The organism is Streptomyces crystallinus (genome assembly GCF_039521265.1).
In the GTDB taxonomy this organism is placed as follows: Bacteria; Actinomycetota; Actinomycetes; order Streptomycetales; family Streptomycetaceae; genus Streptomyces; species Streptomyces crystallinus.
Window position 1 is genome coordinate 249,591 of record NZ_BAAACA010000066.1, and the last position, 57,476, is coordinate 307,066.

Annotated in this window: 49 protein-coding genes, 1 tRNA gene and 3 pseudogenes (1 of these 53 only partly in view); 21 read left to right on the forward strand and 32 right to left on the reverse strand. The window is 69.3% G+C overall.

Annotated elements, in window-relative coordinates; all coding sequences use genetic code 11:
- The first annotated feature begins 172 nt into the window (after window positions 1-172).
- Window positions 173-826 carry a DUF4360 domain-containing protein gene (locus tag ABD236_RS34625; RefSeq protein WP_344081660.1) on the forward strand — a complete coding sequence of 218 codons (654 nt, stop codon included), beginning with the start codon at window positions 173-175 and terminating at the stop codon, window positions 824-826.
- A gap of 87 nt (window positions 827-913) precedes the next feature.
- Here ABD236_RS34625 and ABD236_RS34630 read toward each other — a convergent pair whose 3' ends face one another.
- The gene (locus tag ABD236_RS34630; protein ID WP_344081662.1) at window positions 914-1,621 is read right to left on the reverse strand and encodes a glycoside hydrolase family 75 protein; all 708 of its coding nucleotides are present in this window, start codon (window positions 1,619-1,621) and stop codon (window positions 914-916) included.
- Window positions 1,622-1,789: 168 nt separating this feature from the next.
- Window positions 1,790-3,586, reverse strand: a complete 1,797-nt coding sequence (gene ggt / locus ABD236_RS34635; RefSeq protein WP_344081664.1) for a gamma-glutamyltransferase — start codon at window positions 3,584-3,586, stop codon at window positions 1,790-1,792.
- Between the two features lie 104 nt (window positions 3,587-3,690).
- Between ggt and ABD236_RS34640 the strand changes: the two genes are divergently transcribed.
- Window positions 3,691-4,425, forward strand: a complete 735-nt coding sequence (locus ABD236_RS34640) for a hypothetical protein (protein WP_344081667.1) — start codon at window positions 3,691-3,693, stop codon at window positions 4,423-4,425.
- Here ABD236_RS34640 and ABD236_RS34645 read toward each other — a convergent pair.
- The 6 genes from ABD236_RS34645 to ABD236_RS34670 form a co-directional block, all read right to left on the reverse strand.
- Complete coding sequence (locus ABD236_RS34645) at window positions 4,373-5,668, reverse strand: cytochrome P450 (RefSeq protein ID WP_344081670.1); 1,296 nt, start codon at window positions 5,666-5,668, stop codon at window positions 4,373-4,375. The two genes, ABD236_RS34640 and ABD236_RS34645, sit on opposite strands and share 53 nt — an antisense overlap.
- Before the next feature lie 64 nt (window positions 5,669-5,732).
- Window positions 5,733-6,215 (reverse strand): hypothetical protein, encoded by a 483-nt coding sequence (locus tag ABD236_RS34650; RefSeq protein WP_344081673.1) that lies wholly within the window; start codon window positions 6,213-6,215, stop codon window positions 5,733-5,735.
- Window positions 6,212-7,669, reverse strand: a complete 1,458-nt coding sequence (locus tag ABD236_RS34655) for an ATP-binding protein (RefSeq protein WP_344081676.1) — start codon at window positions 7,667-7,669, stop codon at window positions 6,212-6,214. Before ABD236_RS34655 ends, ABD236_RS34650 begins: the two co-directional genes overlap by 4 nt.
- Window positions 7,666-8,346 (reverse strand): response regulator, encoded by a 681-nt coding sequence (locus tag ABD236_RS34660; protein WP_344081679.1) that lies wholly within the window; start codon window positions 8,344-8,346, stop codon window positions 7,666-7,668. Before ABD236_RS34660 ends, ABD236_RS34655 begins: the two co-directional genes overlap by 4 nt.
- Window positions 8,347-8,430: 84 nt before the next feature.
- Complete coding sequence (murJ, locus tag ABD236_RS34665) at window positions 8,431-10,071, reverse strand: murein biosynthesis integral membrane protein MurJ (protein WP_344081682.1); 1,641 nt, start codon at window positions 10,069-10,071, stop codon at window positions 8,431-8,433.
- Window positions 10,068-11,225 (reverse strand): lipid II:glycine glycyltransferase FemX, encoded by a 1,158-nt coding sequence (locus ABD236_RS34670; RefSeq protein WP_344081685.1) that lies wholly within the window; start codon window positions 11,223-11,225, stop codon window positions 10,068-10,070. Before ABD236_RS34670 ends, murJ begins: the two co-directional genes overlap by 4 nt.
- A gap of 224 nt (window positions 11,226-11,449) precedes the next feature.
- Between ABD236_RS34670 and ABD236_RS34675 the strand changes: the two genes are divergently transcribed.
- Both ABD236_RS34675 and ABD236_RS34680 read left to right on the forward strand, forming a co-directional pair.
- Window positions 11,450-12,670, forward strand: coding sequence for a L,D-transpeptidase (locus ABD236_RS34675; RefSeq protein ID WP_425544020.1), 1,221 nt, complete (start codon window positions 11,450-11,452; stop codon window positions 12,668-12,670).
- Window positions 12,610-12,918: pseudogene (locus ABD236_RS34680) on the forward strand (acyl esterase); the annotation flags it as partial. The gene ABD236_RS34675 and the pseudogene ABD236_RS34680, both read left to right, overlap by 61 nt.
- A 34-nt stretch (window positions 12,919-12,952) precedes the next feature.
- On the opposite strand, the gene ABD236_RS34685 reads toward ABD236_RS34680, so the two are convergent.
- The 8 genes from ABD236_RS34685 to pcaDC all read right to left on the reverse strand — a co-directional run bounded on the left by ABD236_RS34685 (window position 12,953) and on the right by pcaDC (window position 19,599).
- Entirely contained in the window at window positions 12,953-13,825 is an 873-nt protein-coding gene (locus ABD236_RS34685) for an amino acid ABC transporter permease (RefSeq protein ID WP_344081688.1), read from the reverse strand.
- The gene (locus tag ABD236_RS34690; RefSeq protein WP_344081691.1) at window positions 13,822-14,466 is read right to left on the reverse strand and encodes an amino acid ABC transporter permease; all 645 of its coding nucleotides are present in this window, start codon (window positions 14,464-14,466) and stop codon (window positions 13,822-13,824) included. Before ABD236_RS34690 ends, ABD236_RS34685 begins: the two co-directional genes overlap by 4 nt.
- Before the next feature lie 8 nt (window positions 14,467-14,474).
- Window positions 14,475-15,380, reverse strand: coding sequence for a glutamate ABC transporter substrate-binding protein (locus ABD236_RS34695; protein ID WP_344081694.1), 906 nt, complete (start codon window positions 15,378-15,380; stop codon window positions 14,475-14,477).
- Window positions 15,381-15,399: 19 nt separating this feature from the next.
- Window positions 15,400-16,143 carry an amino acid ABC transporter ATP-binding protein gene (locus ABD236_RS34700; protein WP_344081697.1) on the reverse strand — a complete coding sequence of 248 codons (744 nt, stop codon included), beginning with the start codon at window positions 16,141-16,143 and terminating at the stop codon, window positions 15,400-15,402.
- Window positions 16,144-16,299: 156 nt separating this feature from the next.
- Window positions 16,300-16,734 (reverse strand): DUF6278 family protein, encoded by a 435-nt coding sequence (locus tag ABD236_RS34705; protein ID WP_344081700.1) that lies wholly within the window; start codon window positions 16,732-16,734, stop codon window positions 16,300-16,302.
- Window positions 16,735-16,793: 59 nt separating this feature from the next.
- Complete coding sequence (locus ABD236_RS34710) at window positions 16,794-17,573, reverse strand: exodeoxyribonuclease III (RefSeq protein WP_344081704.1); 780 nt, start codon at window positions 17,571-17,573, stop codon at window positions 16,794-16,796.
- A 30-nt stretch (window positions 17,574-17,603) separates the two neighbouring features.
- The gene (locus tag ABD236_RS34715; protein ID WP_344081707.1) at window positions 17,604-18,242 is read right to left on the reverse strand and encodes an MBL fold metallo-hydrolase; all 639 of its coding nucleotides are present in this window, start codon (window positions 18,240-18,242) and stop codon (window positions 17,604-17,606) included.
- A 52-nt stretch (window positions 18,243-18,294) separates the two neighbouring features.
- Window positions 18,295-19,599, reverse strand: coding sequence for a bifunctional 3-oxoadipate enol-lactonase/4-carboxymuconolactone decarboxylase PcaDC (pcaDC, locus tag ABD236_RS34720; RefSeq protein WP_344081710.1), 1,305 nt, complete (start codon window positions 19,597-19,599; stop codon window positions 18,295-18,297).
- Window positions 19,600-19,622: 23 nt separating this feature from the next.
- Here pcaDC and ABD236_RS34725 point away from each other — a divergent pair.
- Window positions 19,623-20,108 (forward strand): annotated as a pseudogene (locus ABD236_RS34725) (TraG/TraD/VirD4 family protein); the annotation flags it as partial.
- A 168-nt stretch (window positions 20,109-20,276) separates the two neighbouring features.
- A complete protein-coding gene (locus ABD236_RS34730; RefSeq protein ID WP_344081713.1) occupies window positions 20,277-20,735 on the forward strand; it encodes a hypothetical protein in 459 nt (152 codons plus the stop codon).
- A gap of 52 nt (window positions 20,736-20,787) precedes the next feature.
- On the opposite strand, the gene ABD236_RS34735 is transcribed toward ABD236_RS34730, so the two are convergent.
- A complete protein-coding gene (locus ABD236_RS34735) occupies window positions 20,788-22,173 on the reverse strand; it encodes a NucA/NucB deoxyribonuclease domain-containing protein (RefSeq protein ID WP_344081716.1) in 1,386 nt (461 codons plus the stop codon).
- Between the two features lie 893 nt (window positions 22,174-23,066).
- Between ABD236_RS34735 and ABD236_RS34740 the strand changes: the two genes are divergently transcribed.
- From ABD236_RS34740 to ABD236_RS34760, 5 genes are read left to right on the forward strand one after another with little or no spacing between them, the layout of a single operon-like run.
- On the forward strand, window positions 23,067-23,939 hold the full coding sequence (locus ABD236_RS34740; RefSeq protein WP_344081882.1) for an adenine nucleotide alpha hydrolase family protein: 873 nt from the start codon (window positions 23,067-23,069) through the stop codon (window positions 23,937-23,939).
- 47 nt (window positions 23,940-23,986) lie between these two features.
- The gene (locus tag ABD236_RS34745; RefSeq protein WP_425544021.1) at window positions 23,987-25,168 is read left to right on the forward strand and encodes a DNA cytosine methyltransferase; all 1,182 of its coding nucleotides are present in this window, start codon (window positions 23,987-23,989) and stop codon (window positions 25,166-25,168) included.
- Window positions 25,168-26,286: a DnaB-like helicase N-terminal domain-containing protein gene (locus tag ABD236_RS34750; protein WP_344081721.1), complete on the forward strand. Its 1,119-nt coding sequence runs from the start codon at window positions 25,168-25,170 to the stop codon at window positions 26,284-26,286. The genes ABD236_RS34745 and ABD236_RS34750 overlap by 1 nt, the downstream gene beginning before the upstream one ends.
- Before the next feature lie 55 nt (window positions 26,287-26,341).
- Complete coding sequence (locus tag ABD236_RS34755) at window positions 26,342-27,730, forward strand: SPDY domain-containing protein (RefSeq protein ID WP_344081724.1); 1,389 nt, start codon at window positions 26,342-26,344, stop codon at window positions 27,728-27,730.
- A 24-nt stretch (window positions 27,731-27,754) separates the two neighbouring features.
- Window positions 27,755-27,928 carry a hypothetical protein gene (locus ABD236_RS34760; RefSeq protein WP_344081727.1) on the forward strand — a complete coding sequence of 58 codons (174 nt, stop codon included), beginning with the start codon at window positions 27,755-27,757 and terminating at the stop codon, window positions 27,926-27,928.
- Here ABD236_RS34760 and ABD236_RS34765 read toward each other — a convergent pair.
- Window positions 27,916-28,755 carry a hypothetical protein gene (locus ABD236_RS34765; RefSeq protein ID WP_344081730.1) on the reverse strand — a complete coding sequence of 280 codons (840 nt, stop codon included), beginning with the start codon at window positions 28,753-28,755 and terminating at the stop codon, window positions 27,916-27,918. The two genes, ABD236_RS34760 and ABD236_RS34765, sit on opposite strands and share 13 nt — an antisense overlap.
- A gap of 700 nt (window positions 28,756-29,455) precedes the next feature.
- On the opposite strand from ABD236_RS34765, the gene cas7g reads away from it, so the two are divergent.
- The 5 genes from cas7g (at window position 29,456) to ABD236_RS35135 (ending at window position 39,737) form a co-directional block, all read left to right on the forward strand.
- Window positions 29,456-30,646 carry a type I-G CRISPR-associated RAMP protein Csb1/Cas7g gene (gene cas7g / locus ABD236_RS34770; protein ID WP_344081733.1) on the forward strand — a complete coding sequence of 397 codons (1,191 nt, stop codon included), beginning with the start codon at window positions 29,456-29,458 and terminating at the stop codon, window positions 30,644-30,646.
- Between the two features lie 4 nt (window positions 30,647-30,650).
- Window positions 30,651-32,120, forward strand: a complete 1,470-nt coding sequence (gene csb2, locus ABD236_RS34775) for a type I-G CRISPR-associated protein Csb2 (protein ID WP_344081736.1) — start codon at window positions 30,651-30,653, stop codon at window positions 32,118-32,120.
- Window positions 32,117-35,131: a type I-G CRISPR-associated helicase/endonuclease Cas3g gene (gene cas3g, locus ABD236_RS34780; RefSeq protein WP_344081739.1), complete on the forward strand. Its 3,015-nt coding sequence runs from the start codon at window positions 32,117-32,119 to the stop codon at window positions 35,129-35,131. Before csb2 ends, cas3g begins: the two co-directional genes overlap by 4 nt.
- A 5-nt stretch (window positions 35,132-35,136) precedes the next feature.
- A complete protein-coding gene (locus tag ABD236_RS34785; protein ID WP_344081742.1) occupies window positions 35,137-36,123 on the forward strand; it encodes a type I-G CRISPR-associated protein, Cas3-extension family in 987 nt (328 codons plus the stop codon).
- Between the two features lie 3,200 nt (window positions 36,124-39,323).
- On the forward strand, window positions 39,324-39,737 hold the full coding sequence (locus ABD236_RS35135; protein ID WP_425544022.1) for an endonuclease domain-containing protein: 414 nt from the start codon (window positions 39,324-39,326) through the stop codon (window positions 39,735-39,737).
- A gap of 185 nt (window positions 39,738-39,922) precedes the next feature.
- On the opposite strand, the gene ABD236_RS34790 is transcribed toward ABD236_RS35135, so the two are convergent.
- Together ABD236_RS34790 and ABD236_RS34795 are read right to left on the reverse strand one after the other, a co-directional pair.
- Window positions 39,923-40,810: a DUF5655 domain-containing protein gene (locus ABD236_RS34790; RefSeq protein ID WP_344081745.1), complete on the reverse strand. Its 888-nt coding sequence runs from the start codon at window positions 40,808-40,810 to the stop codon at window positions 39,923-39,925.
- Between the two features lie 89 nt (window positions 40,811-40,899).
- Window positions 40,900-41,478: a hypothetical protein gene (locus tag ABD236_RS34795; RefSeq protein WP_344081748.1), complete on the reverse strand. Its 579-nt coding sequence runs from the start codon at window positions 41,476-41,478 to the stop codon at window positions 40,900-40,902.
- A 336-nt stretch (window positions 41,479-41,814) separates the two neighbouring features.
- On the opposite strand from ABD236_RS34795, the gene ABD236_RS34800 reads away from it, so the two are divergent.
- The 3 genes from ABD236_RS34800 to ABD236_RS34810 all read left to right on the forward strand — a co-directional run bounded on the left by ABD236_RS34800 (window position 41,815) and on the right by ABD236_RS34810 (window position 44,020).
- Window positions 41,815-41,891 (forward strand) — tRNA-Pro (locus ABD236_RS34800).
- A 126-nt stretch (window positions 41,892-42,017) separates the two neighbouring features.
- The gene (locus ABD236_RS34805) at window positions 42,018-43,025 is read left to right on the forward strand and encodes a hypothetical protein (protein ID WP_344081751.1); all 1,008 of its coding nucleotides are present in this window, start codon (window positions 42,018-42,020) and stop codon (window positions 43,023-43,025) included.
- The gene (locus ABD236_RS34810) at window positions 43,022-44,020 is read left to right on the forward strand and encodes a restriction endonuclease (RefSeq protein WP_344081754.1); all 999 of its coding nucleotides are present in this window, start codon (window positions 43,022-43,024) and stop codon (window positions 44,018-44,020) included. The genes ABD236_RS34805 and ABD236_RS34810 overlap by 4 nt, the downstream gene beginning before the upstream one ends.
- A 166-nt stretch (window positions 44,021-44,186) precedes the next feature.
- Here ABD236_RS34810 and ABD236_RS34815 read toward each other — a convergent pair whose 3' ends face one another.
- The 11 genes and pseudogenes from ABD236_RS34815 to ABD236_RS34865 form a co-directional block, all read right to left on the reverse strand.
- Window positions 44,187-44,432, reverse strand: coding sequence for a hypothetical protein (locus tag ABD236_RS34815; protein WP_344081757.1), 246 nt, complete (start codon window positions 44,430-44,432; stop codon window positions 44,187-44,189).
- Window positions 44,433-44,709: 277 nt separating this feature from the next.
- Window positions 44,710-45,789, reverse strand: a complete 1,080-nt coding sequence (locus ABD236_RS34820) for a YaaC family protein (protein ID WP_344081760.1) — start codon at window positions 45,787-45,789, stop codon at window positions 44,710-44,712.
- A gap of 390 nt (window positions 45,790-46,179) precedes the next feature.
- Window positions 46,180-47,265: an IS110 family RNA-guided transposase gene (locus ABD236_RS34825; RefSeq protein ID WP_425544023.1), complete on the reverse strand. Its 1,086-nt coding sequence runs from the start codon at window positions 47,263-47,265 to the stop codon at window positions 46,180-46,182.
- 577 nt (window positions 47,266-47,842) lie between these two features.
- Window positions 47,843-47,989: pseudogene (locus ABD236_RS34830) on the reverse strand (bifunctional 3-oxoadipate enol-lactonase/4-carboxymuconolactone decarboxylase PcaDC); the annotation flags it as partial.
- A gap of 81 nt (window positions 47,990-48,070) precedes the next feature.
- Window positions 48,071-48,661, reverse strand: a complete 591-nt coding sequence (locus ABD236_RS34835) for a hypothetical protein (RefSeq protein WP_344081763.1) — start codon at window positions 48,659-48,661, stop codon at window positions 48,071-48,073.
- Entirely contained in the window at window positions 48,661-49,809 is a 1,149-nt protein-coding gene (locus ABD236_RS34840) for an ROK family glucokinase (protein WP_344081766.1), read from the reverse strand. Before ABD236_RS34840 ends, ABD236_RS34835 begins: the two co-directional genes overlap by 1 nt.
- Window positions 49,810-49,990: 181 nt before the next feature.
- A complete protein-coding gene (locus tag ABD236_RS34845; protein ID WP_344081769.1) occupies window positions 49,991-50,830 on the reverse strand; it encodes an ATP-binding cassette domain-containing protein in 840 nt (279 codons plus the stop codon).
- Window positions 50,827-51,876 carry an ABC transporter permease gene (locus ABD236_RS34850; protein ID WP_344081772.1) on the reverse strand — a complete coding sequence of 350 codons (1,050 nt, stop codon included), beginning with the start codon at window positions 51,874-51,876 and terminating at the stop codon, window positions 50,827-50,829. Before ABD236_RS34850 ends, ABD236_RS34845 begins: the two co-directional genes overlap by 4 nt.
- Window positions 51,873-52,886 (reverse strand): sugar ABC transporter substrate-binding protein, encoded by a 1,014-nt coding sequence (locus ABD236_RS34855; protein ID WP_344081775.1) that lies wholly within the window; start codon window positions 52,884-52,886, stop codon window positions 51,873-51,875. The genes ABD236_RS34850 and ABD236_RS34855 overlap by 4 nt, the downstream gene beginning before the upstream one ends.
- Before the next feature lie 98 nt (window positions 52,887-52,984).
- Entirely contained in the window at window positions 52,985-53,992 is a 1,008-nt protein-coding gene (locus ABD236_RS34860; RefSeq protein WP_344081778.1) for a sugar ABC transporter substrate-binding protein, read from the reverse strand.
- A 150-nt stretch (window positions 53,993-54,142) separates the two neighbouring features.
- A complete protein-coding gene (locus tag ABD236_RS34865; RefSeq protein WP_344081893.1) occupies window positions 54,143-54,862 on the reverse strand; it encodes a GntR family transcriptional regulator in 720 nt (239 codons plus the stop codon).
- 155 nt (window positions 54,863-55,017) lie between these two features.
- Between ABD236_RS34865 and ABD236_RS34870 the strand changes: the two genes are divergently transcribed.
- Window positions 55,018-56,016, forward strand: a complete 999-nt coding sequence (locus ABD236_RS34870) for a Gfo/Idh/MocA family protein (protein ID WP_344081781.1) — start codon at window positions 55,018-55,020, stop codon at window positions 56,014-56,016.
- A 26-nt stretch (window positions 56,017-56,042) separates the two neighbouring features.
- Here ABD236_RS34870 and ABD236_RS34875 read toward each other — a convergent pair whose 3' ends face one another.
- Entirely contained in the window at window positions 56,043-57,242 is a 1,200-nt protein-coding gene (locus ABD236_RS34875; protein ID WP_344081784.1) for a cytochrome P450 family protein, read from the reverse strand.
- Window positions 57,243-57,358: 116 nt separating this feature from the next.
- On the opposite strand from ABD236_RS34875, the gene ABD236_RS34880 reads away from it, so the two are divergent.
- Window positions 57,359-57,476 carry the start of a hypothetical protein gene (locus tag ABD236_RS34880; RefSeq protein WP_344081787.1) on the forward strand. Its footprint extends 626 nt past the window's final position, so the window shows 118 of its 744 coding nt (coding positions 1-118); its start codon is at window positions 57,359-57,361; its stop codon lies off the right edge, out of view.

Sequence of the window (57,476 nt, forward strand, 5' to 3'; positions counted from 1 at the left end):
CGGCGGCGCGATCCGGCCGAAACCCGACGCCAAGAACGGGCCACGGACAACGCCCCGAGAGGGGCGCCACGTGGCTGGTCCGTACCTGTCCCGGAACATGACGTTCTGCTGTCATGGTCCCGCCAACCCCCCACAGGAGAACCGGGCTGGCGACATGACCGAAGGGAGCGTCATGTTCAACGCACTGGCCATCGGCGGCGCATCAGCCGTCCTGCTGGCCGCCCCGCTCAGCGCGTCCGGCCACACCCCCGGCTGGGGCACCCCGCCGCCCGACAAGATCGTGATCGACCTCGTGACCGTCAACGGCTCGGGGTGCCCCGCGGGCACCGCCGCCGTCGCGGTCTCCCCCGACAACACCGCGTTCACCGTCACGTACAGCCACTACCTGGCACAGGTCGGCAAGGGCGCCGAGCCCACCGACATCAGAAAGAACTGCCAGCTCGCGCTGAACGTCCACGTCCCGCAGGGCTTCACCTACGGGATCGCCTCCGCCGACTACCGCGGCTTCGCCCACCTGGAGAAGGGCGCGACCGCGCAGGAGCGGGCCAACTACTACTTCCAGGGCATGTCGCAGACGGCCTACATCGCGCACCCCTTCAAGGGGCCGCTCGACGACGACTGGCAGACCAACGACACCACCGACGTCGCCGCCATCGTCTACAAGGCCTGTGGGGAGGAGCGCTATCTGAACATCAACACCGAGCTGCGGGCCGGGGCCGGCACCTCCGACACCGTCAACACCACCAGCTTCATCACGATGGACTCCACCGACGCGAGCATCACGACCACGTACCACTTCTCGTGGAAGGTGTGCCCGCCGAAGTAACCCCCACCGTACGCACCCACGGGCCGCCCGGCACGACACCGGGCGGCCCGCCGCACAACCCCACCCCATGCCACCCCCTCCACTCCCTCAGTTCTCCGCGACGAACCGCCTCGCCAGCTCGTCGCCCAGCGACACCGCCGCCCCGTGGCTCTCGATCGGCTCGGCCCGCGAGTTCTTGAAGAGGATGTACGTGACGCCGGACCGGGCGCCCCCGGTGGCGGGGTCGGGGTTCATCCCGAGGGCCTTCGCCGTGGCGTACGACGCCTCCCCGATGATCTTCGAGGGGCCGGTGTCCCCGACCACCGCGTACTCGACCCTGCCGTTGTAGATGACGGCGGCCACACCACCCCCTCTTATCCCGGCCGCCGAGTAGTTCCAGATCGAGCTGGAGCTCGGCACCACGACATAGGGCAGCTTCTCGGCGTTGAGCGGTCTGCCGTCGGACTGGTGGAAGGCGGTGTCGCCCTGGAACCACGGGTCGGTGACGCGGTTGCAGGCGGTCGTGGTCTGGCCGTCGCAGTCGATGTCGAGGTCGGCCTTCCAGAAGACGGCGCCGTTCTTGCCGCAGACCGGGACCGTCGCGGCACTCCCGCTGTCCGTCCGGTACTTGCCGCTGGAGATCTGCGAGCAGGACGTCACCTTGGCCAGCAGCTCGGCCGCACCGACCGAGCCCTCCCCGGTGCGGGCGGGGGCGGCGGCCGCGCGGGGCGCGTCGGAGGCGGTGGCGGGCAGGGCCGCGGTGGCGAGGAGGGCGGCGCCGGAGGCGGCGGCGAGGGCTAGCGTTCGCGTATGCACGTGGGGGGACCCTTCTGGGAGGACGATTCCTTACCTGACCTGCGGCAATCCGACCTGTTTGCATGAGCGCGTCAACACTGGTCACATCAAATGAAACGCGGCCCCCGTCCCCTGAGGGACGAGGGCCGCGCCCGCTTCACCCGCCCGGCGGCGGAATCTGATGAACTGTCACCCGGCTGGGCGCACCACCATCGCGGAGCCGCCACCGCGCCGGACCCGCTCGGCGGCCGCCACCCAGCGGCCGTCGTCGAGCCGTTCCACGCCGGTCGCCGCGCCGATCACCGGATTGAGCGAGAAGGCCTGCCCCAGCGCCTCCAACTGGGCCCGGAGCGGGCTGTTGTAGAGCCCGGGCTCCAGCTCGGTCCTGGCCCCGTTGCGCTGGCTGGCGCGGGGCGCGGCGATGGCGTCGACCAGCGGCAGGCCCCGGTCGAGGTGCCCGACCAGGGACTGGAGCACCGTGGTGATGATGGTCGCGCCGCCCGGCGAGCCGAGCGCCATCACCGGCTTCCCGCGCCCGTCCAGCACGATCGTCGGCGACATCGAGGAGCGCGGCCGCTTGCCCGGACCCGGCAGGTTGGGGTCGTGGACGGCCGGGCTCGCCGGGGCGAACGAGAAGTCGGTCAGCTCGTTGTTGAGCAGGAAGCCCCGGCCGGGGACCGTGATCCCGCTGCCGCCGGTCTGCTCGATGGTGAGCGTGTACGAGACGATGTTGCCCCACTTGTCGGCCACCGTCAGATGCGTGGTGTTCTCGCCCTCGTACGTGGTGGGCGAGGCCTGGCCGGAGGTGGCGCACGGCGCCGGGTGGCGGGGGTCGCCGGGCGCCAGCGGGCTGGTCAGCGCCTTGGTGTCACTGATCAGACAGGCCCGGGAGTCGGCGAACCGCTGGGAGAGCAGCCCCTTGGTCGGTACGTCCTCGAAGGCCGGGTCGCCCACCCAGCGGCCCCGGTCCGCGAACGCCACCCGGCTCGCCTCGATGTAGCGGTGCAGATACTGGACCTCGGAGGCCTTCGACAGATCGGTGTGTTCGAGGATGTTGAGCGCCTCACCGACCGTGGTGCCGCCGGAGGACGAGGGCGCCATCCCGTAGACCTTCAGGCCCCGGTAGTCCACCTTCGTGGGCGCCTGGCGCTCGACCGCGTACGCCCGCAGGTCCTTGTCGGTGAGGTCGCCGGGGCGCGCGACCCTGCTGGAGCCGGGCGCCACCGGGGGCTTGCGGACCGTCCGTACGATGTCGCGTCCGAGGTCGCCGCGGTAGACGGCGTCGACGCCCTCGCGGCCCAACTCCTCGTAGGTGCGGGCGAGATCGGGGTTGCGCAGCCGGGACCCGACCACCGGGAGCTGTCCACCGGGCAGGAACAGCTTCGCCGTGTCCGGGAAGTCCGCGAACCGCGCCTGGTTGTCGGCGGTCTGCTGACGGAAGGTCTCGTCGACGGTGAAGCCGTCGCGCGCGAGGCGCTCGGCGGGCTTGAGGAGCCGGCTGAGCGGCTTGGAGCCCCAGGCGTCGACGGCCGCGTCCCAGGTGGCCGGGGTGCCGGGGGTGCCGACGCTGAGCCCGCTGGTCACCGCGTCGGGGAACGGGAGCGGTTTGCCGTTCTCCAGGAACAGGGACGAGGTCGCGGAGCGCGGGGCGGTCTCGCGGCCGTCGATGGTGTGCACGGTACGGGAGCCGGCGTCGTAGTAGACGAAGTACCCGCCGCCGCCGATGCCCGACGAGTAGGGCTCGGTGACGCCCAGCGCGGCGGCGGTGGCGACGGCGGCGTCCACCGCGTTGCCGCCGTGCCGGAGCACCTCGATGCCGGCGGCGGTGGCGTCCACGTCGACGCTGGCCACGGCGCCGCCGTACCCCACGGCCTCGGGCGTCTTGGCGGGCGGGGGCGCTGTGCCCGGCGGGGCGGCCGCGACCGAGGTCGCCACGGCCGCGGCGACGGCCAGTAACGCGAGACTGCGGACGGCGGAGCGACGCATGCGTACCTCCTGGGTGGCGATGTCCGCGCAGCGTAGCGTCGCTCCCGCCGCCGCGTCAGGACCGTCTCGAACACGGTGTCGCGCTGCCGCTAACATGCCCGCCCATGAACGACGACGTACGCAACATCGTGCTTGGCGTGGTGGCCGCGGGCATCAGCGGCGCCCTGGGCTGGCTCACCCGCACCTACCTCTGGAAGCGCAGGCTCCGCCGCAAGCAGGCGTTCTTCGGGCTGCCGACCCACTCCGAGTGCCTGCTCGTCGTCAACCGGGACGCGGGCAAGGAGGGCGCGGTGCACCGGTTCGACGTGTTCGCCCTCCTCGAACTCGCCTCCCTCATCAAGGACTGCGGGGCGCACGCGCGCATCGTCCAGCACGACGCGACCCAGCAGGGCTTCGGCGTGCGCACCGAGTTCTGCCTCGGCGGGCCCTACTCCAATCGCCGGATGGCCGCTCATCTCTCCGCGCTGCTCCCTGGCGTCACCATGAACGTGGACACCGAACCCGTCCCGGACCGGGGCGCGTTCACCATCGGCGGCGAGCGGTATCTGGTGGAGGGCGGGGTCACCGAGTACGTCATACTCGCGCGGGTCACCGCCGGTCAGGGACAGCGGCCCGTCTTCCTCTTCTGCGGGCAGCGCGCGATCACCAACCAGGCGGCCACCCGCTATCTCGCCCGCAACCACGAGAAGCTGGCCCGCAAGCACGGCGACGGCACGTTCTGCCTGCTCCTGAAGGTCGTCAACTCCCTCGCCTACGGCCCGGACGTGGTGGAGGTGGTCGCCGACGTCACCCGAGCGGCCCTCGCGCCGGCCCCGACAGCTCCAGCGGCAGCGCCTTGATCCCGTTGATGAAGTTCGACACCAGCCTGCGCGGCGGCCCGGCGAGCGTGTACGGGGGCAGCAGCCGCAGCGCCTCCTCGTGCAGCACCCTCAGCTGGAGGCGGGCGAAGTGCGCGCCGAGGCAGACGTGCGGCCCGTCCCCGAAGGAGACATGGGGGTTGGGCGCGCGGCTGAGGTCCAGTCGGTGCGGGCGGGCGAAGACGCGCTCGTCGTGGTTGGCCGAGGCGTGGAAGACGACGACCTTGTCGCCCGCCCGCAGCCGCTGCCCCGCCAGCACGGTGTCCCGTACGGCGGTGCGGCGGAAGGTCAGCACCGGCGGGTGCCACCGCAGCAGCTCCTCGACGGCGCTGTCCACGCCCACCCGGCCCTCCCGCAGGGCCTGTTGGGCCTCGCCGTCCTCGGCCAGCGCGAGGAAGCCGCCGGGGGCCGCCGCGCGCACGGTGTCGTTGCCCGCCACGGTCAGCAGGAAGAAGAACATCTCCAGCTCGGCGTCGCCCAGTTCGGAGTGGGCGAGCGCGGTCATCACGTCGTCGGCGGGCTCGCGCCGCTTGTGGGCGGCGAGCTCTTGGGCGTACGCGAACATCTCCCGCAGCATCGCGGGCGAGCGCGGGTCGACCGGCCGCCCGTCGGGACCGAGCACCGGCGGCTCGTCCGGGTCCTGGTAGCCGATGACCCGCTCGGTCCATTCGAGGAGCAGCCCGCGGTCGCTGCCGGGCACCCCGAGCAGATCGGCGAGGTTGAGCAGCGCGTAGTCGTCGGTGACCTCGGTGACCAGGTCGAAGGCGCCGCCCTCGGCGCCGTCGCGGGCCGCGCCGAGCAGGGTGCGCGCCCGGTTCCGTACCGCCGCCGCGAAGCGGTCGGTGCGGCCGGGGGTGAAGGCGCGGCTCACCAGCCGCCGCAGCCTGCCGTGGTCGTGGTGGTCCGCCCTGGCCGGCCCGGCCGAAGAGCTCGCGGCGGGGTCCTGGTTGAGCATCATGCGCCGGATGAACGGCAGGTCGTCCGGGTCGGGGTCGCGGATCTGGGTGGCGCCGAGCGCGGAGGAGTAGGTGGCCGCGTCCTTGAGCACCCGTACGACGTCGGCGTGCCGGGTGACCGCCCAGAAGCCGGGTCCGGCGGGCCAGCCGAGGACCTCGTACTCCTCCTGCCAGGCCACCGGGTGCCGCTCGCGCAGCTCCCGGTAGTCGTCGTGGGGCGGCCCGGCGGCGTACCGGCGCGGGTCGAAGACGTCCGGCAGATCACTCATCGCACCACGGTGACGCCCACGGGCGCCGCCGACAAGACCGCCCCGGCCGAGCGGCAGGCGGACGTCAGAAGGGGCAGGCCGGCAGGGTCAGCCGTCCGTCGGTGCCGATCACCGTCACCTTGAGGTCCTGCCCCTGGGGCACCGCGTGCGCGACCGTGCACGCGAACTGCTGGCGGGCGAGGAGCGGGAAGTCCAGGACGGCGCGCTCCAGGTGGACCGTCACCTGGTCGCCTTCCACGCCGAGGGCGAGCCCGCCGTAGAAGTTCGGCAGTTCGCTGGTGAGGCCCGCGTCCTTCTCGGCGTCGCTGGGGCCGTTGAGCAGCTGCATCAAAGCGCCGCCCAGCCTCGCGTCCTTGTTCCCGCCGGAGCGGACCACCGGCAGCAGACCATTGGGCCCCTTGAAGTACAAGGTGGTCCCCTCGTCGCCGCTCGGTGTCACCTTCCCGTACGCCGGGTCGCCGACCTGGACGACGTCGGTGGAGCGGATGCCGCACCCGGCCGCCAGGAGCAGCGCGGCGCACAGCGCGGCCAGCCGCGCCCCCCTCATGACGGCGTCCCCTCGCCGGGCGGCCGCAGCGGCAGCTCGACGGTGAACACCGCCCCGCCCGAGGGGCCGTTGGCGGCCCGGACGGTGCCGCCGTGCAGCCGGACGTTCTCCAGGGTGATGGCGAGCCCGAGCCCGCTGCCCGCCGAGCGGGTACGGGCCGCGTCGGCCTTGAAGAACCGGTCGAAGATGTGCGGCAGCACGGCCGGGGCGATCCCGGGGCCGCCGTCGGACACCTCGGTGACCAGCCGGTCGCCGTCGGCGCGCAAGGTCACCCGGACCGGCGCGGTGCCGTGCCGCAGCGCGTTGCCGACGAGGTTGGCGACCACGACGTCGAAGCGCCTGGGGTCGAGCATGGCCCGGATCCCCTCGGGCAGCTCGACGTGCACCTGCTCCTCCCACCGCCGGCGCTGGAGGGTCTTGGCGATCGTCTCGGCCACGTCGACCTCGTCGAGGTTGAGCTCGGCGGCCTTGGCGTCGAAGCGGGAGATCTCCATCAGGTCGTCGACGAGGGTGGCGAGCTTGTCCGTCTCGGTGGAGATCAGCCGGACGGCGGCCGCGGTGTCGGGGTCCAGCCGGGCGGCGTCCTCGTCGAGGACCTCGGTGACCGCGAGCATCCCGGCGAGCGGGGTGCGCAGCTCGTGCGAGACGTCGGAGGCGAATCTGCGGGCCCTGGCCTCGGCCTTCTGGAGCTCCTCGACGGACCGCTCCAGCGCCTCGGCGGACTCGTTGAACGTCCAGGCCAGATCGGCGAGTTCGTCCGAGCCCTTCACCTCGATACGGGTGTCCAGGCGCCCCTTGCCCATGCTGCTGGCGGCCCGGCGCAGATCGCGGACCGGCCGCAGCACACTGCGGGCGGCGAGCAGCGCGGGCACCAGGGCGATGGCGAGTGCGGGCAGCGCGCCGTCGCGGGCGGCGCTCACCATCGCCTGGACGTTCTCCTCCTCGGTGCTCAGCGGCATCACCGCGAACACCGTGATCCCGGTGGGCTGCGCGGGCTGCATCCCCTCCACGCCGAGCATCACCGGCATACCCATGGTCAGCCAGGGCCGGCCGTCCTTGATCACCCGCTGGAAGGAGCCGTGCGCGTTGGCCCGGGCGCGCCGGCGCAGCTCGTCGGTGAGGACGCCGGAGGTGGGCTGGCTGACGTTGGAGGCGCGCAGCGTGCCGTACTCGGCGTAGACGTACCAGGGGTGCGGCTTGCCCTGGCGGCCCAGGGCGAGGCTGAACTCGCGCAGCGAGGTGCTGGTCATCGGCAGCTTGACCGTCTGCGCGCCGATCTGGTCGCGCAGCTGGGCGACCGCGGTGTCCTGGGCCTGCTGGAGGATGGCGGAGCGGGCCTCCTGGTAGATGAGGGTGGCGGTGGTGCCCGCCGCGATCACGGCGACCAGCAGGAAGGCGGCCACCAGCCGGGCCCGCAGGCCGATGCGTCCGAGCCGCTTGAGCGCGCGTATCACCGCAGCGGGCCGAACCGGTAGCCGAAGCCGCGGACGGTCTGGATGTAGCGCGGGCTGCCGGCGACGTCCTCGACCTTGTTGCGCAGCCGCCGTACACACGCGTCGACCAGCCGGGCGTCACCGTGGTAGCTGTGCTCCCACACCGACTCCAGGAGCTGCTGGCGGCTGAAGACCTGCTCGGGGTGGGCGGACAGGTGCAGCAGCAGCTTGAGCTCGGAGGGGGCCAGCGCCAGGCGCTCGCCGGACTTGGCGGCGGTGAGTCCGGCCCGGTCGAGGGCGAGTTCGCCGTGGAACTCCAGGCCGGGCCGGCCGGGGTCGGTGAGCCGGCGCAGCACGGCCCGGATACGGGCCTCGATGACCTCGGTGCGGGCGGGCTTGACGATGTAGTCGTCGGCGCCCGCCTCCAGACCCACCACCACGTCGAAGTCGTCGCCGCGCGCGGTGAGCATGATGATCGGCAGCTGGCTGGTCTCGCGGATGCGGCGGCAGACCTGGACGCCGTTGATGCCGGGCAGCATCAGGTCGAGCAGGACCAGCTCGGGCTGGAAGGACTTGAGCGCCGCGAGTCCGGCCTCCCCGGTCTCGGCCGCGCGCACCTCGTGGCCGCGCCTGCGCAGCCCGAGCTCGACCCCTTCCCGTACGGAGGGGTCGTCCTCGATGAGCAGCACGCGTGGCATGAGCGTCAGTATCCCAGCAGTCTCGTAGGGCTCGGATGTGTCGGGTGTCTCAGGCATCTCAGGTGTTCAGGTGCCTCGGGGGCCTCAGCGCTTGCGGCCGCCGCGGAGCCTGCCGAGCACGTCGTTGATGCCGTCGAGCCGCAGCGGCCGGGCGAGCAGCGCGATCGTCACCAGCAGCGCGGCGGTGCCGGCCCCGGCCGCGGCGAAGTCGCCGAGCGGGTCGGCCGCGCGGGCCGCCGCGTAGCCGAGCAGCGCCGCGGGGGCGCAGCCGAGCAGCAGCCGGACGTGGGTGGCGAGGGAGGGCGAGCGCAGCAGCCCGGCGCCGCCGCCGAGCCTGCGGTCGAGGGTGTACGCGGTGACCGCCCAGCCCGCGAAGAGCGCGAGCGAGTACGCCCCGGCCATCCCGGTGACCGCCCAGCGCGCGGGCAGCAGCACATAGGCGAGGGCGGACAGGCCCGCGTTGCACCCGGCGATCACCAGGTTGAGGACGAACGGGGTGCGGGTGTCGCCCAGCGCGTAGAACCCGCGCGAGAGCACGTACTGCCCGGAGAACGCGATGAGCCCGGGCGCGAACGCCATCAGCATCCCCGCCATCACCTCGACGTCGGCGGGGGTCGTCCGGCCGTACCCGAAGACCACGGCCATCAGCCAGGGCGCCAGCGCGAGCAGCGCGCAGGCGGCCGGGACGATCATCGCGGCGCTGGAGCGCAGCCCGTGGGACAGGTCGCGGCGCACCCCCGCGGGGTCCCGGTCGGCCGCCGCCCGGCTCATCCGCGGCATCAGGGCGGTGAGCAGCGAGACGGTGACGATGCCGTGCGGGACCACCCAGATCATGTACGCGTTGGTGTACGCGGTGTAGCCCGCGCCGCCGGCCACGCCCTGGTCGTGGGCGTGCCGGCCGGCGGTGGTGGAGAGCCGGGTCACCACCCAGTACGCGGCCTGGTTGGTCAGGACGAGCAGCACCAGCCAGCCCGCCGAGCGCAGCGGGCGGGTGATGCCGCTGCCGCGCCAGTCGAAGCGCGGCCGCCAGCGGAACCGGGCCGCGCTCAGCGCCGGGAGCATGGCGAGCGCCTGGACGGCTATCCCGGCGGTGGTGCCCCAGCCGAGGATCCGGGTGTCGGTGGCGCTCAGGGTGTCGCCGGAGGTCCCGGCGGTCGCCAGATAGAGGCCGAACACCGCGATCACGACGAGGTTGTTGAGGACGGGCGTCCACATCATCGCGCCGAACCGGCCGCGTGCGTTGAGGACCTGTCCCAGGAGCGTGAACAGGCCGTAGAAGAGGATCTGCGGCAGGCAGTAGCGGGCGAAGGCGACCGTGAGGTCGCGCTGGCCGCCGGTGTAGTCGGTGTAGAAGTCGATGATGCCCGGTGCGGCGAGCACCGCGAGGGCCGTCAGCGCCACCAGGGCCGCGGTGCACGCGGTGAGCAGCCGGTCGGTGTAGGCCTTGCCCCCGTCGGCGTGCTCCTGGGCGGCGCGGACCAGTTCCGGCACGAAGACCGCGTTGAGGGTGCCGCCGATGAGCAGGGTGTAGAGGATGTTGGGGATGGTGTTGGCGACCGTGAAACCGTCGCCGACGAGCCCGGTGCCGAGGGCCGCGACCACCACGGCGGAGCGGACGAACCCGGTCGCACGGGAGACGATCGACCCGGCGGCCATCACCGCGCCGCTGCGCGCCACCGACGCCTTGGCCGCGTGCCGGGGCCCGGCCTGGACCGGGGCCGTCACCGGCGGGCCAGATAGGCCTGGAACGCGCGGTACAGCGCGTGGTTGGCGGTGCCGCTCATCGGTGTCTCCCACTCCCCCAGTGTCTCGACCACCCGGCCTCCGGTGCCGAGCTTCCAGCGCAGCAGGCCGAACGGGCGGTCGTGTGGATCAAGGGTGGAGGGTACCCCGCGCATGTCGTAGACATCGGCGCCGAGTGCGTGGGCGTCCAGCATCATCTGCCACTGGAGGGCGTTGCTGGGCCGCACCTCGCGGCGGTGGTCGGCGGAGGCGCCGGTCTGGTACCAGACCCGCCGCCCCGCGGTGATCATGGTGTGGGCGGCCAGCACCTCACCCCCGTGGACGGCGAGGTAGAGCCGCATCCGGCCCGGCTGCTCGGCGTTGAGCACCGCGTACTGGCGCTCGTAGTACGCGAGGGAGCGGCCGAGCCGGAAGCCGTCGCGCTCCTCGGTGATCCGCAGCAGCCGGTAGAACTCGGGCAGCTCGGCCGCGCCCGCGGTGACGACCTCGACGCCCGCCTTCTTGGCGGCGCGCACATTGCGGCGCCACTCCTGGTTGAGCCCGGACCACAGCTGGTCGGCGGTGCGTCCGGCGAGCGGCACCTGGAAGACGTACCGCGGCTGGGCGTCGGCGTCCTCGCCGTCCCCGCCGCAGCGCCGCCAGCCGCGCGCCCGCAGCCGCTCGGCGACCGCGCTGCCCAGCGAGTCCACCTCGGTGGCGAGCACGTCGCCGACCTTGCGGCCGGGGCCGGTCGCGGACTTCAGCAGCGCGGCGTCCCAGCGCCGGTAGGCGAGCGAGGGCCCGATGCGCACGGCGAAGGCGCCGGCCCGGCGCAGATGGCGCAGCAGCGGCCCAAGCCAGCGGTCGACGTCCGGGTCGGCCCAGTCCGCGACCGGCCCCTCGGGCAGGTAGGCGAAGTATTTCCGGGTGCCCGGGAATTGCCGGTAGAGCACGAGGGCCGCGCCCTTCAATTCACCCGTGTCCAGATGCCAGCCGACCCTTTCCGCGGACCATTGGTCCTTGACCTCGGCCCACGAGGGGTACTGCAGGAAACTCACGTCGGGGCGGTCCGCCAGAAAGGACCGGTACTCGGCGACGGAGAGACCGCGCACCGTCAGGTCCTGGTCCCGGTCGCCGGTCACGAGCAGTGCGGACACGTCGGTGGCCTCCCAAGTACGCCCCGCCATCGGTTCCACGGGGATGCACAGGAGCCTCACAGCGGTCCATGACCGGGCCGCGCGACGAATGTGACCGGACGGTGACAGTTCCTCTGCGGTCCCTGTCACAAACGAATCCCCGGAGTTTTTCGGCGCTTTGCGCAACCTAGAGTCGTGTTACCGACTCTCTCCCATGGAGAAGCATTGCTACGGAGGTTTTCCAGTTGAGCCGCATACGCCGCCACACCCTGCTCCGCCGCCCGGCCCGTAACGCCGTGGTCGTCGGCACCGCGGTCCTCGCCGCGGCACTCACCGCCTGCTCCGGTGGCTCGGGCGGATCCGGCGACGCCAAGGGGGGCGCCGACATATCGGGCGCCAAGAAGGCCGAGATCTCGGTCAATCTGACAGGGCAGCAGGCGAAGGCGGGCGAGCCCGTGAAGGTGACGCTCGCCGGCGGGAAGCTCCAGCAGGTCACGGTCACCGACGGCAAGGGCGGGACGCTGGCGGGGAAGATAGCCGCCGACGGCAGGACCTGGACCTCGGACCGCAACGCCGCGCCCGGCACCACCTACGCCGTCGAGGCGAAGGACGACAAGGGCTCCACCGCCAAGGCCGGGTTCGCGACCGCCGCCGCGGACAAGGTGAACAAGCTGACGCTGGTGCCCGGCAAGAACTCCACGGTCGGCGTCGCCCAGCCGCTGTCGATCGTCTTCGACCACCCGGTCAAGAACAAGGCGGCGGTGGAGAAGCAGCTCAAGGTCACCACCTCGAACAACACCGAGGGTTCCTGGGGCTGGATGGAGGACTACTCGGGCAAGACGCGGGTCGACTGGCGGCCCAAGGAGTACTGGAAGAGCGGGACCAAGGTCACGCTCAACGCCGACCTCAACGGCGTCGACTCGGGCAGCGGCTGGTTCGTGCGCGACTACACGACCAACGTGACCATCGGGAAGAACCAGGTCGTCAAGGTCGACCTCGACAACCACCGCCTCAAGGTGTACCGCGACGGCGCCGTGGTCAAGGACATCCCGGTGTCCGGGGGCACGCCCGGTGGCGACAAGCGCTCCTGGCGCGGCAAGGCCGTCCTGATGGCGAAGGAGGGCACGATAAACATGAACTCCGAGACGGTCGGCCTGGGCGACGCCTACAACAAGATGGTCGACTACTCGATGCGTCTGACCTGGTCCGGGATGTACGCGCACGCCGCACCCTGGAACAGCCAGTACTTCGGCAACACCAACCACAGCTCCGGCTGCATCGGCATGAGCGACGCCAACGCCAAGGAGCTGTACGGCATGGCGCAGCCCGGCGACCCGTTCGAGATCACCGGCGACGAGACCAAGGGCCCCCAGGCGGTCAACAACGGCTACGGCGAGTGGAACCTCGGCTGGGAGCAGTGGCAGAAGAAGAGCGCCCTGAACGGCGCCGCCACCTCGGGCGCCTAGAACCAGCCCCCACCCCCACCAAGGAGAGCGGCACCCGCGTCGCGTACCAGTGCGACGTGGGCCCGCTCGGCCTCGGCAAGCCGGTCAGCAACGCCCCCCGCACCTTCCACGGCCGGACACGTCCGGCACCGGTGCTGGACACCGTCGACCCGCTCTACATCGAGCACAGCCCGACCGGCGCGCAGCTGACCTTCTCCCCGCCCGCGTCAGACCCGTCGTATCTGACGGTCCCTCTCCGCGAGGAGTGATCACCGGCTGCTGCCGGGAGGGCTTGCCCCCTTGCTACTGCGCTCCTGGCAGCAGCGTCCCTGGTTCGGCCGGGGCGACATCCACGGCCTCCGTCTTGGGATTGCGCTTCTGTCTCCTGGCCATCCAGGTGGCGAACCAGGAGAGCAACATGCACATCCCGATGTAGATCGGCGAGATCACCATCACCACGGGGATGAACGGCAAATCGTAGTCGAGATTCGATGCGATGAGCTTCCCGGCGTGCAGGAACTCCTCATAGGTGATCAGAAAGCCCAGCGAGGTGTCCTTCAGGGCGACCACCAGCTGGCTGATGATGGTCGGCAGCATCGCCCGGATCCCCTGGGGGACCAGCACGTACGTCATGACCTGCGTCTTGCGCATCCCGAGTGAGAATGCCGCCTCCTTCTGGCCGCGTTCCACGGAGTTGACGCCGGAGCGGAAGACCTCGGCGAGCACCGAGCCGTTGTAGAGCGTCAGCCCGGCCACCAGCGCCGGCAACGGCTGTACCTTCAGCGCCACGAAGATGAAGAAGATCATGACCAGGACGGGCATGGCGCGGAAGAACTCCACCAACAGGGTGGCGACCCAGCGCAGCGCTCGGTGGTCGGAGAGCCGCCCGGTCGCCAGCACCGCGCCGAGCACCAGCGAGAACAGCGCCGCGAACCCGAACGCCTTGAGCGTGTTGCCGAGCCCGCGCAGCAGCAGCAGCTGGATCCCCTCGTACGCGAAGGGCCGCCACTTGGTGACGGTGAACTGGTCGGTGTCGAAGAGGAGGTAGATGATCCAGCCGAGCAGGGCGAGGATCAGTACGGTGGAGAGCAGCCCGTAGAGCAGGTGACGCTGGCGGGTCTTCGGGCCGGGGATGTCGTAGAGCGCGGTGGCTTCGGTGGACAGCTGTGCGGTCATCGGGCGACTCCCCAGTACTTCTCCAGGAGGTTGAAGACGGCGCTGATGGTGAGCGTGACGATCAGATAGCCGACGGCGATCCAGATGAAGGTCCAGACGATGTCGTAGCCGAGCTCGTTGAGCGTCTTGTACGTGCCGAGCAGTTCGGTGACGCTGAAGGCGCCCGCGATCGCGGAGTTCTTGGCGAGCGCGATGAGGGTGGAGCCGACCGGCGGGATGACCGAGCGGAAGGCCTGCGGCAGCACCACGGCGGAGAGCGTCTGCCCGAAGCTCATCCCCAGGCTGCGGGCCGCCTCGCCCTGGCCGGTGGGCACGGTGTTGATGCCCGAGCGCAGCGCCTCGCAGATGAACGCGGAGGTGTAGCAGCCGAGCGCGATCACCGCGAACAGCTTGAAGGGCAGCACGAGTCCGAAGCGCGGCAGCCCGAGCAGCACCGCGAAGAAGAGCAGCGTCAGCGGGGTGTTGCGGAGCACGTTGACCCACACGGTGCCCAGCGCCCGGAACGAGCCGACCGGCGACACCCGGAAGGAGGCCATCAGGAAGCCGAGCACCAGCGCCACGGCCGAGGAGTAGACGGTGAGCTCGACGGTGCCGAGGAAGCCCTTGCCGTACAGCGAGAAGTTCTTGGTCAGTACGTCCATGCGGGGCCTCAGCTCGCCGGGTAGCGGTCGATGGGCGGGGCGGGCGCGGCCTTGCGTCCCGACAGGCCGAGCGTGGCGTCGTAGGCCTTCTGCCAGTCGCCGTTCTTCTCATGGGCGGCGATGGCGTCGTCGAGGGCGAACCGCAGGGCGTTGTCGCTCCTGGGCACCCCGACGCCGTACGGCTCCTTGGAGAACGGCTTGCCGACGACCTTGAGCTCGTCGGGGACCTTGGCCGCGTAGCCGCTGAGGATGGTGTCGTCGGTGGTGACGGCGGCGACCTGGAAGGTGAGCAGGTTGTCCACACAGACGGAGTACGTGTCGTACGCGACGAGTTCGGCCTTCGGGTAGTCCTTCTCGATGCGCTGGTACGGGGTGGAGCCCGCGGCCGAGCAGACGCGCTTGCCGGCCAGGTCCTGGGGCCCGGCGATGTCGTCCTCGTCGGTGCGCACCAGCAGGCCCTGGCCGGCCATGTAGTAGGGCCCGGCGAAGCCGACCAGCTTCTTGCGCTTGTCGTTGATGGTGTAGGTGCCGACGTAGTAGTCGACCTGGCCGTTCTGCAGGGCCGTCTCGCGGTTGGCGGAGGCGATCGTCTTGAACTCGATGGACCTGGGGTCGAAGCCCAGCGAGGCGGACATCATCTTGGCGATCTCGATGTCGAAGCCCGAGTAGACGCCGGTCGCCGGGTCCTTCTCGCCCATGTAGGGCTGGTCCTCCTTGGCGCCGACGACCAGGTGGCCGCGGTTCTTGGCCCGCCGCCACACCGCCGAGCCGGGCAGCGTGAAGCCCGTCATGACCTGGTAGTGCGGCAGTTGGTCGGCCTGGGGGCCCTTCACCGGCGGGCTGCCCGACCTGCCGCACCCGGCGGCGGCCAGGACCAGCGCCAGCGCTGCCAGCGCGCGTCGCGTACGCGTCATGGTTGCGTCCACTCCCCGTTCAGTGCTTGAGGATCTTGGAGAGGAAGTCCTTGGCCCGTTCGCTGTGCGGGTTGGTGAAGAAGTCGTCCGGGGTGCGGTCCTCGACGATCTTGCCGTCGGCCATGAAGACGACGCGGTTGGCGGCGGAGCGGGCGAAGCCCATCTCATGGGTGACCACGACCATCGTCATGCCGTCGCGCGCCAGCTGCTGCATGACCTCCAGGACCTCGTTGATCATCTCCGGGTCGAGCGCGGAGGTCGGCTCGTCGAAGAGCATGACCTTCGGGTCCATCGCCAACGCGCGCGCGATGGCGACGCGCTGCTGCTGGCCGCCGGACAGCTGCGCGGGGTACTTGTCGGCCTGGGAGGCGAGGCCGACCCGGTCCAGGAGCTCGCGCGAGCGCTGGTCGGCCTCCTCCTTCTTGCGGCCGCGGACCTTGATCTGGGCGAGCGAGACGTTGTCGAGGACGGTCCGGTGGGCGAAGAGGTTGAAGGACTGGAAGACCATGCCGACTTCGGCGCGCAGCGCCGCGAGCCCCTTGCCCTCCTCCGGCAGCGGTCTGCCGTCGATGGAGATCGACCCCGACTCGATCGTCTCCAGGCGGTTCATCGTGCGGCAGAGCGTCGACTTGCCCGAGCCGGACGGGCCGATGACGACGACCACCTCCCCGCGCCCGACGGTCAGGTTGATGTCCGTCAGGACGTGCAACTTCCCGTAGTACTTGTTGACGTCACGCAGCTCGATCAACGGATCGACGGCCATACGCTGTCCTGCCCACTCATCGCTGTGTCGAGGTCAGCGCAAACTATCCAGCCCGGAAAGGGACTTCACTTCGACACGCACGAACAGGACATAAACCGTATTTTGGGTTACCGGCGGGTTGTGTCACCGGCGGGCCGGGGCGCGGGCGGCCGTCGGTCAGACCTCGGAGGCCTCCGCGTACACCTGGGAGAGCTCGGGCGTCCCGCTCGCCGCCCACTCGGCCCCGGCGCCCACCACGTCCACCTCGCGCCCCGAGGCGAGCCGCACCACCGGCTGCCCGCCCGGCCACACCTGCCAGGACGCGCCCTCGACCGTGCGCACCAGCACGGTGCCCAGATACAGGCCCGCGTCGTTGCCCAGCCCGGGCAGCTCCTCCGGGTCGTCCCGCCAGCGCGGCGGCAGCTGGTCGAGCGCCGCCAACGAGGCCGGGCTGTCGTCCAGTTCGAGCCCGGCCTGCTGCGCCCGCACCCGGAGCAGCTCGCACTCCGCGAGGAGCTCGCCCACGCCCTCCGGATCGGTCTGCACCGCCTCGGCGAGCGCCGCCGTCCGCTGCGAGCCGTGCCGCTTGCGCCAGTTGTCCAGGATGTTCATGGCGTCAAGCGTCCCATTCGCACAGACCTGCGCACCACAGGGCGCGCCCGGTGCGATTCTCAGATCTCCAGGTCGACGACGACCGGGGCGTGGTCGGAGGCGCCCTTGCCCTTGCGCTCCTCGCGGTCCACATAGCTGTCCTTGACCGCCTTGGTGAACGCGCCGTTGCCGTACACCAGGTCGATGCGCATGCCCTTGTTCTTGGGGAAGGACAGCTGGCGGTAGTCCCAGTACGTATACGGACGGTCGTACTTCAGGGGGCGGGGCACCACGTCGGACAGGCCCGCCTCGCGCAGCGCGGCGAGCGCGGCCCGCTCGGCCGGGGTGACATGGGTCTGGCCCTCGAAGAACGCCACGTCGAACACGTCCTCGTCGGTCGGGGCGACGTTGAAGTCACCCAGCACCGCGAACGGCCGCTCCCCCGCCGCGTCCTGGGCCACCGCCGCCTTCAGGGCCTCGAACCAGGCCAGCTTGTAGTCGTAGTGGCCGTGGCCGACCTCGCGGCCGTTGGGCACGTACACCGACCACAGGCGCACTCCGCCGCAGGTCGCCGAGATGGCGCGGGGCTCCAGGGTCTCCTCGAAGCCCGGGTCGCCGGGCAGGCCCTGCACCACGTCCTCCAGGCCGACCCGGGAGACCAGCGCCACCCCGTTCCACCTGCCCGTGGCGTGGACCGCCGACTCATAGCCCAGCTCGCGGAGCTCGGCGGCGGGGAAGCCCTCCAGGGTGGTCTTGGTCTCCTGGATGCACAGCACATCCGTGCCGGTGCTCTCCAGCCAGGCCAGGAGGCGGGGCAGCCGGGCGGTGATCGAGTTGACGTTCCAGGTCGCGATGCGCATGTCCCCCACCCTAACGGCGGGGTCCGACAGTCACAGGTCCGTCGTGTCCCCGGGGGTCAGCCGGGCGTGGTCGGCCCCGCCGAGGTTGCCGAGGTGGGTGTCGTAGATCGGGCGGGCGAGGTCGGTCAGGAGCGCGTCGTGGATGTCGATGGCCCGGCGCGGCTTGACCTCCCGTACGTACTCGATCACCTCGGAGATCTTGCTCCAGGGCGCCTGCACCGGCAGCATCAGCGTGTCCACCGGGTGGTCCGGAACGGTCAGGGCGTCGCCCGGGTGGAAGAGCGAACCGTCCACCAGGAAGCCGATGTTGGTGATGCGCGGGAGGTCCGGGTGGATCACCGCGTGCAGCTCGCCGTGGACCTGGACGTCGAAACCGGCCGCGCTGAAGGTGTCGCCGTGCCCGACCGTGTGGACGCGGCCGGGGAAGGCCGCCGAGACCTTCTCCGCGACGGAGCGCAGGGTCCAGATCTCGACCGCCGGATCGGCCTCCAGGGCGGCCCGCAGCCGGTCCTCGGCGAAGTGGTCCGGGTGCTCGTGGGTGACGAGGACGGCGTCCGCGCCGAGCGCGGCGTCCGCCTCGCTGAAGGCGCCGGGGTCGATGACCAGCGTCCGGCCGTCCTTCTCCAGCCGGACGCACGCGTGGGTCTTCTTGGTCAGCTTCAGGCTCATGGCCCCATCCTGCTACGCCGGGCGCCGCGGCGCCCGGACTCGCCCGGACGGCTCAGGGCTGCGGGGTGGTCTCCTCGCGGATGACGGCGGCGGCCGCGCGGAAGGCCGCGCCGGCCGCGGGCAGACCGCAGTACACGGAGGTCTGGAGCAGCACTTCCCTGATCTCGTCGGGGGTGAGCCCGGCCCGCAGCGCGGCGCGGGTGTGGGCGGCGACCTCGTCGAGGTGGCCGCCCGCCACCAGCGCGGAGAGCGCGACGACGGCCCGGGTGCGCCGGTCGAGCCCGTCGCGGGCCCACACCTCGCCCCAGGCGTAGCGGGTGGCGAGCTCCTGGAAGTCGCCGGTGAAGCCGTCCGCGTCGGCCGTCTCGGCGTCCACGCGCGCGTCCCCGAGCACCTCGCGGCGCAGCTTCATGCCCCGCTCGTACGGGTCGGGCCGCCCGGCGGGCGCGGCCACCGGCGACGGCACCGGCTCGGCGGCCGTGGGCACCGGCACGTGCAGCGTGTGCGGGGCCTGCGGCGGCTGCGGCGCGGCGGCGACCGGCGGCGCGGCCGGGACCGGGATCGCCGGGAGCGTCTCGTGCCAGGCCGTGGAGAAGTGGTGGACGAGCAGGTCGGTGACGGCGGCGGGCTGCTCCACCGGCGCCAGGTGCGCGGCGCCGGGCACCACGGCGAGGCGGGCGTCGGGCACCCCGGCGACCAGGGTGCGCGCGTCGCCCGGCCCGGTCACCCGGTCCTCGGCGCCGGCCAGCACCAGCGTGGGGACGCCGATACGGGCCAGGTCGGCGCGGATGTCGAAGGCGGCCAGCGCCTCGCAGGCGGCGATGTAGCAGCCGGGGTCGGTGGTGCGCACCATCTGGACGGCCCACTCCACGATGGCGGGCTGGGCGGCGGCGTAGGCGGGGGTGAACCAGCGCTCGGGCGCGCTGCGGGCCATCGGGTCCATGCCGTTGCTGCGCACGACCACACCGCGCTGGCGGAACTCGTCGGCGGTGCCGAACCGGGCCGAGGCGGCGACCAGCGCGAGCGAGGCGAGCCGCCCCGGGTGCCGCAGCGCCAGATCCGCGCCGACGGCCGCGCCGATCGCACTGCCCGCGTACCCGAAGCGCTGGATCCCCAGCCCGTCCAGGGTGGCGATCAGCCGGTCGGCGAGCTCGGCGACGGAGACCGCCGGGTGTGCCGGGGCGCCGCCGTGCCCGGGGAGGTCGAAGCGGACGATCCGCCAGGTCCCGGAGAGCTCGGGGATCTGGCGGTCCCACATGTGCCATGTGGTACCCAGTGAGGGGCCCAAGACCAGGACCGGAGCGTCTTTTGGCCCGTCAGAGCGGTATTGCAGGGTGTTCGTCAGTGTCTCGCTCACCCGGCTGACCCTCTCATCTCTCACTGCCGGACCTGTACTCCCACCTCGGCAGCCGCGGGATCATCCCCCTCACGATCCTGCAGTCCTACCGCCAAGGCCAGAAAGTCTGGGGGGACGCGGGCATGGACGCCATGTGGTCCGCCTCCACCATCAAGGTCATCGGGTCCGGCATCGATGACCCGGACTTCGCCGACAAGCTGTCCCGGCTGATCGGCGACCACGACGTCGAGACCACCTCTACCTCACACTCGGAGTCCGGGAAGTCCACCTCGGTGTCGATGCGGCAGGAGCGGATTCTGGCCGCCGACGCAATTCGCGCCCTGCCCAAGGGCACCGCGCTCTGCTTCGCCACCGGCATGCGCGCGGCGATGCTAGACCTGCGTCCCTGGTATCTGGAGCCCGGCGCCAACGAACTGTCCGCCGCCTCCGCCCGCGCGTCGAAGGGCATCACCGAGCGTGCCGTCGCCAAGGCTGCCCCGCAGCAGTCTGAGTTCGGCACCGCCGCGTAACCCTCCTAGATGGACCCCAGAATGTCGATCACCCAACGCCCCGTGGGGCAGCTGCCATACGGCCTGGGCGCGGCCCGCCGCATCCCCTTGGCAGCTACGCGTTTTAACCGAGCAGCAGTGGGGCCGTCCTAGGATGCCGGACAGGATCAGCTGACTGTGAGGACGCACATGGCCGTGATGATCAAGCGCCAGGAGTTATCGGTGTACGTCGAGCACTACGGCATCTGTCTCGAAGATCGTGACACCAGCTGGATGCCCCACCCCTTCCCTGACGGGTACGACCCCGGCGTGTTCTTGAAGCCGTTCCCGGGCCGCCTTGACATCCGCAGCGCCGGGCACACGCACACGGCTCACTTCACCGTGGAGGTGTGGGACGGTCCGGTGGCCGAGCCCGAGGGCGATTGGGATGAGCGCGGTACCGCGTCACTGCGCTGCGTCTCGGGCCAGCTTCGTCTGCACGGGACGAGCGGTGGGCCAGCCACTGATGACGTGCACCTTCCACAAGCACCGGCCACCTGGCAGGTGCGTCTGCTGTGCACGGGCCGGGCTGAGGTGGCCGCCGAGACGCTGCACCGCGCCGCCGACAACGTCGAGCGGTATACCGCCCAGTTCTGGCCTGCTGCATAGCCGGTTGGGGCCGGTGCGCTGCTGCACCGGCCCCAACCATCAGCAGTGCTGCTCAGTGCGTGATCTGCACCCAGAATCCGTCGTCAGGCCCATCAACGACCCGGTTTTTGTTGTAGAAGTCGAGCAGAAGATTTCCCGCGGCCCCGTTCTCTGGACCGGGGACGGGCATGACGCTGAAGTTGTTCGGCAGCTGGTGCGGGTCGTAGTCGCCGGCAGCCGCTCCTTGGTAGGTGCTCTGGAACGGGTACTCGTCGCACTCGTCGCCGTTCTTGGCGTAGTCGTCGCCGAAGTACTTCAGGCAGTTGTACCGGGACTTGTTGTAGTTCGCCTCCCGGCGCTTGGTGTCGTTGTATAGCCGGGACAGCGGATCGCCAGGCGTCTGGCCGGGGACCTTCTTGGTGGCGCTGGGCGGCACGGTCGAGCCGGGGTTGGTAAATACCTTCTCGATGTGACGGGCCACGCCGCGCTCCGGCGCGCCATCAGCCGCGCTGTACACGAGGGGCGTCTGGTAGGCGAGGCTGGCCGCGCCTGTGTTCGAGTTGGGGAGGTACGGCGCCTTGTCCCACCGCAGGGCAAGCCAGAAGGGCTCTCCACCCTTGGCCCCGCCGAGCTTCCAGGCCATCGGAGGCTTGATCTTGAAGGAGGGCTGGTAGATGGCGCTGATCAGGTCCACTGATCCGTTGCCCTGCCCCGCCGAGGCGTCGATGGTCTGGCTGAAGGTGCCGTTGCTGCGCAAAGCCACCCACAGCTTGGTGACCGGGAGTTGCGTGCCGCCCCAGCTGTACTGGACGCTGGAAGGCCAGCTCTTGGCTATAGTCGCCGACGTTTCGATGCCTGTGGTCGTGATCCCGGTGCGTCCGGTGGAGGCCATGTCGGTGAAGTGGTAGGTGACCTGTACTTCCCGGCTGGCGGACGGGACTGTCGCAATCACGACCACGTTGAACTGACTCTCGCCCGTCGGCTTTTCATTCTGAAGCCAGGTCTGGTGGAACGACGCGCCCGAGCAGACGGCGTAGCGGGACTTGACGAAGAACTTGTTCGTCGTGCCCAAACCCGCCACACACTCCGTGGCAGTCATCGTTCGCGGCGGATCCGCCAGCGACGCCGCCCCCGCCACTCCATGCCTCTCAACGGGTGCGGGATACCCGGACTCGCGCTGCGCACGCGGGGCGAAGGAGGCCGCAGGCCCCACCGTCTCCTTCGCAAGCCGCGCCTGTATGTCACCGGCGTTGGCTAACGCCCGCAGCGTAGCCAGGCCCTGCCCGCTTTTCAGCTCCGCGAGCGAGGGAGCGTGGGCGCCGTAAGGCAGCACATAGGTGTCCACACGCTGATCCGGCGACGCGGCGTGCGCAACAGCCGGTGTCACGAGCGGCCAAATCAGCGCGGAGGCGGCCAGCGCAATGCTGCGGGCACGCACATTTCTGAGGAGTTGTTTCATCGTCCCCCCTGGACGTATGAATCCCGCCCCCGGGTGGAGCGGCAGGCATCCTGCCTACCAGCTGCGCCTCCCTCGATTCGACTGAGACTTTCTGTTTGGCTCGATCCTCGCGCAACACGACCGAACACGCCGCCTGGCAAGAATGACTGGAATTCCACCTGTGGATCCGGGCGAGGGCGATTGCACTTGCCGAGCATCTGAGCCATGCGCTTCCCGCGCCAATCGCATCTTCCCCCCTCACCCACCTCGCTCTGCGTGGACGTATAAACCCAGCCCCCTATCCCAAAGAGGACTCACCAATTCCCCTTGCGCTCCTTGCCCAGTTCGCGCCATCCCTGGCCAGTCGTCTCCCTGGCACGTGGCGCGCCGAGATCCAACATCACCGCGGCTGGCAGACCCAGCACGTGCGAATGGACCGCGTCTGGACATCGTTCGAGGACAGGCCGTCTCTCGCCCGCTTTCACTCGGTCACCGACGCCGTGTTGACCGGTCCAGACGGACATTCCCTGTATCTGTTGCCGCACCGGGCGCGGCGCGCACTGGTGTGCCCGCTCATCCCCGACGACCTGCACGAGGACGTAACCGAGCGGCTGCCCCAGCCCCCGTGCATAGCGGTGCCCACCGACCCTGCCCGCGCCGTCTGGCGCCTCATGGAGCGGCTGCATCCCCACTACGTCCGCGCTGTCGACTCTGCTCGCCACGCGCAGGAGCACGTCAACTCCCTAGCGCAGACAACTTCAACCACCTCGCGCCGTCTCCCTGCGCCGCCACCTGCCAGGCCGGCGCACCGACGATAAGCGTCCGCACTCCTACCTCTACGCCTGATCGGATTTCGTTTGACGCATCCCATATTTACCGCGCTGTCCCTCGGCGCCGGAATTCAGTCCAGCGCGCTGCTCGCCCTGTCCGCCCAAGGCGTCCTACCCAAGGTCGACTACGCCATTTTCGCTGATACCGGTTGGGAACCGCAGGCCGTCTACCAGCATCTTGACCGGCTGGAACACGAAATCGCCACACCTGCAGGAATACCCATCCTGCGCGTCTCCTCTGGGAACATCCGCCAGGATGCACTCGACCCAAATCATCGTTTTGCCTCGATGCCGCTGTACATCCTGAACAAGGATGGCAGGCCCGGAATGACCAGGCGCCAGTGCACGGGCGAGTACAAGATCAAGCCTCTCAAGAAGAAGGTGCGTGAGCTTCTCGGATTCCCCCATCCTGCGCGTATCCCACGCGATACCTTCGTAGAGCAGTGGGTTGGTATTTCAACAGACGAGTTCCACCGCGCCAAGGACTCGGACGTCAAATACATGCGCAACCGGCATCCGCTCATCGACATGGGCTGGTCAAGGACCGACTGCGTGAAATATTTGACGTCGCTCGGGCTGGCGGACACGCCAAAATCGAGCTGTCTCGGGTGCCCATTTCACGGCAACGCCCAATGGAGATCCATCCGGGATACCTCGCCACAGGAGTGGGAGGATGTAGTCGCCTTCGATGCTGCCATCCGCAAGGGCAACGCCCGGGCCAACGCGAGCGGCAACCGGCTGCTGGGCGAGGCGTTCTTGCACCGCTCACGCGTGCCGCTCGACCAGGCACCCATCGACCATGTCACCGCTGCCGAATGGGCCGCCTTGCAGCAGGAACTCGGCGACAGCGACGCAGACGCCCAGGACTTGGAAGATGGCGTTATCGACGGCTGTTCCCCATGGGCGTGCCGCGGTGAAGTCGAGCCGGTTCAGGACGGCTTCGGGCTGGCCTCTTGATACTCGATCTGTTCGCCGGCCCTGGGGGATGGAGCCAGGCTCTGACGATGCTCGGCATACGGGACGTGGGCTTGGAATGGGACGAGTGGGCATGCAAAACGCGGGCCGCAGCGGGTCAGTTGACGATCCGCACCGATGTCGCGGCCTATCCCTTGTGGCCCTTCCTCGGCAGGACCACCGGGCTGATCGCGTCACCCCCCTGCCAGGCATGGTCGATGGCCGGCAAGCGCCTGGGCCTGGTCGACCAGCCCCTGGTCCACCAGGCCGTCGCCGACCTCGCCCAGGGCCGGGACACCCGCGAGAAGCTCTTGGCCGCCTGCCGGGACGAACGCTCCCTGCTCGCCGCCGAACCCATGCGCTATCTGCACGCCCTCAACCAGCGCGGCCAGCCCGAATGGGTCGCGATGGAAGAGGTCCCCGACGTGCTGCCCTTGTGGCGTCAGTACGCCGCGATCCTGCGGACCTGGGGGTACTCGGTCTGGACAGGGGTGCTGAACGCCGCCGACTACGGCGTGCCGCAGACCAGGCGGCGGGCGATCCTGCTTGCCTCGCGTACGCGTACCGCCGAGCCGCCACCGCCCACCCACGCGAAACTCGCCGAGCCCGACTCGCTGTTCGGGCCGGGCCGCGCCCGCTGGGTGTCCATGGCCGAGGCCCTCGGCTGGGGCGCCACCGACCGCCCCGTCCCTACCGTGTGTGCCGGCGGCGGTCCCGGCGGTGGGCCCGAGCCGTTCCCTTCCGGCTCCCGCAAGACCCTCAGCAACGCCCGCGACCGAGGCACCTGGAAACCGCACCCGCCCACCACATCGGCTGCCGCTGCGACGGGTGGCCGGACGCAGAAGACCATCACCTCGCAACACCCCGGCGCACAGGCAACGCCCACAGTCTGGCGCTGGACCCTGCGCAACAACAACCAGGCCAACGCCACCGTCCGCACCCTCGATGAGCCGGCCGGGACCCTGTTCTTCGGTCACCGGGCCAACGAATGCGTGTGGCAAGCCGAGCCGACCACCGCCACGTCACCCGGCGCGGCCCCGGATCCGATCCGGATCACCGCCGCCGAGGCCGGCCTCCTGCAGACTTTCCCCGCCGACTACCCCTGGCAGGGCAATAAGGGCCAGATCTTCAGCCAGGTCGGCACCGCTGTCCCGCCCCGCCTCGCCGCCCACCTGCTGGCACCCCACCTCGGCGTTCCCCTCCGCCCCGACGACTTCACTCTGGCCGCCTGATGCCCCCACCCTCCACCACCGACGACAACGACCTCGACGGCCTTCTGCCGCCCCCACCTGTGCACTACGCCGAACAGTCCCTGCTCGGCGCCCTCCTGCTGGACCCCCACCGCCTCGACGAGATCGGCCCGCTGGAGCCAGGCCACTTCTCCCACCCCGCCCACGGCACACTGTTCCGCGCCATGCGTACGGCGCCGGCACCCGATGCCGAGCAGCACCGTACGAGCCCGGCCTGGCTGAACACCGTCCTGGACGCGTCCCGCCCCCATGCACCCGGGCTGACCGCCTCTTACCTGCACACGCTCATCCAGGTCTGCCCCTGGCCCCAAAACGCGGCCACGTACGCGCGGATGGTCCGAGCCGACCACGCCCGCCGCAGCCTGCGCCTCCACGCCGAGCACCTGGCCCAGACCGCAGCGGACACCACCCTGCCCCACCGCGCGAAAGCCACCGTCCAGCAGGCCGACACCCTCGCCCACTTCCTGGACGACCTCTCCGGCCGCTTCGCCCCGCACCCCGGCTCCCTGCCCCGCACCCCGCTACCGCCAGCACCCAGGCAGGACACCAGTGAGGACGCGCTCGACGAGGAACGCCTCCTGATCGCGACCGCGACCGCGTACCCCGCCGAGACCAGCCAGATGCGCTGGCTCGTGCCCGAGGACTTCGCTCTCCCTCTGCACGCGGCGCTGTGGCAGTGCCTCACCGCGCTCACCCATCGCGGCGATCCCCTCGACCCGATCACGGTGCTCTGGGAAGCACAGCACCGCGGCCTCCTCGTACACGAGATCACCTCCGCGGATCTGCTGGCCCTGCTCTCCACGCCGGTCGGCTCCCCCGAGCACTGGGGCGAGAAGGTCCTGGAGCGTGCCCTGCTCAGCCGCGCGCAGAACCTCGCCATCAGCATCGCCGCCTTCACCGACGACCCGGCCAACAGCCCCCACCAGCTGATCACCGGCAGCCGGCGGGCACTGGCCGACCTCAATGCCGTGCGCTCCCGCTGGCAACAGGCCACCGGCCCGGCCGCACCGCGCGCCACCCACCCGGCCAGAACCCCAGCCGCACCGCGGGCCGGACCGCCCGCGCGGACCGCCCCACGCCCCGTCCGAGTCACCCGCTAGCCCCCGGTCCGGGCCGACCTCCTGCGTCGGCCCGGACCGGTGAAACGAGCCCTCCATGCCCGACACCGCACCCGCCGCTCACGTTCATCTGGCCCGGCACTTCAAGCGCACCAGCGCCGTCGTCGCCACCCTCACCGGCAGCACGCTCCACACCGCCCGCGCCACCCTCGCCTCCGAAGGCTTCCGGCCGGTCACGGACGGCACGATGCTCCTCGTCCGGATCGACCACGAGGAGCCCTACTACGCCAACATCACCGCAGGGCTACTGCGCGACGCCGGCATCCCCGTGGACATCACCGAGCAGTTGCAGGAGGAGATCGACACCGAGTGGACCTGGGCGGACCACCCGATGACCTGGCTGGACCGCGAAGAGATCCGGCTCGTGTCCGCGGAAGCCCAGAAGATCCACGACGACATCGCCTCCGGGCTCCTGACCATCCACCTCCACGCCCACGACGGGCATACCACCGTCGCGGTCGGCACCTACCAGCACGCCGACAGTGTCCACCTACACGGCGAGGACCACCTGCGGGTCGTCAGCAGCACCTACGACACACCGGGCGAAGCCATCGCCGACTTCGAGCGCCTGTACGGCGACGCCGTGCGCCCCGGCCCGCCGCCGCCCACCGACACAGAACGGCAGGCCGCCGAAGTTCTCGCCGGCGTATCGACGTCAAAGGCAGCCCTCGCAGCTGACGCGCCAGCGGAACCGCAGGCGGCGGAGCCGGAGTGGGTGCCCGTGTACGCGACCGACCCCGGCGACCACGAAGCCGTCCTCAAGGACTTCCTCAACTCCCAACCCGCCTGGGAAAAGTACCGCCCCTACGACGGGACCACCATCGCCAGCCACGAATCCCTCACCCTGCGGGTGGAGTTCGAGCACGAGACCGGGCCGCGCGACATCAACTGGACCGTCGCCGCCTACGAAACCCCGGTGAGCGACCGCCTGTGGCACGCCACGGCCACCGCCTCCACGCCAACCGCGATCATCAGCACCCTGCTGGACACGCTCGCCAGCGAGAACGTGGGGGGCCGCGGCCCGTCCACCCGTGTCACCGAGGCCGCCATCGCAGAGGCGACCCGCCCACTCACGGATGCGGGCTGGAAGCAGTCCATCAAGGGGCGCTACATCGCCTGGGAGGCCCCCGGCGCCGACAAGGGCGGCGTACAGTTCGACGCCTTCGCCACCCAGAACCCCAACGGCTTCCTTCCCGCATGGACCGTCTGGGGCGGCCACACCGTCCACCAGCCCACCTGGGCAATCCAGTTGTCCGCGCACGCACCGACGGGCCTGGTGCAGGACATCGCCTTCGAAATGGCTGATGGGCAAGGCGCCCGGCTCGTACGACCGGCAACTGGCAGGACAGCGCTCCGCACCGCTCACGCTCCTGCTCCGGTGGCAGCACCACCACCAACCCCGCGCCTTCCCGGGCGCAGTCGGTGAGCCCCTGCCCCTGCGCAGACCGCGATGTTGTGGGTGGGCCTCGGCATCCTGGTTGCCTTCGGGACGATTGACGCGGTCGCGGTCGGCACGGACAACGTCGACCACCTGCGGGAGCTGACCGAAGCCCTGGCGTGCGAGATAGACGAGAAGGTGGTCCAGGAGTACCGGCAGCTCCTCAAAGCCCGTCAGCCTGCCTGAAGTTCCTGCACCATCTGCTCTGCCGTCTTCCGTGCAAAGGCCAGGCGGGGGTCGTCGGGATCAGCGTAGGGGCCGAGGATCTTCGCGGCGACGAAGAGCGTCATCAGTTTGCCTTCCCGGCTCGCCAGATCTTTGCGCCGCTCGGTGCGAACGCGGTCGGCCAGAGCCGGGACGGCAAGGGAGGCTCCCCACAGATTTGCCGCGTCCAGGCCGCGCGGAGCCATGCCCCAGTCCTCCCAGTCGAACACGCAGAACACCGGCGCCGTCACATTCGCCCAGTTGAGATCCGCATGGGCCGGACGCCAATCGCTCACCGCCGTATCGATCCCGGGGAAGACAATGTGGATCGTTGTCATGATCAGTTCCTGCGTGAGGGTCTCGGTATCCGGTGTCGCGATCCGGTTCGTGCGCTGGGCGGCAAGGGCTTCCAGTGAGACGTTCAGCGAAGCCCACCACTCCTCGGACAGTCCCGGGTCCTTGGCCACCACGGCGCTCCCCACCGGGGCACCCGGCAGCAGTCCCGTCTCGTCCGCCCGCCACATCATCGGCTCCGCCTCGTCCCGCCACGCGACACCGGCGCACCAGGCCGGCTTGGCAATCCCGCGCAGAGCCTCCGCAGACGCGGTGCCGTCCCCACCCTGAACCCCGATCCGATCCATCCCACGCCGCTCGATGCGCACCCACGTCTCGCGGTCCGTATGCGCCCCTACAGACCGGCGCTTACGCACCACAGTCTCGCGGTCGAGGCGTACCCCCAGCATTCGCCCCACGCGGTCCAGTACGGCTTCGACAGGCTCTTTACGCAAATCCATCGAACGCAGCGTCATGCGCCAGAACGTACCAAGCCTCCCGTCGGCGCCGAATTCAAAGATCCTCATCACAGGTTTGGGCCACGATCGGTATCGTCCCCAACTTTGTCGCCGCAACGCCGCACTACATCCTCGGCAAACCATCGAGCCACCGCTGGCGGATGCCCAGCGGCCCCGCCCCGGCCTAGGTCGCGGAGGCACATCGCAAACCCGACACTCCGGACAGATCTAACCTTTTGCGTGATTCAAGTCACATTGAAATTGAGCCGAAGGTAGCCACCTAGCTCGCCCCGGGACGGATACCGCAGAGACAACATTCATGCCGACACCGCCGGTGCCTGGCTCATCGCTGCCGGTGCCGTGCTGTAGCACCCAGCGCCACGACAGCGCGTCAGAGGAGCAGCCCGCGCCCGCCTTCTAGGCTCGGTTAGGGGTGTTGTCACACAGCGAGATACGTGCAGGACCGCCCGCAGCCTGCTCATAGACCGGTGCCGCAAGACGCCCCAGGGGCCTCAGCCCGACAGTACCCACGAGCTTTCGCGATGCGCGGCTGGGCACCTTACCTACTGGCACTGACAGCGTGTCATTTTCGCCGCGATAGTGATCGTTGTTGCGCGTCTTCGTCGCTGCTTGCATGACGTCTGCCTCGACCGGCGGGCCCGCGTTCTCGTCCGTCGCGCTGGGGCACACACTCCCCCGTGCAACGGAAGGTTCCGCCATGAAGGATGTCTACGAACGGTTGCTGGACGCTGCGAGCCTGCGGTCGGCAGACGGTGCGATTCGTATCACCGCGCATTACGAACCGCTGGCCGGCGTCGGGACGCCTGTGTCCCCTCCGACGGTGAAGGGGAGGGAGACGAACGCCGCCACCCACCTTGTCGAGCGGCGGTACGTGGACGGCCTTGAGACCTCGGTCGTTCTTCTCGACCAGCCGCAGTCACAGGCCAACCGGTGCGAAACCGCTCTGCTGGATGCGATTCGGCGGCAGGCCGCGTTCATTCCGCATCTGGAGATGGCGACCGAGTCTCTGGGGGTGCCGGTGCGAATGACTAGCCTGGAAGCCCCGCATCGCTCGCGAGATGCGTACTTCCGAGACTCTGTCGACGGTGCGGGCGTTGCCTTCGATGCAACGGAGCCGGGTATGGCGCTGCGCGACGCCTGCCCCGGCGACATGAGCGGGTACCTGCGTCTGGCCCCGAGCGATCTCGCTTACGGAGCGTGGGATTCGCACCGCAAGCGTCGTATTCAGGTGAAGATCCCCCGTGCCTATCGGTCCGAGATGATCGGCATCAAGCCGCTGGTCGGTGTCCGGGGCGCCGGGCGTTTCGACCGTCTCAACCTGGCGGGAGAGACGGTCCAGTTGACCGAGACCGGCTGGATTCCCTCGCTCGCCGAGAAGCCGAAGGCGGGCGTCAAGACGGCGCGCATGTCGGAGCTCGGGCACGGCATGATTCCGCCCTCGGAGGGACTGGGCGGCGTCTCGGTCACCTCTGTACAGCGCAGCGCCTCGCTGAGCCTGGCAAAACTGGCGATGCTGCGCTTCGGTCCCGTCAGGGACGAGCTAACGCAGGCTGCACGGGCCCTGGTGGCCGCTATTGCCCTCCTGGGCGACCGGCTCGCCTTCGCTGCCCCCGCCCTGCACCTGCGCTCTGGTTGCGAACTGCTGTTGGTGTCCGAGCGCATCGATTGGGTCCAGCGCGGCCGTGATGGGGAGCCCGTGCTCGATGCGCTGGAGCTGTCCACTCACGAGCAGGCATTGGAGCTGTTCGAGATCGCACGCGATCGAGCCCATGCTGCGGGCGTGCAGTGGGCGACAGAACCGTTGATCGTGCACCCCAACCCGAGCCTTCAGCAGGCGATCGACAAGTCGTATGTAATCGCCGGGGTCGGCGAAGCCGAGAGCGAGTGACCCGATGCCCTTTCGCATCACCGTCGACCTGCTAGACGCTTCCTACCAGGCGTCTACCCTCGATCGCAGCCACGCCGAGTGGCCCCCGCACCCCTCCCGCATCTTCTGCGCCCTGGTGTCTGTGGCTGATCCCACCGATCCTGTCCAGGACGCCGCCTTGTCCTGGCTGGAGCAGCAGCCGCTCCCGGCACTACGCGTTCCGACTCGCACCACGGAGGCCGAGATCCCGCGGATGGCCTGGGTGCCGACGAACGCCTCGGCAGCCAAGCCCGGTCACGCGGTGCTGCCCGGACGGACCAACGGCGGCAAACCGAAAGCGTGGCCGCAGCGCTCCCTGGCTCAGCCTCGGCTGGAGTTCGTATGGCCATCAGAGCCACCAAGGGGAGTGTTCACCGTCCTGGCCGAGTTGGCCAGGACAGTGCCCTACATCGGCCGGGCCGGCGGCCACGCCCTCGTCACCGCCAACACATCAGAGCACTCCGTGGCAAAGGACCGCAGCACCGAGTGGGAAACGTGGCATCCCAGCGATGCAGCCGGCACGACAGCCGATGTGTGCTCTCTGCGGGCGCCCTACCCGGGCTACTTGCAGCGGCTGCGTCTGGCACATGAGCAGGGCGAGCCGGGCTGGCAGCAGGCCCGAATGTTCCCTTACATCCGCCAGGGAGCCACCGCGCCGGATTCCACCCAGGAGCCCAAAGCGGGACCGTTCGAAGACCTGATGACCTTCGCATTCCCGCCGCGGTTCTCCCTGGACCCCGCGCTGACGGTTGCGGCGACCGGCGCGCTGCGGGAGAAGACGATGGGCTTGCTCGCGGAGGCGGGACACGACGTCGAGGCCATGGTCGCCGTCCACGGCCACAAGACAAAGGGAGACGAGCGCCGCCTCTGCGCCTACCTAGGGCTGCCGTTCGTCGGCCACCCGCACGCCGACGGCCGACTGCGGGGAGTCGCGGTCGCACTGCCCAGTGACCTGGATCCCGCGCACCGCAAAGCGCTCCTGGCCGTGCTCCTACGCATGGGCGGCGGCCTACGCAAGCTCAAATTGCCCAGCCTGGAACGCCCCGTATCGCTGACCTATGTCCGCGCTGGCGACACGGAAGTTGCCTCCCTCAAGTCGGTGATGCCGGAGCAATGGACGCGGGCCGCGCGCCAGTGGACCACGGCGCTGCCCATGGTCTTGGATCGCTTCCCCCGGGGTCACGACGTCGAGGGCTCGGTGGCCACCAGCTGTCGTCTGGCCGGCCTGCCCACACCTGTTGCAGTGGAGGTCCTGCGCACCGGCGCCTTCGTGCCCGGCGCACCCAGCCTTTGCTCGAGTGCGGTACGTCGTAAGGACGGTGAACGGCCGCTTCCCGTCCGGCATGTACGTCTGGCCTTCCCTCAGCCTGTCACCGGTCCGGTGGTGCTGGGGAGCAAGAAGACCTTCGGCCTGGGCCTGTGCGTGCCCTCCGACGCCTGGAAGGCGGAGGCATGAGCTTCACCCCGGAGGACTTTCCCGACTTCGTCCAAGCCGTACACGGCTACCGTCCCTTTCCGTGGCAGGACGCCTACCTCAAGCAGGTCGCTCAGACGGGGCAATGGCGGGACCTGGATGTGCCGACCGGTCTGGGCAAAACCAGCTTGATCGATATCTGGCTGTTCCTGCTCGCCTGGCAGTGCGCCAGCGGGCTGGAGCGGAGTGTGCCGCTGCGGTTGTTCTTCGTCGTTGACCGCCGTCTGGTAGTCGACCAGGCGCACGAGCACGCCCGCACCGTCCAGCACGCTCTGCAAGGTGCCTCGTACGGCTCCCTCACGGGCCGAGTCGCCCAGGCGTTGCGTGAACTGAGCGGGGTGAGCACACCTCTGGAAGCGGTGCGGATGCGGGGTGGCGTGGACTGGGCCTCACGCTGGCTGCGCTCCCCCGTCCAGCCCGCCGTGATCACCTCGACCGTGGACCAGTACGGCAGCCGCTTGCTCTTCCGCGGTTACCACACCAGCCCCAGAATGCGGCCAATCGATGCGGCCCTGTGCGGCACCGATGCGCTGCTGGCGGTGGACGAGGCGCACATCGCCCTGCCGTTGCTCACAACGGCCGCCGACTGCACCGCCTACCAACAGACCGCCTCCCACCCAGACTTTGGCCGGCGTGGCGTGCAGGTCGTCAGCCTCTCCGCCACCGGCGCTGCTGATCCCGCGCGCCCGCGCCACAGCATCACCCGCGCGGATCGCCAGCACCCCGCCGCGGGGAACCGTCTCAACGCCCAGCGGCGGCTGACCCTGTGGGATGCGAGCACCCTCGCCAAGAACTCCGCGCTCGCCTTCGCCCAGGCCACCGAACAGGCCACGGACCTCATGCTGCCGCTCGTGGCCCGCCCCGTGCTCGGCGTCATCGCCAACACCATCCGCACCGCCCGAGCAACCTTCCAACGCCTGTCCGCACGCGACGACATCGATCTGGTCCTGCTGACAGGCCGCTGCCGCGGCGAGGATCGCGAGCGCCTGCTGAACAGCCGCCAGATGCGCGAGCTGTTCCAGGGCATCAACGCCGGTCACAACCGGCCCCTGGTGGTCGTCGCGACGCAGACCGTCGAAGTAGGCGTAGATGTGTCCTTCGCGGGACTCATCAGCGAGAACGCCGCTGCGGCGGCGCTCATCCAGCGCCTGGGCCGTCTGGACCGCACCGGTGCTTTCCCCTGGGCTCCCGCGGTCGCGATCCGCGCCGCAGCGCCGGATCCGCAGGACATCCCGGTCTATGGCCCAGCCGCCCACGCGACTTGGGAATGGCTCACCTCCCATGCCCCTCTCACCACCTGCGCCGAGAACCTCCAGCACAGCCTTCACAAGGGACTGGTCATCAACCCGACCACGCTGCCCGTCCTGATGGCAAACGCCGAGACCGCGTCGCTGAATGTGCCCGCACCGCGCATTCCCGTCCTGCACCGCACCCTGCTCGACTCCTGGACCCGCACCAGCCCGACCCCGGTGCCCGACCAGCCGACCGCGCCGTTCCTCCACGGCCTGAGCACCACGCCCGAAGACGTCCAGGTCCTGTGGCGCAGCGACCTCCCCACCTTGGGGGGCAGGCCGGACTGGGAGAAGTGGGCCGCTCGCATGACCCAAGTCCCACCTCATCCTGGCGAAACCGTCGCCCTCCCCGCCCGGCAGCTGCGGCGCTTCCTGACCCAGCCGACCGCCGACGACACCACCAGCGACCTGGAAGGCACACCGGACCCGGAGGCACCTACCGCGGCCAAGAAAAGCCAGACGATGGCTCCGGCACTGCGCTACGACGACCGCGACAACCAGTGGATCCCCGCGACCGGCCCCCGCGACATCCGTCCCGGCAGCATCGTCGTCCTGCCCTCGCACTACAGCGGCCACGACGCCTACGGCTGGACCGGTACCCCCGGCGCCCCCGTCGTCGACCTCGGCGACTTCCCGCCCCTCACAGACAGCGCACCGACCCGCCTGGACGCCGGCCCCCTGGCACTGCTCGGCGGATTCGACGAGACCACCACCCAGGCGGCAGCGACGGCCATCACCAGAGCATCCAAGAAACTGCTGGCCGGCGAGGACGACGAGTCCATCACCGACATCATCCACCAACTCCTCGACCAGCTCCTGAACCTACTCCCGGCCGCAGACTCCGGGCCGCCGACGCCCGGCTCGTACACCATCGACCTGCACCAGCGCCTCAGCCAGCTCCGAACCATCACCGCCTGGGACACTGCCGCCGACGGGCGCTCGGCCCGTACGGGCCACGCCATCCTCGACGCCACCGACCCATCACGCCTGCTCCTGGTCCCCGCCCGCCCGAAGGGCGACCGCGTCGAGCGCACCGCCGGCGTCAACGACGAGGACGCCGATGGCAGTTCCCTCACTCGCCCCGTCGGCCTGGCCCAGCACGGCAAGGCCGTCGCGGCACGCGCCGCCGACTTCGCCGTACGCCTGGAACTACCCGCACCCCTGGTGGCTGCTGTGGAGACCGGGGCGCACGCCCACGACTGCGGCAAACACCATCCCCGCTTCCAGTGCATGCTGTGCGCCGGCGACCGTCTCCTCGCCGAATCCCTGGATGAGCCCCTGGCCAAGTCCGGTATGGACCCGGCCGACCATACGGGCCGCCGCCGCGCCGCCCGCCTGGCCAACTGGCACCCCGAGCTACGTCACGAAGCACTCAGCGCCCTGGCCGTACAGAACTGGCTCACCACACACCCCTCCCACACCCAGGGCCTGGACACCGACCTCATCCTGCACCTGGTGGCCTCTCACCACGGCCATGCCCGGCCGCTCCTGCCTCCAGTCACCGACCCCGCCCCCGTCAACGTCACCTGCCTCATGCCCGACCAGCAGCACATCACCGTGAACAGCGCCGCCATGGGCACCGACTGGACCGGCCCCGACCGCTTCCACGCCCTCAACCACCGCTACGGCCCCTGGGGCCTGGCCCTGCTCGAAGCCGTCGTACGGCTGGCCGACATGGCCTGCTCCGAGGAAGGCAGCTAACCCCGATGACCCACCGCGAACTCGAACTGCCCGCCCTGGTCGGCAACTCCCCGCTCGGTTTCCTCGCCGCCCTGGGCATCCTCCAGCTCACCGCCCCCCTCCTCGACCAACCCGCCCGGCTCTCCTGGCGCGGCCCGGACGCACCCGCCCTCCTCCACACCCGCCAGCCCCTCACCCATCAAGCCCTCGCCGACCTGCTGAGCACCCAGCTACCCGACGACCCCGCCAAGGAGCCCCTGCCGCTGGTTCCTGGCATCCTCTCGCTGCCCCGCAGCGGACCCAGCGACGCCCTGCGCATGCCCATCGACACCGCCCTGCACCACCTGCGCACCCACACCCGAGCCGAGCGCGAACACAACACCCCCACCGCCCACTGGTTCACCGCACTCGTCAACCAACTGAGCATCGCCCCAATCGAGAAGAACACCGGCAAGTCCCGCTCCACACGCGGCAAGCAGCCCGACCTCTACACATCAAGCACCCCGCTCTTCGGCCGCGGCGGACAAATGACCCTGGCCAACAACTGGACCAAAGCCGCCGAGGAATGCCGAAAAGACCCCACCCACCTGCTCGCCGCGCTCACCGCCTGGCGCCGCGTCGACGGCTACGCCGGCGCCAATCTCGACCACCATTCCACCGGCGACGCCCATATGGTCAGCCAAGGCAAACCCACCCAACAGGGCGTTCCCGGTGCCACCTGGCTCGCCCTCCACGGGTTCGCCACCTTCCGCCTCACCGGCAACAGCACCTACGCACAGACCACCAGCTGGGGCCGCGCCACACCGAACGGCGCACTCACCTGGCCCATTTGGCGACCTCCACTCACCACAACTAGCATCACCACCCTCCTCGAACACCCCCTCGTGCGCACCCTGCACCCCGACCCCGCCAAACTCCAGAACCTCGGCGTCACCGCTATCTACGCTGCTCCCCGTACACGCCTCCCACAAGCTGACGGCCCCCTTCAACTCAGCCAGCGCACTTACCCATGAACCATCACCGACCAACCCTCCCCTGCAGCAGCGACACGCAGCACCATCACGGCTTGTGGGCGTCCAGCAAATGCGCAATCTCAGCCACTACATCTGCGGTTCGGAGCCGCAGCACCATCACGGCTGGGATGTCGAGTCTTGGATACTGCCCCCAGAGCTCTTGTCTCAGTGGTCCCGAGCCACGGCACCACCACGGCTGAAAAATCCCCGACTGTGTTTCCTCGGCTATGGCTCTACCTCTGCGGTTTCGCACTGCAGCACCATCACGGCGGGAAACCCGCATTCTCTGGGGCGATGGCACTGGCCTCTTGTTTCTGCGGTTCTAAACCGCAGCACTACCGCGGCTGCTCCTGCACCACGGCGATCGCCCGCTGCTGGATCTATCTCCGCAGCTCCGAATGTCAGCACCATTTCGGCATGGTCTTCAACGCAAGGGGCGGGGCATGCTAGACGCTTTCTCTGGAGCTCCGAACCGCAGCACCACCACAGTTTCGCCCTCGCGCTGCAGAACCTGGCGCGCCACCGCTACCTCTGTGGTTCTGTACCGCAGCACCATCACGGCGAGGACTTCGTACACTATGGACGCTGCCTCGGACTGCACTCCCTGCGGCCGTACGCTGCAGCATCATCGTGGAGACGTAATCATTTTCGACTGCCCAGGAACCCTCGGCTCGTATCTGCGGTTCCAATCCGCAGCACCATCGCAGTCAGCCCAGGATGCGGCGGAGCCGAGCCCGCAGCCTGCTGTCTCTGCGGTCCCGAACCGCAGCTCCACCGTGGCGACGTCTGGGGCGAGCGACGCGGCCGAATCATCTGCTGTCTCTGCGGCTCCGAACCCCAGCACCACCGCGGCGACGGGCCGACAACGGCTCCGCTCGACATCTCCGCTATCTCTGCGGTTCCGCCCCGCAGCACCACCACGGCTGCAGATCCAGCAGCGCCAGCGTCCCAAGGGTGCACGATGCCTCTGCGGTCTCAAACCGCAGCACCATCGCGGCACCACAACCATGCTCCTCGGTTCAGGGATGATGGTCTGCCTCTGGGGGCCCGATCCCCCAGCCTCACCACGGCGACTTGACCGGCAGGCACGGCAGCCTGGTCACGGCCCGATACGGTTTTGACCGCAACGCCACCACCGTCGACGGAGCGACACATGCGACGCTCCTCGCCTGCTGCGTGTGCGGTCACGGACCACAGCACCATCACGGTAACGCCGGCTGCGGCCGGGTCGAGCAGTACAGTGGCATCGTCTCTGCGGACACCCCGCAGCACCATCACGGCGCCTCAACCCTTCACCGTGCGCACGGCGTCACGGTGCTCCCTCTGCGGAGCCGTACACTGACTGCGGCATCATCAGGGCAGTTGGACGCAGACCACTAACGCGAGCGCTGTCCTGTTCGTTTCTGCGGTCCCGAACCGCAGCACCACCACAGCGTGTGCATGGCCCCCCTGGCGCTGGCCTCGCTGGCCCATCTCGGCGGTTCCGAACCGCTGCACCACCACGGTCGGATGTCGTCCTCAATGAGCTGCGCCTCATCGCGCTCTGTCTCTGCGGTCTCGAACAGCAGCACCATGACAGCGAGGCACCGCCCGCCCACGTGTAGCAGGTCGACCTGCTACCTCTGTGTTCCGAACTGCAGCGCCATCACGGCACTTGGACCCCGGGGTTTCCCGCCGTCGTCAGCTTCGCCTGCCTTTGCGGCCACGCGCCGCAACACCATCACGGCAACGCCGGTATCGCGGTGGGAATCTGGGGGCTGGCCTGCCTCTGCGGTCTCGAACCGCAGCACCATTACGGCACCTGCGTGGTCGTGTTGTGCGGTCTGACCGCGTGCTACCTCTGTGGTTTCGAACCGCAGCACCATCGCGGCAGCGTAAATTGCATGCATCCGGCGCCGTCCTCATGGATTGCTTCTGCGGTCTCAAACCGCAGCACCACCACGGCAAGGGTGATGACGGCGGCTTGGTCACTGCCGGGCGACAACACTCCTGCGGCCTGCACCGCAGCACCATCACGCCGAGGACACGGGCATCGACTACCTTGTGGTCGACGACGCTGAATTGCGGCACCGAGCCACATCACCGCCACGGGTTCATTGCGATTTTTGACGGTGTCGAGATTGGTTCGGTCTCGGCGTTGAACACCAGCATCACCACGGGCAGATCCCCGGCGAGTCGTTTTCGGCCGGATTCGAGATCATCTCTGCGGCGTCGAGCCGTAGCACCACCGCGGCATCACCTCCCGCGGCATGTCGGAGAATTCATCCAATTGTCTCTGTGGTCCCACGCCATAGCACCATCGCGGCTCGACGAAGCGCCCCATGTGACGCTCCTCGTCACATGTTTCTGCGGTCACGAACCGCAGCACCATCACAGCCACCTCACCCAGCTCGCCCTCGCAGCCATCCACGATCTGGATCTGCGGTCCCTAACCCCAGCACCACCACGGCTACCCGGCCTACGTAATAGCCGTGACGCCGGACCGGCTACCTCTGCAGTGCAGAACTGCAGCACCATCGAGACCACACCAGGCCGGTCGCCCTGCGCCCCGCCGAAGCCCCCTCTGCGGTTCCGAACGGCAGCAACACCACGGCAGGGTCGTCGAGTCACAGAAGGCGATGCGGGGTCGCGCTAGCTCTGCGACTCCGGGCCGCAGCACCACCACTGTGTGATACAGATTCTCTATCAAGGCCAGCGTGTTGAACTGTGCCGACGGCGAACATCTGAGTTCGACAGCCTTGCAGAACGCCTCGTTGAGAGAATCTCGGCCATGGACACAACCTCCGACCGGTTAGATCTGCTCCTTCCGAACTCGGTAGGGCCAGAGGGGCCCTGGGAGTCACGACGTGAAGGATAGGGAGAGCGATGTCTGTGCGTTCCGGCCGTGCGGGCGTCTTGTACGTGCTCGTTCAAATGGGACGCCGCTCTGTAAGACCCACTACGAGCAGGCACGTAAGGGCGTCCCGCTAAGACCGATCAGGGCCAAGCTGCCAGCCGGCCTTCACACCACGTGCAAGTTCGACGACCCACCTTGTGGCCGTCCACACTCGGCTGGAGGATATTGCGCCACCCACTACCAGCAGTGGTCGGACGGTCGGCCACTGACACCCATACGAGGGTGGAAGTCACAGGCAGAATGGGGGCCTACCTGCCGTTACGGAAACTGTGGTGAGGGGCCACACTCACGTGGCCTGTGCATTGTGCACTACGGTCGTGGGATCTCACAGTTCGCCCGCGATGCGATCTTCACTCTTCAAGGCGGCCGTTGTCTTTGCGGGACGGAGAACCCAGGCCAGACCGGCTGGCACCTGGACCACGCCCACAGCTGCATGAGTGGACATAAGCCCGCAAATTATTGCTCAGCATGCGTGCGCGGCCTGCTCTGCATTCAGTGCAACCGCCACGCGATCGCCTGGTACGAAGGGTCATGGAAGTCACAGCTGGACAATGAACCAATCGCCCTCTTCGAAGAGTGGATCAACCGGCGTATCCGCTTCCACGGCCCAGTCGACTCACCGGAAGTCAGAGTGAGCCTGCACGTTACGCCTGCTGTGACCACCGCCCTGGGCACCCCGGAGGAACAGGCCGTCGACCTTTCCCGGCTCCTTGGATGAGGACCGTGCTGCCGCCCGCTCAAGGGGTCGCAACATAGCAGACGATCCCCGGTTAGCAAAACCGGGGATCGTCCGGACCATTAGTGGTCCACCGCCATTCCTTGCCCGTCACTTCGAAAGGCAGCGCCACGACGACAGCCCACAACTCCACACTTCGCTCGGGCCGACGCCCCGGCAGGAGGTCTCTATGCCGCGGCGTAGCTGAGGCGGAGAAGGTCTCCAGCGCGCTCCAGGTCCCGTTCCGTACGCAGCTGCAGTTCCAGGTCCCCCGTGCCGTGGTGGCCGAGCCCCGTCACGTCCCGGGTGAAGCCGGGGACGAGGTCGACCTCGTTCGGGTCTGCCTTGAGGTAGACGAGGAGCTTGGTCTGCTGCGGCGGGCAGACGCTGGCGAAGTTCCGCAGCCGTCGGTAGGCGCGGTACTGCTTGCGCTGTACCTGGGTGACGCCGTCGCCGAGTCCGACAAGGGCTTCGTCGACCGCCTGGGCCAGCTCGGCCATGGCACTGCCATGCTGCCGGACCAGCGGCGCCCCGTTCGCGCGGCGGCGTACCCGCGGAGCCTTGGACCGGGACCTCGTGACCGAGGCCACGGTCTCCAGGCCGAAGTGGTCACTGCCGAAGTACCGGTAGCGGACCAGGTCGATGCTGCGCCGGTGCTCGCGTACGGCGTGCGCGTCGTAGCGGGTGAAGTCGCCGGCCACGCAGATCAGCCGGGGGGCGCTCCACAGGATCTGGGACGTAGCCGCGGCGCCGAGCCGGTCGCGGACCAGATTCCGGAAGGCGTCCTTATGGTTCGTCAGCCAAGCCATGTAGTAGAGACCCTGATTGATCACGCCGGCGTCGGTGCCGCGCTTGTACTCGACAATCACGGGAGCCCCGTTCTCGTCGAGCCCCAGCGAGTCGATCCGCCCGCCATCGACACAGTCGATGACGAACTCGCTTGCCAGGAACCTGACCCCCAGCATCGTCTCCATGTGCGCCTCGACGAGATCCTGCACATCCGCCTCGACCTCAGCCAGACGCGGCATGACCTCACTCACACAGCCCGCCGTGTTGAACAGCTTCAGACCGACCACTCCCCCTCCGCAATCACGTTGCCAGAGGGCAACATCACAGAGTCCGGGGATATTTCCGCAATCGAAGCCGTCTCGAAAGGACCGAAGAGTCACACATGCACAGCCAGAACGACGCGATATCGGATACGGACGCCCAGCACAGCCCCGAGCAGATCCGCGCCACCTGGGGCGGAACCGGCAGCGTCGAAGACGCCTCCCGGGCCTTCGGGTTCTCCAGGGCGAAGGGCTACGACCTTGTTCGCCGCGGGGAGTTCCCTTGCCGCGTACTGCGCATCGGCCGCAGCACACGCGTCGTCACCGCATCCTTGCTCCGCGTCCTCGACAGCGGCGAGCCCGAGTACAGCCGAACCCAGGACGTGGGTTCCATGCCAGCCTGACCGCCCCACACGGAAGCCCTCACCGGAAGGTGCTCCGGAGAGGGCTTCTGCATGACACTGTTGTAGGAACTGGGGCGTAACGGCGACCTCCACCACACACCTGAAGGATGCCCGGCAATCTACCGTGCCGAGCGCCTGCCAGATCAGCGACTCCAGGAGCGCCTGGCGGGCCGAGGCCGAGGGAATCAGCCGGTCCCACCGGTTCAGCTCGGCGATGCGGCGTCGGGCCTTCTCCCGCGGCTCGCCATTGATTTGGTTGACCGCCGTAGCGAGTGATGCGTTGCCGTACATCGCGCACTTCCCCTTTCAACGCCGCCGACCCGGCTAAAGAGGTGCGCTCGTGCTGACGTGCTGGTGTGCAGAGACCGGTGGATAACCTGCGCGTACGCAAGGACGGCGTTCTCATGTGACACCCACAGGTCGGCACGGGGTGTCCAGAGTTGGTGGTGTTGGCCAAGTGCGCCTACCGTAGCGAACCCATGGCTGAGCCACCCGCCACCACACCGGACCTGTCACTCTGATGCCCGAGGGTCTCCAAGCCCTCGAATGATCGGGGCTGGATGCGCAGGCCCCCTGATAGGGTTCTCCTGCACGCATGACCAGGGAAACCTCAGGTCAGACGGGCATCGGGACGTGGCGCAGCTTGGTAGCGCACTTGACTGGGGGTCAAGGGGTCGCAGGTTCAAATCCTGTCGTCCCGACCAGCACTTCACACTGGTCGAAGGCCGATTCTGCAGGGATGAGAAGACGACCATCGGCGTCTTCCGGGGCGGAGACACCATCCCTGGAAAGCTGCAGGCGTTGTCAGTGCCGCTCAGTAGAGTCCCGCCGTGACCACTGACTTACCGAAGCATGCCATCCAGCTCCTGCTAAGCGACACCGAACGCGATGCCGTGCTGTCCCGGGCGGTAGCAGCGGCGGGTGCGGCCGAGCTGCACGCAGCCTTCTTCCACGCCAGCAGGTGGGACATGGCTTCCGAGATCTTCCACCGGCTGACGGCGCATCTGGACGACATCACCATCGCGAGGGACGACGCCGAGCAGCGAGATCATGCACCATCCGGTTCGGCGTTTCATCCCGCTTCACGGCATATCCAGGAAGTCTCCAGAGATGCGGCCCGTACGCTCGCGCACGCTCTCAAGGGGGAGGTGGCGGAGGCCACGGTGGCGGTGGAGGAAGCCGGCCGCGTACGGTCCCAGATCGCGCGCGGCCACCACGCAGCGCAGGAACCGGAGCCGTCCCTGCTAGAGGTGCTCATCAGCTTCCAGCACCAGCTCGGCGCAGCCCGCACCAGAGTCAACGCCCTGCAATCCCAGAACAGACAGATCCTGCACGAACTGGCCCTGGACGAACAGCTCCGCAAACGGGCCGCCAATAGGCACGAAGGGGTCGCGCTGGAGGCAATCGACCTCCAGCTCCGGGAGGACTTCTTCGACCTGATCGCCGATCTCTCCGAAGGCGCGCCGCACCCCGTGCCTGGCTACGACGGCCGGGACCAGCCCGTCACCGCTTCCCTGCCCGATGGCCGGCCCGTGGTCTTCTTCCCCAGGCACCTGCCCGTCACCGGTCATGCCGACTTCAGACCACCGCCCCTGCCCGCCCTCGGACTTCCCGAGGTCCACCACCTGTCTGGTCTCGCACGCCGCCACTTCCCCCGAGCCGCCGTCGTCGTGGTCGCCAACGGCCGCTTCTCTGCGACCGCACAGCGCTACGCCGAGAGCCACGACATGCAGTTCATCGGCCGCGAGGGCCTGGAGCGCTGGGCAACGTGGTGCTCTCCCCTCCAGACGGTCCTCGGGTCCTGCGAGGCACACACAAACACGGAGACCGTCCAATGACTCACGCCGCTGCCCTCCGCGCCGCAGCACCCGTCTACCAGGACGAGCTCCTCAACGAGATGCTCGAGCGTCGGATCGCTGTCGCCGAAGACGAGCATCTGCACGCCGCCGTCCGCTGGAACAACGAAGACCACCTGCTCGAACAGGCCCTGCTCGTCCTCCAGGCGCACTGCGACAGCCTCGAACGCGAACACCACCACGCCCACCGCCGCGCGGAGCACGACCCGTCACTCGGTGATCCCAAGTGCACCCGCACCACAGCTCGCTGTGCTCTCGCCGCCAGGCGCCTGCGGCGACTCCTGATCCAGGAACTGACCTGGGCACGCAAGGACGTCACTGAAGCCGAGCAACACCAACAGAAACTCCGGTCGGTGCACATGCTGAAGCGGGTGGAGCGGTACCGCCAGCACCCACACAGCACGCCGGAGCTCGACGCGATCGCGGAGTTGCTCCGCCACCAAGCCGAATCCGCAGCCCGAGTCGGCGTACTCCTCGCCGAGGATCGCCACCAGCTGCACGCCCTGGCCTTCGAGGAGCAGCAGGCCCAGTTCTTCCTGGCCTCACCGGCGAGCACGAGCCTGAGCCAGATCCGTGCGATGTCCCCCCACCAATTCGAGCGGCTCATCTCCGACCTGGTGGCCCGCGACGGGCTGGACGTCAACCAGTGGCACGGCGGCCCTAACGATGGGGGCGTCGACGTCATCGCCACGACGCCCGGCGGGGACAAGCTGGCCGTCCAGTGCAAGCACACCACGAAAGAAACGCCCGTGGGAATCGCAGCAGTCCGCGAACTCAACGGCATCGCCGGCCCCGTACACCACGCTGATATCGCGATCCTGATCACCAACAGCACCTTCAGCAAACCCGCCGCGAAGTTCGCTCAGCACCAGGACATCATCCTGCTCAGCTGGTGGGTGCTCGTGCGCTGGGCCACCTGGGGAGAATCCCTGCTCGACATCCTCGAACTCGAAGAAACCGCTGGGCTGGCGGCATGACCAACCCGTCAGCCCACGCACCGGCGCACGCGCTCGGCACTGAGCTCGTCACAACCGAGATGGCAAGGCAGGCCCGCGCCCCCCTGTTGTTAGCCGAGGTATTGGTTGGAAAGCAGCGTCTTCGGCAGCCGCGGGCACCTGGATGCCGGAAGAGGCACCACTGCCCCTACGAGCGGGGCCCCGGCTCCAGCCGTCCCATCAGGTAGAAGACCTCCCTGGCCGCATTCGTCCGGACGATGTCGCCCGCAGTGAGCGACCCCAGCCGTTTCCGGAAATCCTTGATCGTATCCACCGGGTATTCGAACGCGTCCCTCCCGGCGTATTTGACAGGAGAGACGACTCCTACCGCCCGGTCGGGCTCCGTCTGCCACCTCTGCGACATGATCCTTCGGCGGTCCACCAGGGTCTGCATGTGTCCGGCCACGTCCTCTGCCCGGCGTCGCCGAGCCCACCCCTTCGGCCCCAAAGCTGCACGCCCACAGGGGTACCCACCACCAGGGCCAAAATGGCCCGGGTCCTGACGGGGCATCTGGCCGAAGCAGGCCACCCCCGCGCGAACGAGCTCGGCCGCCGTACACGCGGGAGCCACGAAGGAGCCTTGCCCGACCAGCGGAGCGACGCAATGGGATGAGGCGGCTCCGGCCAGTGGCCGACCTCGGACGCGGGGTGGCGTCTGCCGATGGCGGTGTTCAGCCGAGGAGCCGGTGGAGTTCGCGCGTGATCAGTTCAGGGATGGCAGACAATGCCATCTCAAGCAGGTGTTCGATCGCGTTAGCCGTGCGATCGCTCTTCTTGTCGATGTTGATGGATTTGGACCAGTTCTGGGGTTCGTAGCGGGCAACGCTGGCGAGTCCGTAGAGCACTCCCCACCAGATAAGCAATGGGTGGAGGGGCTTCCGGTTCCCCGGTATCGCGGGGAGCAGGTAGTGGATTCCTCCTCGGTACGGGGTGGCGAGGAGGCTCTCCACGGGGGTATGAGGATTTGGATGGCGGGGGACGTAGAGCGTTTTGGGCAGTGAGCCGGGGGTGGTGTGTGAGGTGTCGGGGCGTCCAGCGCCGTCGGGCGGTTGGAACCTCCAGCCGTCTAGGGTGGGGTAGTGAGAGAGGAACTCGCTAATACGCTGCTCCTGGACGCTCTTGTCCGTTATGTCTGCGAGTGATTGAGGGCAGCCGGAGAGGTCGACCGTGGACCACCCCGAGCGCAGGGGCGGGGCATAAGGGCTTTGTGTCTGCACATAGAGGGCTGGATATGGGGGTGCGTCTTCGAGAGGTACATACCGGGTGTCAGGAAGAGCGGCCCATAGGTCACCCAGCCGCGCCCCACGTCTGGGCAGGCCCTCACATCCCAACGCCTGGGCAACGCCGTCGAACGATGTCGCGCCGTGCGGATTCGGTGTCTTGGGTGGTGTCACAGTGATGTCTTTGAGAGGGCCCTGCGGAATGGTCTCGATGCCGTGTCCTTTGAGCTGCCAGGGCTGTCTGCCAGCTTCGGCGGCGGGCAGTTCGGGCGAAGCTGCTGCCAGCGCCCTGCCTGCCTGGGAGAGCCCATAGAAAAGAAGCATCGGGCGCGTTTCCGGGCCTACCATCTCAGCTGCGCGAAAGAGCTGCTCCGACTGTTCCAGTGCGGCTCGGAACACCTCTGCCCGTTGAGCATGACGGACTCCCGTGCTTGCAGCACCAGGAGGAAACGCCCGCATCCCTCTGAGATTGCGCCACGACTTCTCTCGTGGCATCCACGTCTGCTCCTCATAGGTGGGGCCGTACAACATGACAACACCTGCTCTCCGCCCCAACTGCTCGGCACGACAGCCAAATCGGGGCCTCGCCTCGCCCGACACGATCAGGTCATCGTGCCGCTTGCGGCTGGATGCCGTCGAGGGCGCCGCGACGCCGACACTCCTCGGGCGCGTTAGCTGCCCGACCGAGTTCGTTCAGGCCGACCCGGCCTTCCTCCTCCGGTCCGCCGAAGCGCCGGTCGCACGGCGCGGGTCGTCTGCGATGAGCGGGACGTTCGTCCTACATGCCAACGCGGGCGTGCTCCGAACTTCGCCGAGGCGAGCGCCGCGGCGTCCCGCCCCTCCCCGCTTAGGCGAGCGGGGCAAATTTTCAGGACGGTCTGAGGAGGTGGGTAATGGCCTCCTTCGTCTTCCCGAACCGGGTTACGGAGGCTCACCTAGACCCCGACGGTGCCCCAGGACGAGGCGGTAAACCTCCCTCGCCGCATACCTTTTCAGGCAACGGATGATCTCGCGCCGGGTCTTTCCTTCCGCCACACGCCGTGCGTAATACGCCTGGGTGCGTGGGTCCCAGCGCAGCCGGGTCAGCACGATGCGATAGAGGGCCGCGTTGGCTTGCCGATCTCCGCCGCGGTTGAGCCGACGATGGCATCTGCCGCCGGAGGAATATTCAACCGGGCTTGCCCCGCACAACGCAGCGAACGACGCCTCACCACGCAGACGGTCCACGTTGTCCCCCATGGTGATCAACAGAACGGCGGCGCTCCGCGGTCCGACCCCTGCCGCAGCCAACAACGATGGGTAATGGGACTCGATCACCTCGGCCAGACGCCGCTCCAGCTCTTGGGACTGCACGGTGAGGTGCTCGATTCGCTCAGCCAGCGAGCGCAGCGTGAACCTCGTAGCTCGCACCACGGGGTCGCCGCCCATGCCATCTTCACCGAGGTTCGCACACGCTCGGATCAGCGCTCGACGTTGCAAACTAGCCAGCTCTTCCCGCAAGGCCGGCTTGGCAGTGACCAGGATCGCCTTCATCTGATTGACAGCCTGAGTACGGGCCTTGACCGCAGAGTCCCTTGCCACGTTGTACATACGGGCCATCTCCACCGGACCATTCCCCGCTTTAACGCGAGAGCAGGCGCGGCCACTGAGCACAGCGCGGGCAGCGGCCTGTGCATCACCCTGATCAGACTTACTCCGTCGGCGGTGCGCCGATCGGCCGGGCCCGGGGGCATCGAGCACGTCGATCCCCCGCGACAGCAGGTATCGGGACAGGGCCGCCCCATAGTTACCTGATCCCTCCACCCCGGCACTCCGTACAGCACCTAACCCGCCTGCCCACCGAACGAGTTGGTCATATCCGACCGCGGTAGCCGGGAAGCTCTGTACGGCAAGAGTCTTCCCCATCACTGAAATCACAGCGGCTACATGAGTATCGCGGTGCGTGTCGACACCGAGAATCACCTCCTCAGCATCCTCAGGGGAATTGAGGGGAACAGCGCTCGCCACGATCGTTCATCCACCACCTTCGGGAGTTGCACGGCAGCGTCAGAGCTGGCCCGGAGGAGCGGTCACCAGTGAGACGGTGCACCTTCCTCATGCAAGGCAGTCCTTTAGACACACGCCCCCGAGACAGGTCCTGCGCGTACTGCCTCGCACCGGTGATCGACGTAGGATCGTTAGGGCACGTCGGCCAAAAATTTCAGGAGCCGGGGTACCGGTTGCTGGCAGCATCACTGCCATTCTTCCCAGCTGCCCAACGTCAGCACACTGCTGTCTCCGCACAAATGCCTCCTCGCGAAGCACACCCCACTCCGCGCAACCCGAAAGCCAGACCGGCGCGCAGCCGCGCGCCCGCCCGACCCGGCACGCGCCCTCAAAGCCCGGCCTTCCGGTGCCCTCCCGAGCCGACCGACCGAACGCGGAGGCCCCCGCCGACACCTGCCGACGAGGGCCTCATCCTCTGTCACCAAATCTCACAAGCGTCTCACCGACACCGTCGACACGCCTGGACCCCAAGGCCCCGACCTGCGCAAACGGCCTCGCCCTGGACCACCTGGACGCCAGAAGACGGTTTGGCCTACCTGTGCCATGTTGTCCCGAGCGAGGGGCCGAGCACCAGTACCGGGGCGTCGTCGGGGCCGTCGATCCGGTACTGGAGGGTCGGCGGCTTCGGCTGCTCCGGCGTCGCGGTCGTCTCAGGCGTCTCAGTCACTTCGCTCACTCGCTCCAGACTAGTGAGCGGAGTGGGTGGCTCCGGTCAGGGGGTCGCGGTAGGGGTGCTTCCGGTCCTGCCCTCGTCCCGGTGCCCGTCCTACGGGGTGGCCGTGGAGACCACGAAGACGACCGGGTTGTCCGGGTCGCTCTCGTCCACCGTGATGTCCTGGGTGGGCAGCGGGTCCTTCTGGGCGTGCCGGGTACCCGCCCAGTCGTGGCCGGAGGCGAACGTCCAGCCGACCTTCTTCCCGTCGGCCGCGCTGATCGCCACCGCGCCGGGCCGCAGCGCGGCCGTACTGGTGCCGGAGTCCTTCAGGAACTCGGCGAGTCCGGCCGCGGTGGTGCGGAACGACACGAACAGCTTGCTGACGGCCCAGCTGTTGGTCTCGAAGTACCGGACGTCCGTGGCGTCGGAGGGGACCGGCACGTCGTAGATGCGGCGCTGCGTCTTGGACGGCCAGTCGTTCTGGAGCCCGGTCGCCGAGGCCTCGCTCTCCTTGTCGCGGCCGCTGTCACGGCTCTGCCCGGCGGAGATGGCCAGATAGCCGGCCGGGACGCCGATGAGCAGCACGATGATGATCGCGGTGAGCCAGCGCCGGCGCAGCATGTGCCGGCGGTCCTCCGGCGGGCGGCTCTCGTCCGGGGACGGCGACTGGCGCGGCACGGCGGGCCGCTCCGCGGGGGTCATCACGGCGACTCCTGGGTGGCGCGGGTGGAGCTCGTCCTGCGCACGGCCTCGGCGACCTGGGCGTACCGCTCGTAGCGCTCGACGCGGCGGCGGTTGGCGCGGCGGAAGCGGCGGGCGACGAGGCGGGCGAGGTCGGCGGCGCCGACCATGCCCGCCTCGGGGCCCAGCTGCGCCTTGGCGATCCGGGCCTCGGGGCGGTAGCCGCGGCCGGTGAGCTGGCGCTTGAAGGCGTCCCTGGCCGGACCGATGAGCAGGTCGTCGGCCGCGCTCACCCCGCCGCCGACGACGAAGCAGGACGGGTCGAGGGCGGCAGCGAGGTTGGCGATGCCGACGCCGAGCCACTGGCCGATGTCCTGGAGCAGCTCGACGCACATGGCGTCGCCCTCGCGCGCGAGCTCGGTGATCAGCGGCCCGGTGATGTCCGGGATGTTGCCCTTGACCCGGTCCAGGATGTTGTACGCGACCGGCGAGTCCGCGACGGCGAGCTCGCGGGCCTCGCGGACCAGGGCGTTGCCCGAGCTGTACTGCTCCCAGCAGCCGCGGTTGCCGCAGGGGCAGCGGTGGCCGCCGGGCACGACCTGCATATGGCCGAACTCGCCGGCCACGCCGTACTTGCCGCGCTTGACCCGGCCGTCCTCCAGGATCGCGCCGCCGATGCCGGTGCCCAGCGTGATCATGACGAGGTGGTCCTCGCCGCGGCCCGCGCCGAACCGCCACTCGGCCCAGGCGGCCGTGTTGGCGTCGTTGTCGACCATGACCGGGACGGCGAGCCGGGACTGGAGGGCGTCGCGCAGCGGCTCGTTGCGCCAGGCGAGGTGCGGGGCGAAGAGGATGGTGCTGCGGTCGGCGTCGACCCAGCCGGCCGCGCCGATGCCCACCGCGTGCACGTCGTGGCGGTCCGAGAGGTCCAGGACCAGCTCGGTGATGGTGTCCTCGACGACCTTGGGGCTCTTGGACTTGTCCGGCGTCTCGGTGCGGATCTTCTCCAGGATGGTGCCGTCGGCGTCGACGACGCCCGCCATCACCTTGGTGCCGCCGATGTCGATGCCGACGGTGGGGACGCGGGGGGCGGTCAGGTGCGAGCGGCGCTCGCGGGTACCGACGGTGCGCAGGACGGTGGCCCGGGCCGAGCCTCGGTAGGTGTTCATCGGGCCGCACCCCTTCGCCGAGGGAGGGGGGTGTCCTGGTGTGCTCGCACGACTGGTGTCGTCCCTGGAGGTCTCGGGGAGCCGGGGTGGCCGGCGGCGGACGGCGCCCGCCGTGCCCGATTCTGCCACCCCGGCCGGGACCCGACCTCGCGTGCCCGTGCCGCCCCGGGGGCCCCGGCCGCTACTTACCGGTGTCGGCGGGGCGGGCGCCGAGGTCCGGCTCGGGGGCCCGCTGGAGCTCGTGGCTGAGCTCCTCCAGCTCGCTGCCGCCCGCCATCTGCCGGGTGAGCTCGTCCAGGGTGATCTGGCTGCGCAGATGGCTGCCGGTCATGGTGCCGCGCTTGAGCAGGACGAAGCGGTCGCCCACGAGGTAGGCGTGGTGCGGGTTGTGGGTGATCAGGACCACGCCGAGGCCGGCGTCCCGGGCGGCCGCCACGTACTTGAGCACGACGCCGGACTGCTTGACGCCGAGCGCCGCCGTGGGCTCGTCCAGGACCAGCACCTTGGCGCCGAAGTAGACCGCCCGGGCGATCGCCACGCACTGGCGCTCGCCGCCCGACAGGGTGCCGATGGGCTGGTCCACGTCGCGCAGGTCGATGCCCATGCGCAGCAGCTCCGAGCGGGTGGTGCGGCGCATCAGGTCGACGTCGAGGCGCTTGAGGGGGCCCTTGCCCTTCGTCGGCTCGGAGCCGAGGAAGAAGTTGCGCCACACCGGCATCAGCGGGACGACCGCCAGGTCCTGGTAGACGGTGGCGATGCCCCGGTCCAGCGCCTCGCGCGGGTTGCTGAGCGAGACGTCCTCGCCCTCGATGCGGAAGGCGCCGGCGTCGTGCCGGTGCAGCCCCGCGATGATCTTGATGAGGGTGGACTTGCCGGCGCCGTTGTCCCCGAGCACACAGCTGATCTCGCCGCCGTGCACCTCCAGCGAGACGCCTTCGAGGGCGCGGATGTTGCCGTAGTACTTGCTGACGTCGTCGAGCTCCACCAGGGCGCTCCGCTCGGTCAGGGTCGCGTCCGTCATACCGTGGCCTCCGCCCGCTTGCGCACCCACGCGTTGAGCAGGGTGGCCAGAAGGAGCATCGCTCCCAGGAAGAACTTGAACCAGTCCGGGTTCCACTCGGCGTAGACGATGCCCTTGCTGGTCATGCCGAAGATGAAGGCGCCGACCGCGGAGCCGATCGCGGAGCCGTAGCCGCCGGTGATCAGACAGCCGCCGATGACGGCCGCGATGATGTAGATCAGCTCGTTGCCGACGCCCTCGCCGGACTGCACCACGTCGAACGAGAAGAGCAGGTGCTGCCCGGAGACCCAGGCGGCGAACGCCACGCCCATATACAGGCCGATCTTGGTCTTGTAGACCGGCACACCGACCGCGCGGGCCGCGTCGGCACCGCCGCCGACCGCGAAGATCCAGTTGCCGAACCGGGTCCGCAGCAGGATCCAGGTGGCCAGCGCGACCAGGCCGAACCACCACAGGATGGTGACCTTGAGGTCGACCGAGCCGACGCTCAGCTGGGAGGCGAACACCTTCTTGGCAGAGCCGAAGCCCTCCATGTCGGCGATGGACTTGGTGGAGACCGTGCCGCTGATCAGCTTGGTGAAGCCGAGGTTGAGACCGGTCAGCATCAGGAAGGTGCCGAGCGTGATGATGAAGCTGGGCAGTTTGGTACGGGTCAGCATGAAGCCGTTGAAGGCGCCGAGGGCGAGCGTGGTCAGCAGCGAGACGCCGACGCCCACCCAGATGTTCGCCGTCATCTGGTAGCTGAACATCGACGAGACGAGCGCCGACGTCGTCACCAGCACACCGGCCGACAGGTCGAACTCGCCGCCGATCATCAGCAGCGCCACCGGCACCGCCATGATGCCGATGGTCGACGCCGCGTACAGCACGGTCGAGAGGCTGGAGGCGCGCAGGAAGCTGTCCGCGACGGCCGAGAAGAAGACGAAGACGGCGACGGCGCCGACGACCGAGCCGAGCTCCGGGCGGCCGAGCAGCTTGCGCAGCACCGACCGGTGGATCAGCCGTTCGTCCTTCGCGGGCGCGGGCGCTGGTGCAGTGGCGGTCATCGGGTCCCCCGCTTCGTGTAATCCTCCAGCTCGGCGGCCGCGTCCTTGGTGATGATCTGAGGTCCGGTCAGCACCGGCATCCCGCCGCCGAGCACGTCGCCGTTGTACTTGTAGAGCCAGAGCAGGTCCACGGCCTCGTACCCCTGGAGGTAGGGCTGCTGGTCGACGGCGAAGCCGAGGGTGCCGTCCTTGAGCTCGGCCGCGACCTTGGCGTTGAGGTCGAAGGTGTCGACCTCGGCGGAGCTGCCGGCGGAGTTCTTGGCCTTGACGGCGGTGTCCGCGAACGGGGCGCCGAGGGTGACCACGGAGTCGATGGACCGGTCCGCCTGGAGCTTGGCCTCGATGGAGGACTGCACGTCGGGCATGTTGGTGCCGGTGACATAGAGGTTCTGCAGATCGCCCTTGAAGGACTTCTTGGTGCCGGCGCAGCGCTGCTCGTGGCCGACGTTGCCCTGCTCGTGCAGGACGCAGAGCGCCTTCTTCTTGCCGCGCTTGTTGAGCTCCTCGCCGACGGCCTCGCCCGCGATCGTCTCGTCCTGGCCGATGTGGGTGAGCGCGCCGTACGCCTTGGACTTCTCCGAGCCGGAGTTCACCGTGATCACCGGGATGCCCGCCCTGACCGCCTTGGCGACGACGTCCTTCAGCGCGTCCGGCTTGGCGAGGGTGACGACGATCCCGTCGACCTTCTGGTCGATGGCCGCCTGCACGAACTGCGCCTGCTGCTGGCCCTGGTCGCTGTGCGAGTACAGGAAGTCGATGTTGTCCTTGACGGCGGCCTGCTTGGCGCCGCTCTGGACGATGTCCCAGAAGGTGTCGCCGTCGCCCGAGTGGGTGATCATGGCGATCTTCCAGCGGGGGGTGTTCACCGCCGCCTTGCCCTGGGCCGCCGCGGCCTTGCGCGCGTCCTCGGCGCGCTTGCCCCCGGTACTGCTGCATCCCACCAGGGAGACACCGAGCACCGCCGCCAGCACCGCGCCCACCGCGCGTACCCCTGTCCGAATCCTTGCCACGACGCCGTGCTCCTCTTGCTGTACTCCCAGGTGCGCCCGGGACTGGTGCGGACCTGCCCCGGCCGCCCAAGTATGGGTCACATCAGGTCGGCGGCGGATCATCGGGTACCGCGAGCGGTGTACTTCTCCAGCGCCGGCACGTCCTTCTCGGTGACGATCGCGGGACCGGTGAGGACCGGCCTGCCGCCGCCGACGACGTTGCCGTTGGTCTTCTTCAGCCAGAGTTCGTCGACCGCGAGATACCCCTGGAGATAGGGCTGCTGGTCGACCGCGAAGCCGATCTCCTTGGCCTTGAACTGCTTGATCACGGCCGCGTCGAGGTCGAAGGTGTCGACCTCGGCGGAGCTGCCCGCGCCGCCCTTGGCCTTGACCGCGGCGGCCGCCATCGGCGCGCCGAGGGTGACCACCGCGTCGATGTCCTTGCCGGCCTGGAGTTTCGCCTCGATGGAGGACGTCGCGGCGGGCGTGTTGGTCCCGTCCACGTTCAGGTTCTCGACCGGGCCCTTGAAGGTCTTCCTCACCCCGGCGCAGCGCTCCTCCAGCGAGACGTTGCCCTGCTCGTGGATGACGCAGACGGCCTTCTTCCTCCCGTTCGCGTTGAGCTGCTCGCCGACCGCCTCGCCCGCGACGCCCTCGTCCTGTCCGATGTGGCCGAGCGCGCCGAGCTCCTTGGAGTACGCGGCGCCGGAGTTGATGGTGACGACCGGGATGCCCGCCGCGACCGCCTTCTTGACGACGTCCCGTACGGCCTGCGGCTTGGCCAGGGTGACCACGATCCCGTCGACCTTCTGGTCGATGGCCGCCTGGATCAGCTGCGACTGCTGCTGGCCCTCCTTGTCGGCGGAGTAGAGGAAGTCGGCGTTGTCCTTGGCGGCGGCCTGTTTCGCGCCGCTCTGGACGATGTCCCAGAAGGTGTCGCCCTGGCCCGAATGGGTGATCATCGCGATCTTCATCCGGGGCGTGGAGGCCCCCTTGCCGCTGCCCGGGGCGCTGTCGTCGGCCTTGTCCTCGGAGCTCTTGCCGCCCGAGCCGCTGCATCCGGCGACCGTCAGTACGAGGGCCGCGGCGAGGGCCGTCGCCGTGGCTGCCGTGCGGGGTATGCGCATGGGGTCCGCCTTCCGCCTGGGCCGCCGGGTCGCGGCACGTGAGTTCTAGCGGCGTACGGACGGACGCGTCAATACTTTGTCCGAACATTCTTACGCGGAGGCACCCCCGGGGGCGTCCCCAAGGGCACCCCGGGGGCACGCCCGCCGACGTCACGGACGTACGAGCAGCTGGAACTCGAAGGCGTAGCGCGCGGCCCGGTAGACATGGGTGCCGAACTCCACGGCCCGCCCGGTGTCGTCGAAGGTGGTGCGCTGCATGGTCAGCAGCGGCGCGCCCACGGCCTCGGCGAGCAGTTCGGCCTCTGCGGCGGTGGCGGCCCGGGCGCCCACCGACTGGCGGGCGCTGTGCAGGGTGATCCCCGCGCCGCGCATCAGCCGGTACAGGCCGGTGGCCTCCAGCTGCGGGGTGTCCAGCGCCAGCAGTCCGGTCGGCAGGTAGTTGCGCAGCTGGGCCATCGGCTCGCCGTGCGCGTACCGCAGCCGCTCCACCAGATGGACGTCGTCGCCCTCGGCCACCCCGAGCGCCGCCGCCACCTCGGCGGTGGCCGGTTCCAGGGTGTTGCGCAGCACCTTGGTGGCGGGCTTCTGACCGGCCGCCTCCAGGTCGTCGTAGAGGCTGCTCAGCTCCAGCGGGCGCTTGACCTGGCTGTGCACCACCTGGGTGCCGACGCCTCTGCGGCGCACCAGCAGGCCCTTGTCGACCAGCGCCTGGATGGCCTGGCGGACGGTGGGGCGGGACAGGCCGAGGCGGCCCGCGAGGTCGATCTCGTTGCCGAGGAGGCTGCCGGGCGTGAGGGTGCCGCGCTCGATGGCCGCCTCCAGCTGCTGGGAGAGCTGGAAGTAGAGCGGGACCGGGCTGGTGCGGTCCACGCTGAGCTGGAGCGGCACGGCGGGATCCGGCACGGTTCTGGGCTGCTTGGACACGGGGTGAGCGTAGTGCGCGGGCCATGTTGACGGGAAGTCGTGAAGTCTGATTGTCAGGACAAACTCTTGACAGGACGGCCGGGCACCGTCACCTTTTGGCCATGCGTATCGGACTCATCGGAACGGGACGTATCGGCACCTTCCACTCGGAGGTGCTGGCCGGCCACTCCTCGGTCACCGAGCTCTTCGTCGCCGACACCGACCCCGCGCGGGCAGCCGAGGCCGCCGCGCGGACCGGGGCCACGGCCACCACGGTCGACGGGCTCTTCGCGGCCGGCCCGGACGCGGTGGTGATCGCCTCGGCGACCGCCGCGCACGCCGGGCTGATCGCCCGCGCGGCCCGCGCCGGGCTGCCCGCGTTCTGCGAGAAGCCGATCGCGCTCGACCTGGCCGGGACGCTGGCGGCGCTGGACGAGGTCGAGAGCGCGGGGACGGTCCTCCAGATCGGGTTCATGCGGCGCTTCGACGCCGGGTACGCGGCGGCCCGCGAGCGGGTCCGGGCGGGCGGGCTCGGGCGGCTGCACACCGTACGGGCCGTCACCTCGGACCCGGCGCCGCCGCCCGCCGCGTATCTGCCGCTCTCCGGCGGGCTCTACCGGGACTGCCTGGTCCATGACTTCGACAGTCTGCGCTGGGTGACCGGCCGCGAGGTGACCGAGGTGTACGCGACGGGTTCGGACGCGGGACCCGCGATGTTCCGGGAGGCCGGGGACGTCGCCACGGCCGCGGCCCTGCTCACCCTCGACGACGGCACCCTCGCCACGGCGACGGCGACGCGGTGCAACGGCGCCGGGTACGACGTCCGGATGGAACTGGCCGGCGAACTCGACCAGCTGGCCGTGGGACTGGGCGAGCGCACCCCGCTGACCTCGGCCGAGCCCGGGGCACCCGGCGCTCCCAACAAGCCCTGGCCCGGCTTTTTGGAGCGGTTCGCCGACGCCTACCGGGCCGAGCTCGACGCCTTCGTCCACGTCGTACAGGGCGAGCTGGCGAACCCGTGCGACGGCCGGGAGGCACTGCACGCACTGCGCGTCGCGGAGGCGTGCGAGCGCTCACGGCACGAGCGCCGACCGGTGGCGCTCGCGGAGTTCACCGACTGAGGCTCTCCGGGTTCACGAGCCGGCGTTCACCAGCGCACCGGTAGGCTCTCCGGGCCGCGCACCAGCATGCCCGAGCGCCAGGTGACGGCCGCCGGGTGGATGTCGAGCGCCAGGTCCGGGCAGCGGTCCAGCAGCGAGCGGATCGCGATGCGCGCCTCGAGGCGGGCCAGCGGGGCGCCCAGGCAGTAGTGGATGCCGTGGCCGAACGCCACATGGCCGCGCGCGTCGCGCCGGATGTCGAAGCGGGAGGGCTCCGGGTAGCGGGCGGGGTCCCGGTTCGCGTCGGCCATCGCGACGAGCACCAGCTGCCCGCCGCCGGGCACCACCGTGCCGCCGATGTCGACCGGCTCCGTGGTGAAGCGGTACGTCGGGGTCTCCACCGGGCCGTCGTAGCGCAGCATCTCCTCCACCGCGTTGTCGATCAGCCCGTCGAAGTCGGCTCGCAGGGCGGCCAGTTGCTCCGGGTGGCTGAGCAGGGCGAGGACGCCGTTGGAGATCAGGTTGACGGTCGTCTCGTGGCCAGCGACGAGCAGCAGCCAGGCCATGCCAAGCAGTTCGGGGCCGGAAAGGCGGTCGCCGTCCTCGTCGCAGGTGTGGATCAGCGCGCTCATGAGGTCCCCGCCGGGGTTCTCGCGCTTGGCGGCCAGCAGGGCGGTCAGATACTCCGACATGGACCTGGCCGCCGCCATCCGGTCCGCGAGGGCGGGCGCCGACACGGAGACGTTGGACCACTCCCGGAAGCTGTCCTGGTCCAGGCTCGGCACCCCGAGCAGCTCGCCGATGACCGTGATCGGCAGCGGGAAGGACAGCGCCTGGACCAGGTCGGCCCTGCGGCCGGGGCCCTTGAGCATGGTGTCGAGCAGCGCGTCGGTCATCTCCTGGACGCGCGGGGCCATCCGCTCGACCCGGCGCGGGGTGAACTCCCGGTTGACCAGTTTGCGCAGCCGGGTGTGGGCGGGGGCGTCGGAGCTGAGCATGGTGGTGCCGGAGGCGACCTGCTTCACCCCGAGGCCGGTCGAGGCGTTGCGCCACTCCTTGGAGAGCCGGGGGTCGGCGAGGGCGGCTCGCCCGACCTCGTACCCGACGACGAGATAGGCGTCCGAGCCCTCCGGCATCCGTATGCGGTGCACCGGCCCACGCTCGCGCAGCTCCGCGTAGACCGGATACGGGTCACGGGTGAAGTCCTCGCCGAGGGCGGCGAGATCGACAATGGCATCGCTGGTCAACGCGGGTCCCTTCAGGACGTAGTGCGCCCCTGCGGGCACACGCCGTGGTGTCGGCACACCTTAACTCCCCAGTAGCTTGGGAGGCTTCTACCCTGGTCACGGCGAGGGGAGGCTCGGTGCTGAGGCGTTGGTGGTTCGTGGGGGCGCTGCGGCCGGAGGTGCCCGCGCGGGGGGCGTGGGAGCCGTCCAAGGAGGAGCAGCAGCGGGTTCTCGACGAGTGGGGGGCGGCTCGCG

Coding starts and splice junctions, on each gene's coding strand:
- ABD236_RS34625 (WP_344081660.1), top strand. CDS start 173: ATGTTCAACGCACTGGCCATCGGCGGCGCATCAGCCGTCCTGCTGGCC.
- ggt (WP_344081664.1), bottom strand. CDS start 3,586: ATGCGTCGCTCCGCCGTCCGCAGTCTCGCGTTACTGGCCGTCGCCGCG.
- ABD236_RS34640 (WP_344081667.1), top strand. CDS start 3,691: ATGAACGACGACGTACGCAACATCGTGCTTGGCGTGGTGGCCGCGGGC.
- ABD236_RS34645 (WP_344081670.1), bottom strand. CDS start 5,668: ATGAGTGATCTGCCGGACGTCTTCGACCCGCGCCGGTACGCCGCCGGG.
- ABD236_RS34650 (WP_344081673.1), bottom strand. CDS start 6,215: ATGAGGGGGGCGCGGCTGGCCGCGCTGTGCGCCGCGCTGCTCCTGGCG.
- ABD236_RS34660 (WP_344081679.1), bottom strand. CDS start 8,346: ATGCCACGCGTGCTGCTCATCGAGGACGACCCCTCCGTACGGGAAGGG.
- ABD236_RS34685 (WP_344081688.1), bottom strand. CDS start 13,825: ATGACCGCACAGCTGTCCACCGAAGCCACCGCGCTCTACGACATCCCC.
- ABD236_RS34690 (WP_344081691.1), bottom strand. CDS start 14,466: ATGGACGTACTGACCAAGAACTTCTCGCTGTACGGCAAGGGCTTCCTC.
- ABD236_RS34695 (WP_344081694.1), bottom strand. CDS start 15,380: ATGACGCGTACGCGACGCGCGCTGGCAGCGCTGGCGCTGGTCCTGGCC.
- ABD236_RS34700 (WP_344081697.1), bottom strand. CDS start 16,143: ATGGCCGTCGATCCGTTGATCGAGCTGCGTGACGTCAACAAGTACTAC.
- ABD236_RS34705 (WP_344081700.1), bottom strand. CDS start 16,734: ATGAACATCCTGGACAACTGGCGCAAGCGGCACGGCTCGCAGCGGACG.
- ABD236_RS34710 (WP_344081704.1), bottom strand. CDS start 17,573: ATGCGCATCGCGACCTGGAACGTCAACTCGATCACCGCCCGGCTGCCC.
- ABD236_RS34715 (WP_344081707.1), bottom strand. CDS start 18,242: ATGAGCCTGAAGCTGACCAAGAAGACCCACGCGTGCGTCCGGCTGGAG.
- ABD236_RS34730 (WP_344081713.1), top strand. CDS start 20,277: ATGGCCGTGATGATCAAGCGCCAGGAGTTATCGGTGTACGTCGAGCAC.
- ABD236_RS34735 (WP_344081716.1), bottom strand. CDS start 22,173: ATGAAACAACTCCTCAGAAATGTGCGTGCCCGCAGCATTGCGCTGGCC.
- ABD236_RS34745 (WP_425544021.1), top strand. CDS start 23,987: ATGCTCGGCATACGGGACGTGGGCTTGGAATGGGACGAGTGGGCATGC.
- ABD236_RS34750 (WP_344081721.1), top strand. CDS start 25,168: ATGCCCCCACCCTCCACCACCGACGACAACGACCTCGACGGCCTTCTG.
- ABD236_RS34755 (WP_344081724.1), top strand. CDS start 26,342: ATGCCCGACACCGCACCCGCCGCTCACGTTCATCTGGCCCGGCACTTC.
- ABD236_RS34760 (WP_344081727.1), top strand. CDS start 27,755: ATGTTGTGGGTGGGCCTCGGCATCCTGGTTGCCTTCGGGACGATTGAC.
- ABD236_RS34765 (WP_344081730.1), bottom strand. CDS start 28,755: ATGACGCTGCGTTCGATGGATTTGCGTAAAGAGCCTGTCGAAGCCGTA.
- cas7g (WP_344081733.1), top strand. CDS start 29,456: ATGAAGGATGTCTACGAACGGTTGCTGGACGCTGCGAGCCTGCGGTCG.
- csb2 (WP_344081736.1), top strand. CDS start 30,651: ATGCCCTTTCGCATCACCGTCGACCTGCTAGACGCTTCCTACCAGGCG.
- cas3g (WP_344081739.1), top strand. CDS start 32,117: ATGAGCTTCACCCCGGAGGACTTTCCCGACTTCGTCCAAGCCGTACAC.
- ABD236_RS34785 (WP_344081742.1), top strand. CDS start 35,137: ATGACCCACCGCGAACTCGAACTGCCCGCCCTGGTCGGCAACTCCCCG.
- ABD236_RS34795 (WP_344081748.1), bottom strand. CDS start 41,478: ATGTACGGCAACGCATCACTCGCTACGGCGGTCAACCAAATCAATGGC.
- ABD236_RS34810 (WP_344081754.1), top strand. CDS start 43,022: ATGACTCACGCCGCTGCCCTCCGCGCCGCAGCACCCGTCTACCAGGAC.
- ABD236_RS34815 (WP_344081757.1), bottom strand. CDS start 44,432: ATGCAGACCCTGGTGGACCGCCGAAGGATCATGTCGCAGAGGTGGCAG.
- ABD236_RS34820 (WP_344081760.1), bottom strand. CDS start 45,789: ATGTTGTACGGCCCCACCTATGAGGAGCAGACGTGGATGCCACGAGAG.
- ABD236_RS34835 (WP_344081763.1), bottom strand. CDS start 48,661: ATGACCCCCGCGGAGCGGCCCGCCGTGCCGCGCCAGTCGCCGTCCCCG.
- ABD236_RS34840 (WP_344081766.1), bottom strand. CDS start 49,809: ATGAACACCTACCGAGGCTCGGCCCGGGCCACCGTCCTGCGCACCGTC.
- ABD236_RS34845 (WP_344081769.1), bottom strand. CDS start 50,830: ATGACGGACGCGACCCTGACCGAGCGGAGCGCCCTGGTGGAGCTCGAC.
- ABD236_RS34850 (WP_344081772.1), bottom strand. CDS start 51,876: ATGACCGCCACTGCACCAGCGCCCGCGCCCGCGAAGGACGAACGGCTG.
- ABD236_RS34860 (WP_344081778.1), bottom strand. CDS start 53,992: ATGCGCATACCCCGCACGGCAGCCACGGCGACGGCCCTCGCCGCGGCC.
- ABD236_RS34870 (WP_344081781.1), top strand. CDS start 55,018: ATGCGTATCGGACTCATCGGAACGGGACGTATCGGCACCTTCCACTCG.